The organism is Methylotenera sp., assembly GCF_030653755.1.
Classification (GTDB): domain Bacteria; phylum Pseudomonadota; class Gammaproteobacteria; order Burkholderiales; family Methylophilaceae; genus Methylotenera.
Map to the genome: position 1 here is coordinate 173,014 of NZ_JAURYU010000045.1, position 57,671 is coordinate 230,684.

57 protein-coding genes and 1 tRNA gene (2 of these 58 only partly in view) are annotated in these 57,671 nt (G+C 44.0%); 40 read left to right on the forward strand and 18 right to left on the reverse strand.

All coding sequences use genetic code 11. The features are described from left to right. The 3 genes in view from Q7U33_RS08870 to Q7U33_RS08880 are tightly spaced (at most 2 nt apart) and all read left to right on the forward strand, a layout consistent with a single transcriptional unit that may run on beyond the window. Positions 1-1,266, forward strand: the 3' portion of a protein-coding gene (locus Q7U33_RS08870; RefSeq protein ID WP_304859877.1) for a PAS domain S-box protein. It extends 246 nt beyond the left edge of the window; only the last 1,266 of its 1,512 coding nucleotides appear in the window; its start codon lies off the left edge, out of view; it ends in the stop codon at positions 1,264-1,266. Beyond that, positions 1,238-1,681, forward strand: a complete 444-nt coding sequence (locus tag Q7U33_RS08875) for a response regulator (protein WP_304859879.1) — start codon at positions 1,238-1,240, stop codon at positions 1,679-1,681. Before Q7U33_RS08870 ends, Q7U33_RS08875 begins: the two co-directional genes overlap by 29 nt. Positions 1,682-1,683: 2 nt before the next feature. Continuing rightward, positions 1,684-3,423: a bifunctional diguanylate cyclase/phosphodiesterase gene (locus tag Q7U33_RS08880; RefSeq protein WP_304859882.1), complete on the forward strand. Its 1,740-nt coding sequence runs from the start codon at positions 1,684-1,686 to the stop codon at positions 3,421-3,423. Between the two features lie 40 nt (positions 3,424-3,463). Here Q7U33_RS08880 and rlmF read toward each other — a convergent pair whose 3' ends face one another. After that, a complete protein-coding gene (gene rlmF, locus Q7U33_RS08885; protein WP_304859885.1) occupies positions 3,464-4,411 on the reverse strand; it encodes a 23S rRNA (adenine(1618)-N(6))-methyltransferase RlmF in 948 nt (315 codons plus the stop codon). 219 nt (positions 4,412-4,630) lie between these two features. On the opposite strand from rlmF, the gene Q7U33_RS08890 reads away from it, so the two are divergent. The 13 genes from Q7U33_RS08890 (at position 4,631) to fabG (ending at position 16,154) form a co-directional block, all read left to right on the forward strand. After that, positions 4,631-4,900 carry a phosphopantetheine-binding protein gene (locus Q7U33_RS08890; protein ID WP_304859887.1) on the forward strand — a complete coding sequence of 90 codons (270 nt, stop codon included), beginning with the start codon at positions 4,631-4,633 and terminating at the stop codon, positions 4,898-4,900. Between the two features lie 18 nt (positions 4,901-4,918). Next, positions 4,919-5,563, forward strand: coding sequence for a hypothetical protein (locus Q7U33_RS08895; RefSeq protein ID WP_304859889.1), 645 nt, complete (start codon positions 4,919-4,921; stop codon positions 5,561-5,563). An 11-nt stretch (positions 5,564-5,574) separates the two neighbouring features. Next, positions 5,575-7,002 carry an AMP-binding protein gene (locus tag Q7U33_RS08900; RefSeq protein ID WP_304859891.1) on the forward strand — a complete coding sequence of 476 codons (1,428 nt, stop codon included), beginning with the start codon at positions 5,575-5,577 and terminating at the stop codon, positions 7,000-7,002. Beyond that, a complete protein-coding gene (locus Q7U33_RS08905) occupies positions 6,980-7,372 on the forward strand; it encodes a hypothetical protein (protein ID WP_304859894.1) in 393 nt (130 codons plus the stop codon). The genes Q7U33_RS08900 and Q7U33_RS08905 overlap by 23 nt, the downstream gene beginning before the upstream one ends. Next, a complete protein-coding gene (locus tag Q7U33_RS08910; protein ID WP_304859896.1) occupies positions 7,369-8,322 on the forward strand; it encodes an acyl-CoA synthetase in 954 nt (317 codons plus the stop codon). Before Q7U33_RS08905 ends, Q7U33_RS08910 begins: the two co-directional genes overlap by 4 nt. A 17-nt stretch (positions 8,323-8,339) precedes the next feature. Continuing rightward, positions 8,340-8,939: a LolA-related protein gene (locus tag Q7U33_RS08915; protein WP_304859898.1), complete on the forward strand. Its 600-nt coding sequence runs from the start codon at positions 8,340-8,342 to the stop codon at positions 8,937-8,939. 109 nt (positions 8,940-9,048) lie between these two features. Continuing rightward, entirely contained in the window at positions 9,049-11,364 is a 2,316-nt protein-coding gene (locus tag Q7U33_RS08920; RefSeq protein WP_304859900.1) for an MMPL family transporter, read from the forward strand. 5 nt (positions 11,365-11,369) lie between these two features. Then, entirely contained in the window at positions 11,370-12,032 is a 663-nt protein-coding gene (locus Q7U33_RS08925) for an alpha/beta hydrolase-fold protein (RefSeq protein ID WP_304859902.1), read from the forward strand. Beyond that, a complete protein-coding gene (locus tag Q7U33_RS08930) occupies positions 12,029-12,859 on the forward strand; it encodes a polysaccharide deacetylase family protein (protein ID WP_304859904.1) in 831 nt (276 codons plus the stop codon). The genes Q7U33_RS08925 and Q7U33_RS08930 overlap by 4 nt, the downstream gene beginning before the upstream one ends. Positions 12,860-12,930: 71 nt before the next feature. Then, the gene (locus Q7U33_RS08935; protein WP_304859906.1) at positions 12,931-14,142 is read left to right on the forward strand and encodes a beta-ketoacyl-[acyl-carrier-protein] synthase family protein; all 1,212 of its coding nucleotides are present in this window, start codon (positions 12,931-12,933) and stop codon (positions 14,140-14,142) included. Beyond that, positions 14,139-14,948 carry a beta-ketoacyl synthase chain length factor gene (locus Q7U33_RS08940; protein ID WP_304859908.1) on the forward strand — a complete coding sequence of 270 codons (810 nt, stop codon included), beginning with the start codon at positions 14,139-14,141 and terminating at the stop codon, positions 14,946-14,948. The genes Q7U33_RS08935 and Q7U33_RS08940 overlap by 4 nt, the downstream gene beginning before the upstream one ends. After that, entirely contained in the window at positions 14,942-15,394 is a 453-nt protein-coding gene (locus Q7U33_RS08945) for a 3-hydroxylacyl-ACP dehydratase (protein WP_304859910.1), read from the forward strand. Before Q7U33_RS08940 ends, Q7U33_RS08945 begins: the two co-directional genes overlap by 7 nt. Before the next feature lie 40 nt (positions 15,395-15,434). After that, positions 15,435-16,154, forward strand: coding sequence for a 3-oxoacyl-ACP reductase FabG (fabG, locus tag Q7U33_RS08950; RefSeq protein ID WP_304859912.1), 720 nt, complete (start codon positions 15,435-15,437; stop codon positions 16,152-16,154). A gap of 41 nt (positions 16,155-16,195) precedes the next feature. On the opposite strand, the gene Q7U33_RS08955 is transcribed toward fabG, so the two are convergent. The 5 genes from Q7U33_RS08955 to ffh form a co-directional block, all read right to left on the reverse strand. Then, entirely contained in the window at positions 16,196-16,969 is a 774-nt protein-coding gene (locus Q7U33_RS08955; protein WP_304859914.1) for a glycosyltransferase family 2 protein, read from the reverse strand. Continuing rightward, positions 16,966-17,820 (reverse strand): 1-acyl-sn-glycerol-3-phosphate acyltransferase, encoded by an 855-nt coding sequence (locus tag Q7U33_RS08960; protein WP_304859916.1) that lies wholly within the window; start codon positions 17,818-17,820, stop codon positions 16,966-16,968. Before Q7U33_RS08960 ends, Q7U33_RS08955 begins: the two co-directional genes overlap by 4 nt. Beyond that, positions 17,817-18,893 (reverse strand): hypothetical protein, encoded by a 1,077-nt coding sequence (locus Q7U33_RS08965; protein WP_304859918.1) that lies wholly within the window; start codon positions 18,891-18,893, stop codon positions 17,817-17,819. The genes Q7U33_RS08960 and Q7U33_RS08965 overlap by 4 nt, the downstream gene beginning before the upstream one ends. Before the next feature lie 184 nt (positions 18,894-19,077). Further along, positions 19,078-19,153 (reverse strand) — tRNA-Lys (locus Q7U33_RS08970). 229 nt (positions 19,154-19,382) lie between these two features. Continuing rightward, complete coding sequence (gene ffh, locus Q7U33_RS08975; RefSeq protein ID WP_304859920.1) at positions 19,383-20,747, reverse strand: signal recognition particle protein; 1,365 nt, start codon at positions 20,745-20,747, stop codon at positions 19,383-19,385. Positions 20,748-20,967: 220 nt separating this feature from the next. Between ffh and Q7U33_RS08980 the strand changes: the two genes are divergently transcribed. Next, positions 20,968-21,789, forward strand: coding sequence for an inner membrane protein YpjD (locus Q7U33_RS08980; RefSeq protein WP_304859922.1), 822 nt, complete (start codon positions 20,968-20,970; stop codon positions 21,787-21,789). Between the two features lie 120 nt (positions 21,790-21,909). On the opposite strand, the gene Q7U33_RS08985 is transcribed toward Q7U33_RS08980, so the two are convergent. The 6 genes from Q7U33_RS08985 to Q7U33_RS09010 form a co-directional block, all read right to left on the reverse strand. Beyond that, positions 21,910-22,635, reverse strand: a complete 726-nt coding sequence (locus Q7U33_RS08985) for an HAD family phosphatase (protein ID WP_304859924.1) — start codon at positions 22,633-22,635, stop codon at positions 21,910-21,912. Between the two features lies 1 nt (position 22,636). Continuing rightward, positions 22,637-23,521, reverse strand: a complete 885-nt coding sequence (gene yedA, locus Q7U33_RS08990; RefSeq protein ID WP_304859926.1) for a drug/metabolite exporter YedA — start codon at positions 23,519-23,521, stop codon at positions 22,637-22,639. Between the two features lie 12 nt (positions 23,522-23,533). After that, a complete protein-coding gene (locus Q7U33_RS08995; RefSeq protein WP_304859928.1) occupies positions 23,534-24,190 on the reverse strand; it encodes a hypothetical protein in 657 nt (218 codons plus the stop codon). A gap of 45 nt (positions 24,191-24,235) precedes the next feature. Beyond that, positions 24,236-25,774 carry a 2-isopropylmalate synthase gene (locus Q7U33_RS09000; protein ID WP_304859930.1) on the reverse strand — a complete coding sequence of 513 codons (1,539 nt, stop codon included), beginning with the start codon at positions 25,772-25,774 and terminating at the stop codon, positions 24,236-24,238. Between the two features lie 336 nt (positions 25,775-26,110). After that, positions 26,111-26,905 (reverse strand): CDP-diacylglycerol--serine O-phosphatidyltransferase, encoded by a 795-nt coding sequence (gene pssA, locus Q7U33_RS09005; RefSeq protein WP_304859932.1) that lies wholly within the window; start codon positions 26,903-26,905, stop codon positions 26,111-26,113. A gap of 237 nt (positions 26,906-27,142) precedes the next feature. Further along, positions 27,143-27,793 carry an OmpA family protein gene (locus tag Q7U33_RS09010; protein WP_304859934.1) on the reverse strand — a complete coding sequence of 217 codons (651 nt, stop codon included), beginning with the start codon at positions 27,791-27,793 and terminating at the stop codon, positions 27,143-27,145. Positions 27,794-27,976: 183 nt separating this feature from the next. Here Q7U33_RS09010 and tgt point away from each other — a divergent pair, with 183 nt between their 5' ends. From tgt to Q7U33_RS09050, 8 genes are all read left to right on the forward strand, one after another. Then, positions 27,977-29,080 (forward strand): tRNA guanosine(34) transglycosylase Tgt, encoded by a 1,104-nt coding sequence (gene tgt, locus Q7U33_RS09015; RefSeq protein ID WP_304859935.1) that lies wholly within the window; start codon positions 27,977-27,979, stop codon positions 29,078-29,080. 272 nt (positions 29,081-29,352) lie between these two features. Beyond that, positions 29,353-29,667, forward strand: a complete 315-nt coding sequence (yajC, locus tag Q7U33_RS09020; protein WP_304859937.1) for a preprotein translocase subunit YajC — start codon at positions 29,353-29,355, stop codon at positions 29,665-29,667. Between the two features lie 82 nt (positions 29,668-29,749). Next, positions 29,750-31,579, forward strand: a complete 1,830-nt coding sequence (gene secD / locus Q7U33_RS09025) for a protein translocase subunit SecD (protein ID WP_304859939.1) — start codon at positions 29,750-29,752, stop codon at positions 31,577-31,579. 47 nt (positions 31,580-31,626) lie between these two features. Continuing rightward, positions 31,627-32,592, forward strand: coding sequence for a protein translocase subunit SecF (gene secF, locus Q7U33_RS09030; protein ID WP_304859941.1), 966 nt, complete (start codon positions 31,627-31,629; stop codon positions 32,590-32,592). A 231-nt stretch (positions 32,593-32,823) separates the two neighbouring features. Further along, positions 32,824-34,095, forward strand: a complete 1,272-nt coding sequence (locus tag Q7U33_RS09035) for an HlyC/CorC family transporter (protein WP_304859944.1) — start codon at positions 32,824-32,826, stop codon at positions 34,093-34,095. A 100-nt stretch (positions 34,096-34,195) separates the two neighbouring features. Further along, positions 34,196-34,507: an ATP-dependent Clp protease adapter ClpS gene (gene clpS / locus Q7U33_RS09040; RefSeq protein WP_304859946.1), complete on the forward strand. Its 312-nt coding sequence runs from the start codon at positions 34,196-34,198 to the stop codon at positions 34,505-34,507. Positions 34,508-34,545: 38 nt separating this feature from the next. Continuing rightward, positions 34,546-36,819, forward strand: coding sequence for an ATP-dependent Clp protease ATP-binding subunit ClpA (gene clpA / locus Q7U33_RS09045; protein WP_304859948.1), 2,274 nt, complete (start codon positions 34,546-34,548; stop codon positions 36,817-36,819). A 191-nt stretch (positions 36,820-37,010) separates the two neighbouring features. Next, positions 37,011-37,652 carry a trimeric intracellular cation channel family protein gene (locus Q7U33_RS09050; protein ID WP_304859950.1) on the forward strand — a complete coding sequence of 214 codons (642 nt, stop codon included), beginning with the start codon at positions 37,011-37,013 and terminating at the stop codon, positions 37,650-37,652. A gap of 34 nt (positions 37,653-37,686) precedes the next feature. Here the strand turns inward: Q7U33_RS09050 and Q7U33_RS09055 are convergent, their stop codons facing one another. Both Q7U33_RS09055 and Q7U33_RS09060 read right to left on the reverse strand, forming a co-directional pair. Next, a complete protein-coding gene (locus Q7U33_RS09055) occupies positions 37,687-38,307 on the reverse strand; it encodes a glutathione S-transferase (RefSeq protein WP_304860207.1) in 621 nt (206 codons plus the stop codon). A 20-nt stretch (positions 38,308-38,327) separates the two neighbouring features. Next, entirely contained in the window at positions 38,328-39,344 is a 1,017-nt protein-coding gene (locus tag Q7U33_RS09060) for a quinone-dependent dihydroorotate dehydrogenase (protein ID WP_304859952.1), read from the reverse strand. Between the two features lie 542 nt (positions 39,345-39,886). Between Q7U33_RS09060 and Q7U33_RS09065 the strand changes: the two genes are divergently transcribed. After that, the gene (locus Q7U33_RS09065) at positions 39,887-40,564 is read left to right on the forward strand and encodes a hypothetical protein (protein ID WP_304859954.1); all 678 of its coding nucleotides are present in this window, start codon (positions 39,887-39,889) and stop codon (positions 40,562-40,564) included. Here Q7U33_RS09065 and Q7U33_RS09070 read toward each other — a convergent pair whose 3' ends face one another. Then, positions 40,565-42,706 (reverse strand): molybdopterin-dependent oxidoreductase, encoded by a 2,142-nt coding sequence (locus Q7U33_RS09070; protein ID WP_304859956.1) that lies wholly within the window; start codon positions 42,704-42,706, stop codon positions 40,565-40,567. A gap of 151 nt (positions 42,707-42,857) precedes the next feature. Between Q7U33_RS09070 and Q7U33_RS09075 the strand changes: the two genes are divergently transcribed. From Q7U33_RS09075 to Q7U33_RS09090, 4 genes are all read left to right on the forward strand, one after another. Beyond that, entirely contained in the window at positions 42,858-44,051 is a 1,194-nt protein-coding gene (locus Q7U33_RS09075) for a cupin domain-containing protein (RefSeq protein ID WP_304859959.1), read from the forward strand. 17 nt (positions 44,052-44,068) lie between these two features. Next, on the forward strand, positions 44,069-44,566 hold the full coding sequence (locus Q7U33_RS09080; protein WP_304859961.1) for a hypothetical protein: 498 nt from the start codon (positions 44,069-44,071) through the stop codon (positions 44,564-44,566). 21 nt (positions 44,567-44,587) lie between these two features. Next, positions 44,588-45,421 (forward strand): secretin N-terminal domain-containing protein, encoded by an 834-nt coding sequence (locus tag Q7U33_RS09085; RefSeq protein ID WP_304859963.1) that lies wholly within the window; start codon positions 44,588-44,590, stop codon positions 45,419-45,421. 186 nt (positions 45,422-45,607) lie between these two features. After that, positions 45,608-45,805 (forward strand): hypothetical protein, encoded by a 198-nt coding sequence (locus tag Q7U33_RS09090; RefSeq protein WP_304859965.1) that lies wholly within the window; start codon positions 45,608-45,610, stop codon positions 45,803-45,805. Between the two features lie 133 nt (positions 45,806-45,938). Here Q7U33_RS09090 and Q7U33_RS09095 read toward each other — a convergent pair whose 3' ends face one another. The 3 genes from Q7U33_RS09095 to dapA form a co-directional block, all read right to left on the reverse strand. Continuing rightward, a complete protein-coding gene (locus Q7U33_RS09095) occupies positions 45,939-46,712 on the reverse strand; it encodes an MBL fold metallo-hydrolase (protein ID WP_304859967.1) in 774 nt (257 codons plus the stop codon). Between the two features lie 166 nt (positions 46,713-46,878). Next, positions 46,879-48,174 carry an outer membrane protein assembly factor BamC gene (bamC, locus tag Q7U33_RS09100; RefSeq protein WP_304859969.1) on the reverse strand — a complete coding sequence of 432 codons (1,296 nt, stop codon included), beginning with the start codon at positions 48,172-48,174 and terminating at the stop codon, positions 46,879-46,881. 30 nt (positions 48,175-48,204) lie between these two features. Next, positions 48,205-49,080, reverse strand: coding sequence for a 4-hydroxy-tetrahydrodipicolinate synthase (dapA, locus tag Q7U33_RS09105; protein WP_304859971.1), 876 nt, complete (start codon positions 49,078-49,080; stop codon positions 48,205-48,207). Between the two features lie 430 nt (positions 49,081-49,510). On the opposite strand from dapA, the gene rsxA reads away from it, so the two are divergent. The 10 genes from rsxA to Q7U33_RS09155 form a co-directional block, all read left to right on the forward strand. Further along, positions 49,511-50,104 carry an electron transport complex subunit RsxA gene (rsxA, locus tag Q7U33_RS09110; protein ID WP_304859973.1) on the forward strand — a complete coding sequence of 198 codons (594 nt, stop codon included), beginning with the start codon at positions 49,511-49,513 and terminating at the stop codon, positions 50,102-50,104. Positions 50,105-50,175: 71 nt separating this feature from the next. Continuing rightward, the gene (rsxB, locus tag Q7U33_RS09115) at positions 50,176-50,754 is read left to right on the forward strand and encodes an electron transport complex subunit RsxB (RefSeq protein ID WP_304859975.1); all 579 of its coding nucleotides are present in this window, start codon (positions 50,176-50,178) and stop codon (positions 50,752-50,754) included. Next, positions 50,751-52,664: an electron transport complex subunit RsxC gene (gene rsxC, locus Q7U33_RS09120; RefSeq protein ID WP_304859977.1), complete on the forward strand. Its 1,914-nt coding sequence runs from the start codon at positions 50,751-50,753 to the stop codon at positions 52,662-52,664. Before rsxB ends, rsxC begins: the two co-directional genes overlap by 4 nt. Before the next feature lie 67 nt (positions 52,665-52,731). Then, positions 52,732-53,751 carry an electron transport complex subunit RsxD gene (rsxD, locus tag Q7U33_RS09125; protein ID WP_304859978.1) on the forward strand — a complete coding sequence of 340 codons (1,020 nt, stop codon included), beginning with the start codon at positions 52,732-52,734 and terminating at the stop codon, positions 53,749-53,751. 8 nt (positions 53,752-53,759) lie between these two features. Continuing rightward, the gene (rsxG, locus tag Q7U33_RS09130; RefSeq protein WP_304859980.1) at positions 53,760-54,422 is read left to right on the forward strand and encodes an electron transport complex subunit RsxG; all 663 of its coding nucleotides are present in this window, start codon (positions 53,760-53,762) and stop codon (positions 54,420-54,422) included. Continuing rightward, positions 54,419-55,117, forward strand: coding sequence for an electron transport complex subunit E (locus tag Q7U33_RS09135; protein WP_304859982.1), 699 nt, complete (start codon positions 54,419-54,421; stop codon positions 55,115-55,117). Before rsxG ends, Q7U33_RS09135 begins: the two co-directional genes overlap by 4 nt. Positions 55,118-55,134: 17 nt before the next feature. Then, positions 55,135-55,800 (forward strand): endonuclease III, encoded by a 666-nt coding sequence (nth, locus tag Q7U33_RS09140; RefSeq protein ID WP_304859985.1) that lies wholly within the window; start codon positions 55,135-55,137, stop codon positions 55,798-55,800. Further along, positions 55,797-56,876, forward strand: coding sequence for an FIST C-terminal domain-containing protein (locus tag Q7U33_RS09145; RefSeq protein ID WP_304859987.1), 1,080 nt, complete (start codon positions 55,797-55,799; stop codon positions 56,874-56,876). Before nth ends, Q7U33_RS09145 begins: the two co-directional genes overlap by 4 nt. A 7-nt stretch (positions 56,877-56,883) precedes the next feature. Continuing rightward, positions 56,884-57,321 (forward strand): DUF1841 family protein, encoded by a 438-nt coding sequence (locus Q7U33_RS09150; protein WP_304859989.1) that lies wholly within the window; start codon positions 56,884-56,886, stop codon positions 57,319-57,321. A 1-nt stretch (position 57,322) separates the two neighbouring features. Further along, positions 57,323-57,671: the 5' portion of a sigma-70 family RNA polymerase sigma factor gene (locus tag Q7U33_RS09155; RefSeq protein WP_304859991.1), read on the forward strand. The gene runs 209 nt beyond the window's last position; 349 of the gene's 558 nt are visible here — the first part of the coding sequence; its start codon is at positions 57,323-57,325; its stop codon lies beyond the right edge, outside the window.

The following is a 57,671-nucleotide window of genomic DNA, read 5'->3' on the forward strand; positions in this document are numbered from 1 at the left end:
CCAAGAGCCATGGGGATTGGGCGCGACCTATTTGGCCGCCGCAAGGATGGTAGCGAGTTCCCCGTAGAGGTAGGCCTTAACCCGATTGAAACTAAAGATGGCATCAAAGTGCTGTCCGCCATCACCGATATCTCAGCGCGTAAACGCATGGAGGAGCGCTTTCGCTTGGTAGTCGAAGCTGCACCTAATGCCATGGTGATGGTTGATAAATCTGGTTCTATAGAAATGATTAACACGCAGGCCGAGAAGATTTTCGGTTACAGCAGGGCTGAGCTACTGGGCCAATCTATTGACTGCCTGCTACCTGAGAGATTCCGACACCACCATCCACAACATCGTGCTTCGTTCTTTTCAGATTTACAGCCAAGAGCCATGGGGATTGGGCGCGATCTATTTGGACGCCATAAGGATGGTAGTGAGTTCCCCGTAGAAGTAGGCCTTAACCCGATTGAAACTGAAGATGGCATCAAAGTGCTGTCAGCCATTACCGATATTTCAGCGCGTGTAAAAGCAAGTGAAAAACTTGCCGAACATCACGATGAGTTAGAGCGAAGTAACAAGGAGTTAGCGACATTTGCCTATGTTGCATCACACGACCTTAAATCGCCATTACGGGGAATTTTTCAGATATCCCAATGGATTGAAGAAGACCTCAGCAATGGAAACGCTGCATCTATCTCAAGTCACATGGATTTACTCCGTGGTCGACTACTCCGTATGGAGCATTTACTAGATGATTTGCTGGCTTACTCGCGCGCAGGAAGGCTAGAAGGCGGTATCAGTCAAATAGATCTTGGAGTGCTAGCTCAAAATATTTTCGAGATGCAAGCACCTCCTGATGGATTCAAACTGAGTATCGCCGATGACCTCCCCGTTTTCACCACACTTGCAACACCATTGGAACAAGTGCTTCGCAATCTGTTTACTAACGCAATCAAACATCATGACTGTTCAAGTGGCAACATCCACTTGGATTGGCAAGTGAAAAATAAAGATTACTACGAATTCAGCGTAACCGATGATGGCCCTGGCATTCCATCTGCATACCACAATCGTGTATTTGTCATGTTTCAGACATTGCGACCCCGGGATGAAGTAGAAGGTAGCGGCATGGGGTTGGCGCTCGTCAAGAAAATTGTAGAAACCTACGGTGGTCGAACTAGTATCGTGTCTGATGGTAAACGTGGTACGAGCATCTGCTTCACTTGGCCAATTAAGATAGACGGGAAGGTGTCCATTGCAAACAACGCTCAAGCAAAACTATAAAGAAGTCACGCTACTCGTAGTAGACGATGATGATATTGATGCCATCGCTTTAGAACGAGCACTGCGCAAGCTTCGGTTACTTAACACTGTCCACCGGGCCAGAGATGGTCAGGAAGCATTAGATTTATTACGCGCTGGCGCTATTCCTGCCCCCTTCATCATATTGCTCGACCTGAATATGCCGCGCATGGGTGGGCTAGAGTTTCTTCAGGTCTTGCGCACGGACCCATTATTGACGCATGCCGTTGTATTTGTCCTCACCACATCAAAGTCTGATGAGGATTTAGTGGCCGCCTATCGTGAGCACGTTGCAGGTTATGTACTCAAACAGCACATGGATAGAGACTTTCTTGAAGTGATTGGCTTGATTGAACATTACTGGAGATTAGTAGAACTGCCAGTAACTAAGGAGTAAACATGAGATTACTACTTGTTGACGATGATGAGCTAGATCGGATGGCTGTTGTCCGCGTGCTACAAAGTCCAAAACTAATCAAAGATATTGTGCATGCAAGCACCGCAGTTTCTGCATTAAAGTTGTTTGAAGAGAGTACGTTCGATGTTGTGCTACTTGATTATCGGCTACCAGACATGGAGTGTCTCGATATACTAAGTAAACTCACCAATCATGCCAGCAAGCATGCGGCAGTCGTCATCTTAACTGGCATTGTTGATGATGAAATCATTGAAAGGGATTGCATTATTGCTGGCGCGCAAGACTTTTTACTTAAAAATGAACTATCAAATCGCCATTTAACCAAAGCCTTAGTACACGCACAGGCACGTCATGCACTGAATCAACAGCTAATGGAAACATATGCCAGACTAAAGTTCTTAGCTGAAAATGACCCAATGACAGGTCTATCCAATAGATACTCTTTTGAGGAGTCTTTGCGCACTGCGATACTTCGGGCACAGCGAACTGAGAGTAATGTCGGATTACTTTTTCTAGATATTGATAACTTTAAACTCATCAATGACAGCCTAGGCCATGACATGGGAGATAAACTCTTGCAACAGGTTGCAAATATATTGCAGACAGTCATCCGTGAAGGCGATATTGTATGCAGGCTTGGTGGGGATGAGTTTGCAATCCTTGTGCATGATGTAGAAATTGAAACCTCAATCGGCATACTTGCACAACGCATTAAGGATAGCTTGAGTGCTCCAATCACACTTTCTAATACACAGCATTTTATTTCCTGCAGCATTGGCATATCCACCTATCCAAAATGCGCACAAACTGCGGAGGACATGCTAAAACATGCAGACCTCGCGATGTATCACGTTAAACAACTTGGAAGAAATGGCTTCCACTTTTTTACCGAAGGCTTGCAAGAGCGCGTGATGAACAAAATTTCAATCGAGCAGCAATTACGTTCAGGCACGCTCCAAAGTCAATTATTACAATATTACCAGCCAGTGATTGATGCCAAAAATTTTAATATTTGTGGTGCAGAAATGCTACTACGCTGGAATCACCCAACAAAAGGAATTCTGTCTCCAGGCGACTTTCTAGATGACGTGGAAGAGCTTGGATTTTTATCCGAAATAGACTCGGAGAGTAGACATTCAGCATGTAAGCAACTAGCTGAATGGCGCTTAAATAAACTGGTTGATGACAACTTCCGTCTAGCGATTAATGCAGGAGAGCAATCGCTAAAAGATGAAAGTTTTCAGACTTCAATCAAATCTGATTTAGATAATGCAGGCTTAACTGGCAATTGCCTATCCATAGAAGTCACAGAAGGTGTTTTAGTGTCAGACTTTGACAAAACATCCATGATTCTGAACAAAATCAAGAAGTTTGGTGTCAATGTAGCCATTGATGATTTTGGCACAGGATACTCATCAATGGCCTATCTAAAGTGGCTACCTGCGTCAATATTAAAGGTAGATCGCTCATTTGTACAAAACGTACCCGATAGTGCATCAGACTGCCGCGTACTAAAGGCGATTATCACCCTAGCAAAGAGTTTAGATCTCGATGTCATTGTTGAGGGGGTTGAAACTATTGAACAAGCACGGCTGTGTTGTCAATACGGTGCAGATATGTTTCAGGGATACCTTTTCTCCAAACCACTTTCCCCTAACGATTTTGCCAGTTTTGTGGAAAACTACCATCCAAAATTACTTAAAGCCATCTGTAATGCATAAAAACGAATTTCACTACTTTAAGAATGAGAAAGTAGTGAAATTAGGAAGTGTGTTGTTGGCTTGCATTTAAAAACGTCCAAGCAACAATACGTGTTTTCTTTTGACCTTGCGACATATCGATTGTTCTAACATCTAGCGCATTCACTTTTTTAAGTGCTCGGTAAACGCTGGGCAAGTTAGCGGCCTTTGAGATAAGCGTAGTAAACCAAACACATTGTCTTTCATACAGCTTACTTTCACTTATCATGGCAGACACAAAGGCCTCTTCACCGCCCTCGCAATAGAGTTCTGCATTTTGCCCGCCAAAGTTCAGCATCGGAGATTTTTCATTCGGCCCTCGCTTAGCAAGATGCTTACCTAAACCACGCCACTTGCGCTGTGTGCCAGCTTTTGCCTCCTCTAAAGACCCATGAAAAGGTGGGTTACACATTGTCAAAGTAAACTTCTCACCTTGCCTAATCATGCCTTTAAAAATTGACGCGGGTGAAGTCTGTAAGCGTAGCTCAACGTCGTTAGAAAGCGCATTCGCATCCAGAATCTGTTGCGCATTATCCAATGCCTTAGCATCTATATCAGCCCCCACAAACTGCCAGCCATATTCACGTGTGCCTATCAGCGGATAAATCATATTGGCGCCTACGCCAATATCTAACACACGAACAGATTGCCCTTTTGGAATCACCCCTGCATTACCTGCACTCAGTAAATCGGCAATATAATGCAAATAATCCGCACGTCCAGGAATGGGTGGGCAGAGATACTGCTTGGGAATATCCCAAACAAGCACCCCATAAAACTGTTTGAGCAATGCCTGATTAAGCACCTTAACCGCTTGTGCATCAGAAAAATCGATAGAAGCATCGCCATATTTGTTTAGCTTCACATAAGTAGCCAATGCTGAACTAGTCTGAATAAGCTGATCAAAGTCGTAGCGCGCACGATGTCGATTACGCGGATGTAGTTCAGATTTTGTATTGTCGGGTTTCACTAGTTTTTAGCAACCAAATTAAGAAAATTGTAATGAGTAGCGTCTATCAATAGGGCTAGATAATGCCACTAAATGAAATGAATCGGAAATACAAAATATAAACCAGCGCTGTTTAGTTATAGTTGCTTACTTGGTCAGTTCACAATGCTGTTAAAATGCATTTCTTTGCGCATTAAACTTCGACAAGTTTTCATTTGAAACTACTATTAAAAGACCGCTATGATAGAAAATAACACTGCTCTACAACTTGAAATTTCTGAACTGATGGTACAGGCATTGAATCTGGATGTCGCTGCCACTGATATAGAACCTGATGCCCAACTATATGGTGATGGGCTGGGTTTGGATTCGATTGATATATTGGAAGTCGCACTGGTCGTTTCAAAGCAATATGGCCTGCAACTTAAATCAGATAACGAAAATAATCACCAGATTTTTAGTTCGTTGCGCAATCTTGCAGCCTATGTTGCCGCCCATAAAACTAAATAACACTGCAATCACTGCGCTATGTTAAAAGCCTTGAAAATCATGCGCGGCATTGGCATTGTGTTAGTCATCGTGATCTATGCAGCACTCGTTCATCACGTCAACACGTCAGGGCAGTCATCCATGCTCGGCGCCCTGCTAGCGTTAGCACCACTACTAATCATTACGCTATCTTTTGCATTAAGCGTGACTTCAAAACTTCTAGGCTTCGGTCTCCTACTATTTTTCTTAATTGCTAGCTGGTTGGCATTGCCGCTGATTCAACAACATACCGCATCAATATTCTGGTTGCTGGATATCGGCCTGATGTTAATCCTGCTCCTGACTTTTAGTAGAACGTTGCTACCTGGCCGTAAAGCTTTATGTGTACATTTTGCTGAGCTTATCCATGGTGGTACATTGCCTCTTGTCCATGAGCGTTATGCGTATAAAGTGACCATCGCTTGGGTCATATTCTTTGCCATGATGATATTGGTATCAAGCTTGTTGTATTTTCTCACACCGCTGACTAACTGGTCATTCTTTGTGAATTTTTTAACACTGCCTTTAGTCGCACTTATGTTCATTGTAGAGTTTATGGTGCGCCGACAAGTGCTATCCGACTTGCCTAAGGGCAATGTATTGGATGCCGTGCGTGCTTATCTGGACTCCAAAAGCACTCATTAAGTTAATATGTCATGCAAAAATTACCTTTAATCGCTCATTCTGCACTTAACAAAACCATTGCATGGCGGAAAGGTGCGCCAGTTTCGGTTGAGCAGTTTTTAGCGGATGTGGCGTATCTAACCGCTACTTTGCCAGCTGGTAAGCACGTATTGAATGTATGCCGCGACCGTTATCACTTTGCCGTCGGTTTCGCTGCGGCGTTGGTCAGCAATAAAGTGAGCCTGCTACCCCCCACCCACACGCCAGAAATGGTCCAACAGCTACAAGCATTTGCTGCTGATGTATTTTGCCTGCACGACAATAAAGACTGCGATATCGCATTACCTAAGTTGAGCTACCCTGTAACACCTGAAACCTCCGCACAGACGCAGCACTCACATTCTAAAGATCTGCATTCTCGAGGTCTGTATTCTAAAGCTCAGCTTTTGGAAATCCTGCTACCAGAAATTCCACAGATAGATGCTAAGCAGCTTGCCGCCATTGTTTTTACTTCAGGTTCTACTGGCACCCCTGTGCCGCATAAAAAAAGCTGGGGTTCGCTGGTGCGCAATGTCCAAGCGCAAGGTGAGCGACTCGGGCTTGAGACTAATGCTGACTATACGATTTTAGGTACGATTCCACCACAGCATATGTATGGCTTTGAATCCTCTGTATTGCTACCATTACAAAGTGGTAATGTCTTAAGTGGCGAACAACCTTTTTACCCAGCAGATATTGCAGCCGCATTAACTGACATAACCGCCAAACGCATATTGGTTTCTACACCGTTGCACTTACGATTGTTATTAGATGCGGAAATGACACTGCCCAAACTCTCTATGGTCATCTCCGCCACGGCGCCTTTATCCACTGCGCTGGCGCATAAAGTAGAAGTATCGCTAAAAGCGCCTTTGATCGAAATATATGGCAGCACTGAGACTGGCCAGATTGCCACTCGCCGCACTACCAAGACAGAACAATGGCAGCTCTTGCCCGATGTGCGCTTAAGTGCACGTGATGAACGATTTTGGGCTGAAGGTGGGCATGTGGAAATAGCCGTACCGCTGAACGATGTGATTGAACCTATTGATCATGACCACTTTCTGCTGCAAGGCCGCATGCAAGACATCATCAATATCGCTGGTAAGCGCAGCTCACTAGGCAACCTTAACCATCATTTGAATAGCATCAGCGGCGTTATCGATGGTGCTTTCTTCATGCCAGATGAGCGCTCGCATGACCATGTTACGCGCCTGTGCGCATGTGTAGTGGCACCCAATCTAACTACGGCTCAAATATTAGCTGAATTACGCACCCGCATAGATCCAGTATTTTTACCGAGGCCACTGTTGTTTGTGGAATCATTACCGCGCAACAGCACTGGTAAATTACCGCGCAATGCATTAAAAAAACTTATTAGCCAACATATGCGTCCTAATGAAGCTGAATGCAACCATTGAAAATGCAGCCATGAAAAAGCAAAAAGCGCTTAGTATCCCGACAAATCATCCCGCGTTTGCTGGACACTTCCCTAGCACGCCTATCGTACCAGGTGTCGTGTTGTTAGATGAAGTGATGCATGCCATTGTTACCGATACTGGGTTGCCTGCTACAGATTGGCAGGTTAGCTCGGTCAAATTCCTGAGCCCTTTGAAGCCTGGAGAATCAATCATCATCGAGCATGAACAATCAGCGAATGGCGCCATTAAATTTGAAGTGCTATGTGAGGGGTTGGAAAAAGATAGCCGCAAAATTGTAGTTGGCAATTTGACATTGAAATCCAAGCCATTAACTACACAATTAACCAAGTCATTAGATAGTGAAAAATGACACAGCCTAAGGAAAGCACTTACCAGAAATCTGCGCCTTGGCTCAAGCATAAAGAGCGTAGCAATATGCTGATGTTGCGCATCATGAGTTGGATATCGCTGCGCCTAGGCCGTCGTGCTGGCCGTTCTGTACTGCATTTAATTGCACTTTATTTTGTATTGTTTGCCCCCGCTAGCCGCCGCGCGTCTTTAGGCTATTTGCCACGCGCCTTAGGTAGACCAGCCACTTTTGTAGATATGTATAAACACTTTTTCTGTTTTGCCTCTACCATCCACGATCGCATTTATCTTATCAATCGCCGTTACGATTTATTTGATATCGAAATTCAGGGCGAAAGCGCCATTCGTCCATTAATCGATGCCAAAAAAGGCGTGCTGCTGATGGGTGCACATTTAGGCAGTTTTGAAGTGATGCGTGCCATCGGTCGAAAAGTGCCCGGCTTGAGCGTGGCGATGGTCATGCACAAAGACAATGCCCAGAAAATCAATGCTATGCTTGCCGCGATCAACCCCGAGGCCTCCATGGACGTTATCCCTTTAGGTCATATTGATTCTATGCTGCAAATACAAGAACACCTGAACGAAGGCATGCTAGTGGGGATGCTGTCCGATAGAACATTAGGAGATGAGCCTATGGCGCACGTGGAGTTGTTAGGTGCAACTGCGGCAATCCCAACTGGGCCATTCCGCATGGCAGCTTTACTGCGACGCCCAGTGGTGTTCATGACAGGTTTATATATGGGCGATAATCGCTATCAAGTACATTTTGAAACGCTGGCAGATTTTACTGATATACCGCGCGGCCAGCGTGACCAAGCGGTAAACGTTGCAATTGCCCGCTATACTGAATTGCTGAATCGCTATACGCGTTTAGCGCCTTATAATTGGTTTAACTTTTTTGACTACTGGCAATCAGTACCTGCCTCGTTAAGTGAAAAGAAGCATCAATGAAAAGAGCTATCACATCCATGAATAATCGTCTTTTAAGCCTTTGCCTATTGTTAGCTAGCCTATGGGCTATAGCCCCCCCTAGCCATGCAGAAGGCACTTGGGATTTAGATCAACTAATGCAATCTTTGGCTACCACGCGTACAGGTCACGCCAGCTTTATCGAAAAAAAATCCATCGCGATATTGGATAAGCCCGTGGAATCATCAGGAGAGTTGTTTTATAACGCACCTGATCGCTTGGAAAAGCGCACCCTGAAACCCAAGGCCGAAAGCATGGTGCTGGATAAAGATAAATTGATTGTAGAACAGCGCGGTAAAAAACATGTGCTGTCATTACAAAGCTACCCTGAAATAGCCGCGTTTATCGATAGCATACGTGGCACGCTGGCTGGTGACCGCACAGCCTTGGAGCGCAATTATAAATTAAGCATGGTAGGCACTCAGCAGGACTGGAACCTGAACCTGTTACCACTGGAAAACAAAATGAAAAAGGTCCTCACTAGTATCGATATTAGTGGTTCTGACAACACGCTAAAAACCATTGCTATCAAACAGGCAGATGGTGATAGTTCAGTCATGATGATTACGACTTTACCTACACCCTTATCTGCGCCCTGATATCGCAGTTTTTACTGACTAGTTTACTGTGAATCCAAAACCACCAATCTTTTCCAAGATACTCTCTAGACTAAGCCGTTGCAACACGGCTATTATCATATGGCTATTGATGATCGTGGCCAGCCTATTCATTATCAGCCGCAGCCACTTTACCGCAGACTTATCCGCATTCTTGCCTAGCAACCCTACGGCAGAACAGCAATTACTGATGGATCAGCTCAAGGACGGTTTAGCCTCGCGCCTGATATTAGTCGGTATAGAAGGTGCAGACCCAGCCACCCGTGCTAAGCTTTCTAAAACAATTGCAAAAAACCTACGTAGCAATCAAGCTTTCATCAGTGTGAATAATGGTGAGGCGATTACCGCAGAACTTGACCGTAACTATCTGTTCAATCATCGCTATCTGTTAAGCCCAGCCGTCACGCCTGAACACTTCAGCATAGATGGCCTGCATACTGCCATCAGCGACAGTATCGACCAGATTGCCTCACCCGCTGGATTGCTCATCAAATCACTACTGCCGAATGACCCCACTGGTGAAATGCTGCAACTGTTGGATGCAATGAATGCTGGCAACAAACCCGAGCTTGTAGAAGGGGCATGGGCCTCACGCGATAGCAATACAGCCTTACTGCTGTTACAAACTAGCGCTGTAGGCTCGGACACCGATGCCCAAAAACAGGCGATGCAGTTCATTCAAAATGAATTTGAGCAAGCAGCAAAAAATACTAAAGCCAGTACACAGCCTACATTGCTAATGACGGGCCCTGGTGTGTTTTCCGTAGTTGCGCGTGACACCATTAAAAGCCAAGTACGCGTCATATTTATTGTCAGCACCGTATTAATCGCGCTATTACTTTTAGCGGTTTATAGGTCACTCACCGCATTGCTATTGGGCTTTCTGCCAGTGGCTACTGGCATCTTGGCTGGCATTGCCTCGGTAAGTCTATGGTTTGGCGTAGTGCATGGCATAACACTAGGCTTTGGTACCGCATTGATAGGCGAAGCGGTCGATTACTCCATCTATCTGTTCATGCAATCGGACCAAACTGGCGATAAGGAGCATGACCACAAAAAGTGGGTACAACTGGTATGGCCTACGGTGAGATTAGGCGTCCTGACTTCTGTATTTGGGTTTGCCGCGCTTCTGTTGTCGGGCTTTCCAGGTTTAGCGCAGCTAGGCTTGTATTCAGTTGCAGGCTTGATTGCTGCGGCGGTGATGACACGTTATGTTTTACCCTCTCTGTTGCCAACTGATTTTAATATCCGAGATGTCAGCAATATTGGGGTAAAGCTATCCCATTACGCACAGCTCACTCGTCGCTTCCGCTGGCCTGCAGTGATATTAGTAGCGGCTTCCAGCGTGATCGTCTACCAGCATCACAATCATTTATGGAACAATGAACTGGCTGCGCTAAGCCCAGTATCTGCGGCAGACCAAGCGCTAGATGCCAGATTGCGCACAGGTATGGGCGCCCCTGATGTGCGTTATGTCGTGGTTGTATCAGGTGATAGTCAGGAAACAGTACTCAGCAACACTGAAAAAGTATCAGTAGCTTTGCAAGGGTTAGTAGAGCAAGAGTTGCTCAGTAGTTTCGATAGCGCCAGCCATTACCTGCCTAGCCTAACGACACAACAAGCAAGGTTAGCCAGCTTGCCGACGGCAAGTGAATTAAAACTGAGATTAACCGCTGCATTAAAAGACTTGCCTGTACAGCCTGCTGTATTCGCTCCTTTTTTAACGGATGTAGAAACAGCGCGTACCAAACCATTGTTACAACGTAGCGATTTACAAGGCACCTCAATGGCGATGGCGGTTGATGCAATGCTGTTACAACAAGGCCAGCATTGGAGCTCGCTGATTCCACTCACAGCGCCAGAAAGTGGCAATATCGATGTAGCACAAGTTCAGGCTGCGCTTGACCAAGCGCAGGTTAACAATACTTTATTTGTGGATATGAAAGCCGAATCCAATCGCCTATATTCTGGCTATATGCAAGAAGCTATTTTGTTATCGCTAACTGGCATCATAGCGATTATCGTACTGCTGTTGTTTGTGCTGCGTTCGCCGTTGCGTGTCATGGCGGTTATTGTGCCACTGGTAGCCGCCGTACTCACCGTGATGGCTGGATTAGCCTTGTTTGGCCAGCAGCTCATTATTCTGCATTTGATAGGCTTGCTACTAATTGTAGCGATTGGCTCTAACTACGCTTTATTCTTCAACCCTGTGATTAAGCAAGGTATAACAGATATTTCACCACGCACTTATGCCTCGTTGGTATTTGCCAATGTAGCGACTGTACTAGGGTTTGGTTTATTGGCTTTTTCCAGTGTGCCAGTATTACAGGCGATGGGCGTCACTGTTGCCCCTGGAGTGATTCTGGCCTTGATTTTCTCGGCCGTTTTTGCACGCAGTAAAGGCTAAACGCAATGCGACACCTCATTGATTTAGCGAATCCAGACAAAAAAGCCCATACGTTGATCATCCTACTACCTGGCGCCAACCACCTACCAGAGGATTTTATCGCTCAAGGTTTTATTAGCGCAGTCAGGCAACGTCAGTTAAATATCGATCTCGTCATGCCTGAATTAGCGTTTGATCAGATTGCCGATCAAACCGTATTACTGAAAATCCACGACACGGTGATGCAACCTTATGTAGCCATGGGCTATACAAACATCTGGATTGCGGGAATTTCCATAGGCGCTTATGTGGCAATCGCCTATGTACACCGCCATCCCGAGCAAGTGAATGGCTTACTGCTATTGGCACCGTACCCAGGTAACCGCATCACAACCAGTGAAATCGCGTTAGCTGGCGGCATTAAGGCATGGGCGCCTGATGCCATCGCCGATGACGATACCGAGCGAGGTAATTGGTATTGGTTAAAAAGCCATGCAAATACTACGCATACGAATACGACAGAAGTACACTTAGGCTATGGAGAAGATGATCGGTTTGCGAGAGATATTGCAATGATGGCGCAAATATTACCTGACGAATATGTTGATAAGATACCAGGCGACCATGTCTGGCCTGTGTGGCAACAGTTATGGCACAATTTTCTAGACAAAATATTTAGTACAAGATGATGACCAACGTTCAAGTGACCAACGCTCAAGCTAGAAATTGGCAACCTACTTTATTCATTAAAATCTCTATCATACTGCACGCCATATTATTAGTGGTATTACTCGCAGCACCCCAGCTCTGGCCTTGGCTACTGGCTATATTAATTGCCAATCATTTAGTAATCTCTACAGTTGGGTTGTTACCACGTAGCCACTGGCTAGGCCCGAATTGGACGAAACTACCACCAGCTGCGACGCTTCGTAATGAGATTGCACTTACCATTGATGACGGCCCAGATCCACTTGTAACCCGACCAGTGCTAGAGATTTTAGACCGTTACCAAGTCAAAGCCACATTTTTCCAGATTGGTGACCATGCCATGAAGCACCCTGAGCTATGCCGCGAGATTATTGAACGTGGGCATGCAATTGAGAACCACAGCCAGAGACATAAGCTATATTTCTCACTGATGGGTTCAAATAGCATCATGCGTGAAATCACCGATGGCCAAGAGACTTTAAGCCACATTACTAGCATACGCCCACAGTTCTTTCGGGCTCCTGCTGGTTTGCGCAACCCATTCCTAGAACCAGTATTGAGCCGTTTAGGTTTAAAGCTTACAAGTTGGTCTGTACGTGCTTTTGATACCCAAAACGGGAATGTGGAAAAAGTTAAGCATAAACTGATCGCAGGCTTGCGGCCTGGCGCTATTATCCTGCTGCATGACGGCAACGCTGCTCGCACCAAAGCTGACGAACCTATTATATTGGCTGTACTACCTGCCATACTAGAAGCTGCGCGCGAAAAAGGTTTGCATTTTGTAACTTTAGCTGAAGCCGCCGCTTGATACTGCTTACAATAATTTTGTAGTCAGTTATACTCAAATCATATTCCACGGTTATAGAAAGCCTAGATTTTTTGAAACCACTATTACTTTCTCATTTCACTGTTACCAGTTGCATCGGCATCGGCTTGCAACAAACATTAGATGCCCTACTACACGCACGGCAAGGGCTTAAACCTTGTGATTTTGAAACCGTAGACCTGCCTACTTTCATCGGCGAAGTTGACGACTTAGATGATGTGCAGATGCGTGACGGCATGGCTGAATATGACTGCCGCAACAACCGTCTAGCACAACTTGGACTAGAACAGGATGGCTTCAATAATGCTGTGAATGCTGCCGTTGCAAAATATGGGCATGATCGCATAGGCGTATTCTTGGGTACCAGTACATCTGGAATATTAGAAACTGAGCTAGCTTTCCGTCATCGGGACAAGCTCACCGGGGCGTTACCCGAAGATTTTATCTACAGCAAAACCCAGAACACTTATTCAGTCGCAGATTTCACTCGACACTATTTTAAGCTAGCAGGGCCAGCAGTGGTGGTGTCATCCGCCTGCTCTTCTAGCGCCAAAGTGTTTAGCGTGGCAAGGCGCATGATAGAGGCTGGCTTAATTGATGCCGCAATAGTTGGCGGTGTCGACACGCTATGCTTAACGACCTTATATGGATTCAATTCACTGGGACTACTCTCAACTCAAGCCTGCCGCCCGTATGACGTTGCGCGAGATGGCATCTCTATTGGCGAAGCCGCGGCTTTTGCCTTGCTAGAGCGCCCATCCGCTACTATGGATGATAGCGCCGTACTATTGCTAGGTATCGGTGAGTCCAGCGATGCCTACCATATGTCATCCCCACACCCAGAGGGGCTGGGCGCAAAAATAGCCATGCAGCAAGCGTTGCAAAGCGCGAGCTTGGCGCCAACGGATATCGACTACATCAACCTGCATGGCACGGCTACTCCCAGCAATGATGCGGCAGAAGCCAAGGCCGTTAGCGCCATATTCACACAACCTATTCCATGCAGTTCTAGCAAAGGGGCTACTGGGCATACACTTGGCGCTGCTGGTGCTGTAGAGGCCGTGATCTGTGCACTAGCGTTACAGCATAGCTTCATTCCTGGCGGGCTTAATACAAAAAAAGTGGATGCTGAACTAAAACTGGATTATCAGTTACAGAATACTAACCAACCCTTAAAACTAGTCATGAGTAACTCCTTTGGCTTTGGCGGCACCAATTGCAGTCTGATTTTTGGCCTAGCAGAAACGACAGGAGACGCCAAATGACTCCCAAGCTCACCGCCTACATTGAAGGCGTAGGCCTAATAGGTCCAGGCTTTAACGGCTGGGCTAGTGGCCGCCAGATATTGGCTGGCCAGCAGCCTTACCAATCAGCTAAAACAGTCATCCCTACACCAGAACTATTACCTGCGGCTGAACGCAGGCGCGCCAGTGATATCGTCAAGCTAACACTGGCCACTTCGCTAGAAGCGATTGCCGAAGCAAGCTTACAAGGTGAAAACTTGCCTAGTGTATTTTCTTTCTCAAATGGCGATGGCCTTAATTGCCATACCATCTGTGAAATGCTAGCCACTGATGACAGAGAGATATCACCGACGCGATTTCATAATTCCGTACATAACGCCGCAGCAGGTTATTGGAGCATCGCCACCAAAACCATGGCGACCTCCTCGGTGCTATGCGCCTTTGATGCCAGCTTTGGCGCAGGCTTACTTGATGCATTAACGCAAGTAACGGTAGATGGCACACGTTGCATCTTAATGGCGAGTGATACACCTTATCCTGAGCCCATGTTCAGCAAACGGCCTATTCCCGATAATTGCGGTATTGCGCTGCTACTTGCGCCACAGAAAAGTGAGCAAAGTGAGAAAAGTATCACGCAGATTCAGGTAAGTTTTACGCATGAAGAAGCCTTTAAATTTTCTGACACAGCCTTAGAAACTTTGCGTCTCGCCATCCCTGCTGCACGCGGCTTACCACTATTACAACTGATTGCCAAAGCGCAGGCTGGCAGCGTAGTGCTGGATTACCTCGATGATTTACGTTTATTAGTAGAGGTAAAACCTTGCTGAGTCAGTTGCTAGATAAAGTGTGGATTGCGAACCATATCCCGCATCAGGGCAGTATGTGCCTATTAGATAACGTGCAAACGTGGGACCATGCAAATATTAGCTGCATAGCCACCAGCCACCGTAACGCTGACAACCCCCTACGCGCACATGGTCAGCTAGGCATCGCCTGCGGTATCGAATATGCCGCCCAAGCAATGGCGATACATGGTGCATTATCGGCGCCTGCAAATAGCCCACGCCCCCAAGTAGGTTATCTGGTAAGTGTGCGTGGGGTAAATATGTACGCAACGCGCTTAGATGATATCGCTACAGATTTATGTATAAATGCAACATGTATGATGGCGAACGAAAGTAATATGCTTTATGAATTTAGCGTGAGTGCAAATGACCAAGTGCTGCTAGAAGGCCGTGCGACAGTGGTGTTAAACGCTGATTCATTACAATAGCCACTACATTTGAGCCATTAAAATTAATTCAGGAAAACACATGAAAAGAGCTTTAATAACTGGGGGTAGCGGTGGAATTGGCGCTGCCATTTGCAAGCGGCTTGCCACGGATGGTTGCCACGTTTATATTCATGCGAACAATGGCATCCAAAGTGCAACACAACTAGCAGCAGAGATTAATGCTGCGGGTGGCAATGCTTCCGTTTTGCAATTCGATGTGACTGATCAGGCCGCCGTGAATGCTGTGCTTAGCCCATTGGTAGAAAATGAACCCATTCAGATTTTAATCAATAATGCGGGCATACATGATGATGCGGTATTTCCAGGGATGAGTTCAACACAATGGCATCGCGTTATAGACGTATCGGTACACGGCTTCTTTAACGTCACCCAACCCTTAATGATGCCCATGATACGCAGTCGCTGGGGGCGTATTATCAATGTGTCATCCATCTCTGGCATTACAGGCAACCGAGGCCAAACAAACTATTCCGCAGCCAAGGGTGCATTAAACGCAGCGACTAAATCCCTATCCCAAGAAGTTGCCAGCCGAGGTATTACTGTCAATGCAGTGGCGCCTGGCATCATTCAAACCAGCATGAGTGAAAGCACTTTTGATGCACAAGCCATTGCCAATATGGTGCCCATGAAACGCGCTGGCACGGCCAAAGAAGTGGCGGATTTGGTCAGTTTCCTAGCGTCTGATCAAGCAACTTACATCACTGGACAGATTATCTCCATCAATGGCGGGATGATTTAACTCTCGGACATGGTTGCTGATTCGTTAATCTCGCTGACGCATTAATTACTCTGTAAAAATCGCGACAGACGTCGCAACAATAGTACTGGCAATCGCAACACAAAGCCCACAAACAGTCGCGCATACATCCAAGTCAGCAATATATTATCGCGTAAGTAACGAAAATGAGAAACGCCACCTTCATCAGTACTAAAATAGCGCACCGATGCAAGCAGATTCACTACTTTGACACCTCGCCAGCTTAGCCGCACGGCAGCTTCAGGGTCAAAATCGAAATGCCGCATCCAAGGATTGAAGCGCATCACCTTTCTGAGTGGCTCAATAGGATAAACGCGAAATCCAAATAGCGAATCTCCAATACCGCCTCCCAGCGTTTCTAGGTTCGCCCACCAGTTTGAAATTTTGCGACCCTGCACACGAATATTGGGTGCACTAGCATCAAAGATGGGTTTCCCTAGAATCATAGCATCAAGATTTTTCATGGATTCATCCATAAACTTTGGGATTAAATCAGAGGGGTGTTGTCCATCGGAATCCATCGTAAGTACATGGGTAAATCCTTCGGCAGAAGCAATATGAAGTCCGTGCAGTACGGCTGCGCCCTTACCTTGATTACGCGGTAAATGAATCACCTGCAAACCACTATCTGAGTTCGCCATCTGCTGTAAAGTGATTTCCGACCCATCGGTACTACCGTCAATGATTACCCAAACTGGGTTCCAGAATTGACGCGCAGCACGTACAGTTTCATAGACTTTGGCACCGGGGTTATAACTGGGAATAAGGACGACATGCGTTTCTGAAGGACTGCTCATGACAATGTGGTCCCTTGTGAATTAAGTGTGGTGCTCGGTTTATTATAATCAGCCCCTGAAGTTAAACGTTGGTTAGCGTAAGGGTTTAGCTCATCGCTCTTTAACGCATGACTAAAGTACTCTTCTAGCTCTGCCATAAACTGGTGGGTATTGTCGGGCGGTGGGAAACGTTTACCTAATTTTATTTTATAACTCACAGGCATAATCGGCTTACGAAACAGTGACCAGCCTTTACTTAAATAGGGTGAGTTAGTTTCGATGATGAGTGTTTGCACAGGTACTTTTGCCTGATGCGCAATCAAGGCAATACTACCCTTCAAAGCATTAATAGGTTGCCGCACAGTGCGTGTGCCTTCTGGAAACAAAAGTAAATGGCTTCCAGTTTCAAAGTCTTCAGTAGACTGCATCACCATACGCCGTATCGGTTCATTACGGATATAGCGTGCTAACCGAGCACCTGCACCTAAGAAAACATTGTTCATGAGCTCTGCTTTCATGACACATGCAACGTTTGGTAAGCGTGAGATCACCATGACGGCATCCAATAAACATGGATGGTTAGGCGCGATGATCATTGGGGTGTCGTTACGTAGTACATCTAACTCAGTTAAATCAAAGTGACAGCGCTGTGAGAGACTCAAGCTGGCTAAATAAGCACGGAAAGAGATCATAATCACATAGCGGCCTAGGGTGATGCCATAACGCTTAGGCAACAGAGGGTAAAGCATACAGGCAATCAATGTCCAACATAAACTCAGAAAACCCAGCCAGATCAATCCTAAATACAGGACAAGATAATCATAAAGTTGCAGGCAGAAACCCGAAACGGAATTTGTCTTTATCCAACTCATGCAACTTCAACCCTATCAAATTCCGTCACACATTGGATGGTGGCTTCAATCTCAACTAATAAATCGTGACGACAGATATCAGCTTGTATAAACATGGCGTTAATCTCGCCTTTCAAATAACGCTGCAATTCTGCACGTACCGCATTAAAATCTTTAGGGTAGCGGATATACACCCTGAGAAAAGTATCATGCAGGTTAAACCTCGGCTGGCCCAACACACGATTGGCTTCTGCAATCACAGCATCAAGATTCAATAAGGTTTCCCTAGTTTGCGCTGCAACATCTGATGTATGCTGTGTTTGGTGACCGACAATACTAGCCGTACCAGAGATGAATAAAGTAGCCTGCTTGCCGCTGTGTAATAAAGTAGCACGCGAGAAACTTGGTGTAATTGGTCCGTATTGCTCAGGATAGTCATATGCTTTGATTTGGCGAGGATTCTCAATGGCAACGGCCTTAGTCTTGCCTGCCAGAAATGCAATGCTTAATGGACCATTGGCTAAGCCTAGCGCACAGGCTGCGGGCATTTCGCTCCCTAGGTCCCGACTACTCTGCATCAAAGCATTTTTGCGACCCACGTTAAACTGGCGATATCGCTCTAAACCATGACTAATATCATTAATATCCGCCAAGTAATTCCAGAAGCGATAGAGATTCGAATAACCTAGCTCATCGATCAATGCGAATATTTGGCGATAAGCGGATTCGGTAGCTTGCTGCAATGGAGAACTCTCATTTCCTGTTTGCTGAGTTTGTCCTTGTGAAAATGTTAACTCATCTAAACTAATAACACCGAACAGCAGCTCATCATTCAGTCGATACTGAATCGCCCCTTTGTTACTGCTTACCACATCACTGCTACTATTATTTCTTGGGGAGGTATCGCTCAGCCAAACTTCACAGGCGATATCCTCGCCTGCTAACACTGGTGTATTTAAATGGATTCCTGGCACTTCGTTAAAGCTGCCCAGATTAGACTCATTAAAACACACAATCCCTAATGCTCTGTCTTGCCACGCCTGTGCTTGCCGTCGCACATCAGGAAAAGGCATGCACTCTATTTTCATGCCCATTATCGATAACTCACTAATTTAATATCATATGAAAGTAGGGATGTAGCTTCAGAGAGCGTTCTTACAGAATATCTCTTCACTATTATGCGGATGATTATAGCGCACGGTTCTTAAATATGAACGCAGCTTTTTATTTCCTCTTCACAAAACAAAAAGCCTAGTCATTTCTGACTAGGCTTTAAATTGGTAGGGTGTGCGGGGATCGAACCCACGACAAACGGATTAAAAGTCCGCTGCTCTACCAGCTGAGCTAACACCCCCTTTATTTCTCAAGCAACTTGCGTCACTCAGGAAAGGGCGCAATTATGCTAGAAACTATTGAGTTGGTCAATCATAAATGTGCAAATAATTTAATTATTTTGTAAAAATATTTACGTTATTTCGTAAGAGACTGTTTTAACAAGACTTAACAAAAAAGCACAATCCATTATTCCATCACACAATACAGCGTACCACTCAAAATCCAGGACTCTACTCAGAACTCCAGGACTAGCGCATCCCTGGAAGTTTACCGCCCATCAGTCCGCCCATACTGCGCATCATTTTCGCCATGCCGCCTTTACTAAACATTTTCATCATTTTTTGCGTTTCTTCAAACTGCTTTAATAAGCGGTTCACTTCTTGCACTTGTACGCCAGACCCATCTGCAATACGTTTTTTACGCGTTGCTTTAATCACTTCAGGTTTACGGCGCTCGAGCGGGGTCATGCTATTAATAATGCCCTCAATACGGCGGATGCTTTTGTCAGCATCCTCTGGGTTCACTTTAGCCGCCATGCCTGCAATCTGTGATGGCATTTTGTCCATCAATGCACCCATACCACCCATTTTTCGCATTTGTGACATTTGCGCTTTAAAATCGTCTAAATCAAAGTTCTTACCAGATTTAACTTTATCGGCTAATTTCTGAGCTTCAGCTAAATCAACATTTTTATGTGCTTGCTCAATTAACCCAAGCACATCACCCATACCAAGAATGCGTGACGCCATACGATCTGGATAAAATGGCTCAAGACCATCCACTTTTTCACTGACACCAATAAATTTAATTGGCTTACCAATCACATGACGCACTGATAGCGCTGCACCACCACGTGAGTCACCATCTAACTTGGTTAAAACAATACCCGTTAGCGGTAAAGTGTCGCCAAAAGCTTTCGCAGTATTAATCGCATCTTGCCCCTGCATCGCATCAACGACGAACAAAGTTTCAATCGGGTTTAAGAACGCGTGCAGTGCTTTAATCTCGGCCATCATGGCTTCGTCGATACCTAAACGACCCGCCGTATCGAAAATCACCACATCATAATAGCCACGTTTAGCGAAATCTAAAGTTGCGGTCGCAATATCAATTGGTGCTTGGCTAGCATTACTATCAAAACACTCTACTTCAAGTTGCTTCGCTAGTGTTTTAAGTTGCTCAATCGCTGCTGGTCTATACACATCAGCACTGGCTAACAGGACTTTCTTTTTTTGCTCTTTTAATAATTTTGCCAGTTTTGCAGAAGTGGTGGTTTTACCTGAGCCCTGTAAGCCAGCCATGAGAATGATAGCGGGGGGCACTGCTGACAAATTCAAGCCCTCATTCGCTTTACCCATGAGCGATGTCAGCTCGTCATTTACAACTTCAATCACAGCCTGACCAGGGGTTAAGCTTTGCAGAACCTCTTTACCCTGCGCACGCAACTTAACGGCGGCAATAAAATCTTTCACTACTGGCAACGCAACGTCGGCTTCTAGCAAAGCCATACGCACTTCACGCATTGCATCTGCAATATTCTCTTCAGTTAAGCGTGCTTGTCCACGTAAATTTTTAATGACGCCTTGTAGGCGCCCAGTCAAATTTTCTAGCATTTTTATACTCTTACTAATAATCTAATGTTTAATTTTACATCAAGCGATAGGCCAGTCCTATCAATACATTTTTTAAATCAAAGGCACAGGCAAATACTCGCTAACAAGGTAGCATGCACAACCTACATATCTGCGCTATAAACTTAGCCACTTGCCACAAACGCTATATTTATTACAATCAGCTATTATATTTACAGCTTAATTGCGCCATAATTGCACTATGCAGAAATTAATTCCCTATTTTATCGTTGCTTTCATTTACATAGCAGTCGCTATTGATTTTTGGCGCGAGGCCAAAACGCAAGAAAGCAATGCTTCCATTAGGCTTAATGCACTGAAGCTACACTCTACGATGATTGCTTTAGGCTTACTGATTCACGGATGGCTACTCCATCAAAGTATTTTTTCGGTAGGATTCAATTTAGGTTTTTATCAATCGATTTCCGCTATTCTATGGCTAACTGTTTTGGTGTACTGGGTTACAGACCGCAACCATCAACTTTACAGCCTCCAAGCATTTGTACTGCCTCCAGCTGCGTTGTTCTCGCTGTTGCCTGCATTTTTCACGGAGACACATTTCCTGCCAGAGTCAAGCAACCCTCTTTTTATCGCACATATCTGGGTAGCGATGATTGCTTACAGCTTGTTCACATTTGCAGCGCTTCATGCACTACTCATGGCAGTAGCAGAACGCAGTCTGCATCATAAACCCACCTTGATCAAACTGCCAAACTTCCCACCATTAATGGTGATGGAAAGTCTGTTATTTAAAATGATTGGATTTGGGTTGATTCTACTGACCATCACCTTGGCGAGCGGCATGTGGTTTTCTGAATCACTTTTTCACAAGCCAATGCAATTTAACCACAAAACTATTTTTTCAATCGCTAGCTGGTTTATTTATGCAGGCTTGCTGTTTGGCAGATATCAATATGGATGGCGCGGGCTCAAGGCAATTCGCTGGACGCTAGCAGGCTTCATATTGCTAGTACTCGCCTATATCGGCAGTAAGTTTGTTTCACAGATACTTCTTGGCCACTAATTACATTTAAAGCTTCACTGATGCGCAGCTTTAAATGTTTGCTTCTATATTCAAAACCTAGCTATATATAAACAGCGGCGGCTGGCAGTTAATCACCCACGCCAGCCCTATTCAGTAGGTCTAGTTACGTAAACTGATATGAGGCCATTGGTTTTGCTCTGCATACGCAGTGAGCGTCGGGTCTGCATCGACAGCCACTGGATTGGTCACCCGCTTCATTAGTGGCAAGTCATTGTGTGAATCGCTATAAAAATAACTTTTACCAAAGTCATCTAAATGCTGACCGCGTGCTTTTAACCAATCATTAATGCGTGTCACCTTACCCTCTTGAAAACTTGGCACACCTTGCACGCCACCTGTATATTGACCATCTTTGATTTCTGGGTCTGTCCCGATTAAGTGCTCAATCCCGTACGCTGTAGCAATTGGTTTGGTTACAAAACTATTGGTTGCTGTAATCACAACACATAAGTCACCTGCTGCCTTATGCGTATCTACTAAATCTTGGGCTTTTTGGGTCATCATCGGACGGATGACATTTTCCATATATTTCAAATGCAGGGTATCTAAAAACGCTTTTGAATGCTCACTTAATGGCTTCAACTGAAACTCAAGAAATTTATAAATATCTAAATTACCATTTTTATAATCTTGGTAAAACTGATCATTGCGCGCCTGATGCGTTTTGCCATCTAGTAGGCCTTCATTAATCAAAAACAAACCCCAGTTATAATCACTATCTCCAGCAAGCAAAGTATTATCTAAATCAAACAAAGCTATATTTTGTTTTGAAGCCAGATTTTGCTTAGAATCTAGGTCTTGCTTTGAATTTATGTCTTGTTTCATATTAAATATCTTTATTGTTGGTTACAGAAAGTACTAAAAAAACACCCACTAAAATCACACCAAGTGCGACCATCTCAACCATGGTTACATGTTCAGCGGCAAACCATACCCCTACCGCAAAAGCCACAATCGGGTTTACAAAAGTATTGCTACTAGCCACTAACGGGCGCACTGTTTTAAGCAAGTATTGGTATGCACTGTATGCGACTAGCGACCCTAATACGATTAAAAACAACATAGCGCCCCAAGACTTCAAAGAAATTTCGGCAGGCCAAGTTTCGCCAGCGTAAGCACTCACCATCATCAGTGCCAATCCACCCGTAAGCATCTGACAAGCAGCACCCATCAAGCCTTTAGGCATAGCTAAATGCTTGCCCCAAACTGAACCAAATGACCAACTGGCGGCAGCAAATATCAACAAAAATGCACTCATAAAGTCACCGTCAAAACTACCACCTAAATTCAGCAATACAATGCCCACTAAACCGATAGCGATACCTAGCCACTCTTTAGGGGTAATTTTATGTCCCCAAATAGAAGAGAAAATTGCCATCCAAATAGGTGCAGTTGCAATAGAAAGTGCAGCAACGCTTGAAGAGACAGTTTGTTGCACATAGCACACTGTGCCATTACCTAATGCAGGCAATAACAACCCAACCACACTTGCGCCTAGCCATTCATGTGCGGAAGGCATCGCTGAACCTAAAGAGCGCATCACCACAAACAAAATTACACCTGCAACCGTAAAGCGTACTCCGCCCATCAAAAATGGTGGAAAACTCTCTATACCAAAACGAATGGCTAAGTAAGTTGAGCCCCAAATAAAATAGGTACAAAACAGCGCCAAGACAATCAAGATTGATTGGCGATTCATATGTAGGCGCATATTCTTATGCTGCTAGAATTTAGCCAGCTTCCAAAAAGAGCTTTCCTGACCGAGCAACAATTTAGAGAACTCATCCAGAAAAGTTGCATCCACTTGATCAAACGGCATTTCCAACTCCATTTCACCTAGCTTTGCTATATTTTTTAATGAAAAATGCAATACATTTGAATTAGGTAAAGGCGTCACAAATACTGAGCCTTTTACTTGCCAAGGGATGGTAAAGGAGACTGCAACCACCCGTCCCTGTTCACTTTTCACATCCTCAGCAGTATGTACAACACCATAGCGCCACAACACGTCTTTAATGCGCGACGCAATTCCAAGCTCACGCTCAAACTCAAAAACCTGTGGCGCTTTGTAAAAATAAAATAATGAAACGTGACTAATTTCATCAGAAAATGTTTCGTTGCTTAAGAGTGCATATCGATACTCTGCAAAAGGCTCAGTCACTTTCAGCCCAGATAATTCACCAACACTAGGCAATGAAATAACATGCGTAAAATCAGGCTCTATCACTCTGATTAACTCAGAGAATTCGCGCCAATAGTCAAATATCTCTTTAAGCTTTGCATTACGCAAAGCGAGCGAATCAGCACTTAGTTTGACTTGGTTACTTTTTTCTTCAAGCGCCTGTTGCGCTTGAAGTTTCATCTGCCCTAACAAACTCATGGATTCACCCAACTTATTTTCAACAACACATCTGGATTCAAAAAACTACACTTGAGGGTGTGCACGCTCAAACTTGCTATGCAACTTATTTAAACCATTCAAATAAGCTTTCGCAGAGGCCACAACGATATCAGTATCTGCACCCTGTCCGTTAACAATACGCCCACCTTTTGAAAGGCGCACGGTCACTTCACCTTGTGCATCTGTACCGCTAGTAATGTTATTGACGGAGTAAAGTAACAATTCAGCGCCGCTATTCACGATAAGCTCAATTGCTTTAAACGATGCATCTACAGGGCCACCACCATCAGCTTCAGCTTTTTTCTCACTACCGTTGTCGCTCACTGTAATCAAGGCGTGTGGCACTTCTCCTGTTTGCGATGCTACTTGTAAATACACCAACTTATAATTCTCGGTGGCCTCTGAAACAAACTCATCACTCACCAAGGCATGCAAGTCTTCGTCGAAAATTTCAGATTTTTTATCCGCTAAATCTTTAAAACGTGCAAACGCTGCATTTAACAAATCTTCAGTTTCAAGCTCAATGCCCAATTCCTTCAAGCGTGTTCTAAACGCATTACGGCCAGACAATTTACCTAAGGTTAACTTGTTTGCGTTCCAACCTACATCTTCAGCACGCATAATTTCATAAGTCTCTCGGTGCTTCAACACGCCATCTTGATGAATCCCAGACTCATGTGCAAAGGCATTTGCACCCACAATCGCCTTATTAGGCTGCACAGGGTATCCAGTAATTGAAGAGACTAATTTGCTGGTTGGTACGATTTGTGTAGTATCAATGCTTGTTGTTAAATTAAAGATGTCACTGCGCGTTTTCACCGCCATGACAACTTCTTCCAAGCTTGCATTCCCCGCACGCTCACCCAAGCCATTAATGGTACATTCAACTTGGCGCGCACCGCCCATTACCGCTGCCAATGAATTTGCGACGGCCATACCAAGATCGTTATGGCAATGTGTTGACCAAACCACTTGATTACTATTAGGCACGCGCGCAATCAATTCACGCATACGATCGCCCCATGGGGCAGGAATAGAATAGCCTACCGTATCTGGCACGTTAATCGTTTTTGCACCCGCTTGAATCACAGCATCAAACACGCGAATCAAGAAGTCCATCTCTGATCGCACAGCATCCTCAGCGGAGAACTCAACATCATCTGTATATTCCAACGCCCATTTCACTGCCTGCACAGCACGCTCAACGACTTGGTCTTCTGTCATACGGAGTTTATTTTCCATATGGATTTTACTAGTCGCAATAAATGTATGAATACGGCCCTTTGCCGCAGGCTTAATTGCCTCACCAGCACGGCGCACATCATTCTCGCTAGCTCGTGCTAATGAACAGACGGTTGAATTTTTAATGATTTTTGCAATTTCGTGAATCGCATCAAAATCACCTGGGCTCGCCGCAGCAAAACCAGCTTCAATCACGTTGACGCCCAACTTTTCAAGCTGGCGTGCAATACGGATTTTTTCCTCTTTAGTCATTGAAGCGCCTGGGCTCTGCTCGCCATCACGCAATGTCGTATCAAAAATTATAATTTGGTCTTGTGTCATGATAATTACCTTAGTTTTATTTTATTCAGCCTATCACTGCTTTAAATAACAGGCTGGTTGCTGACAATTCACTTAATATAGTGAATGCGCGAAGTAATACTTAAATTTTGAGTGTGTTTAGTCTGCGCACTAGCGCAGAAAACTAAGAAGACGTAACGCAGATAAATTGCGTAGCAGATCCGCACTTGCATGATGATGAAGTGCGTTTTGAGTAAATGTAATATTTAAATTGAACATAGTGATAGTAATATAATGTTTTTTAAGGCATTTCGCAAGTGCTTAAGTATTTGAATTTACTTATCATGATGATAAGTAAACCTTACGCACTATTACCAATTACTTGGGCCCTGAAGCAGACTTAAACTTGCCTCGCAACCACATCGCATAACCAGAGAGCGCATACAGAGCCATAATCAAAAATAACACCTCTGGCGGGCTGTATGAAATAAGCACAAACGCTAACATGATGCCTAGAATCACAAAAAATGGCACACTGGCTTTTAAATTAATATCTTTACCGCTGTAGTAACGCAGGTCACTCACCATAGAAGCCCCAGCAAACACAGTGATACTCCATGCCATCCACTTCATTTTAAGCACACCAAAAAATACATCACGACCACTCACGCCATATTCATAAGACACCCACACAAATCCTGCTAACAAGGCAGCAGCGGCAGGGCTAGGCAGGCCTTGGAAATAACGCTTATCTTGATTAACATCATCAAGCTTAGTATTAAATCGCGCCAATCGAAGTGCCGCACAAGCGCAATAAATAAAAGCAGCTATCCAACCCAATTTACCTAAAGGCTTAAGCGCCCATACGTACAGAATAAGTGCTGGTGCTACACCAAATGACACCATATCAGACAAGCTATCGTATTCCGCACCAAAAGCACTCTGTGTATTGGTCATACGTGCAACACGACCATCCAAGCCATCCATCACCATCGCAATAAAAATTGCAATCGCAGCGAGTTCAAAGTTCCCGTTCATTGCCTGCACAATGGCGTAAAATCCAGCAAATAGGGCAGCCGAAGTGAATAAATTAGGCAGTAAATAAATGCCTCGCTCACGCAAAGATGGCGAGTCTGTATTACGACGAGATGGTTTTTGCTTAGATTCAATCATGTTTTGTATCATACCTTTATATATGATAATTCTTTAATTTTGATTAGTATAACAAAGCCTACAGCGATACTTGAAATCAAATTTGGGTTAACCCTTGAAAGAAACTCAACTTCAATTACCACTTTAACACTCACTCATCCTGTCAAAATTATAACCAGCCAAAACAAAGCCGGCATATTCGCCGGCTTTGTTTAGTACTTTAATGATCAATATTTGATCAAAAGGCTATATTCACTGTTAATTAGCTGGCTCTGCAACAAAAATCTCTACACGACGATTTTTTGCTCTATTCGCTGCAGTGTCATTCGCTACCAAAGGCTCACGAGAACCTCTGCCGTCAATCACGATCCGAGATGACTGCACACCGCGCGTCACTACATAGTCACGAACACTCGCAGCACGATTTAACGACAATGGGTTATTAACCGCATCGCTACCTGTACTATCGGTATGCCCAATAATGGTCACGTTACTTGCAGGGTTATTGACTAAACTAGTGGCAAAAGCATCAAGCACAGCTCTAAAGTTAGATTTAATATCTGAACGGCCCACATCAAAAGAAACATCGCTAGGAATATCAAGTTTTAGGCGATTATCTGCAGTTTGCGTCACACCTACACCAGTTCCAGCTGTAGCCTCTTCCATTTGCCTTTTTTGTTCTTCTTGGCGCTTAGTCCATACGTTACCTGCCACAGCACCCACACCAGCGCCCACTGCAGCACCAATCGCAGCACCTTTACCTTTACCAGCAATAGCACCAACAACAGCACCAGCACCAGCGCCAATTGCAGCGCCCTTAGCAGTACCTTTTTGTGTCTCAGTCATGCTAGCGCAACCCCCAAGTACAAATGCCAATAAGCATGAACCTAAAATCATCGTATTTTTCATATATCCTCCATTGTTTGGTTTACTACTTTTCATTTGAGTATATTCTAATAAATTAGTTTTCACTAAGACTCAATATAAATGTTTCAATACTGTAGGCTCGTATGCCCATACACCAACAGGCTTACCTACAAACCAAACATATTATGTTAGTATCGCGACATTCAAAATATTATTGTTCTACCCATGCAATTTACCTTACACAAACAAGATGGTCTCGCACGCCGAGGCACTTTAGAACTAGCACACGGCAAAGTTGAAACCCCTGCGTTCATGCCAGTAGGCACTTATGGCACCGTAAAAGCAATGTCGCCGCTAGAGCTCACCGAAATCGATGCGCATATCGTTCTAGGCAATACCTTTCACCTTTGGTTACGCCCAGGGCTAGAAGTGATTGCGGCGCATGGTGGCTTACATAAGTTTATGGGATGGGACAAACCGATACTCACAGATTCTGGCGGTTTTCAGGTGTGGAGCCTAGGTGATTTACGCAAAATATCAGAAGAAGGTGTCAAGTTTCGCTCACCGATCAATGGAGACTCATGCTTTCTGACACCAGAAGAGTCCATGAATATTCAACGTGTACTAAACTCAGATATCGTCATGATCTTTGACGAATGCACACCCTATCCTGCTACGCTAAAAGAAGCAAACGACTCGATGCAGCTTTCGCTAAGATGGGCAAAACGCAGCAAGCAAGCGCACGAAGGCAACCCTAATGCGTTGTTTGGCATCATACAAGGTGGCATGCATGAAGAGTTACGAGACGTTTCTCGTGAAGGCTTAGAGCAAATCGGATTTGATGGCTATGCCATTGGCGGTCTTTCAGTCGGCGAACCAAAAGAAGACATGCTACGCATTTTGGCACATACCGCACCTAAAATGCCGCAAGACAAGCCTCGTTATTTAATGGGCGTAGGCACACCTGAAGATTTAGTCGCTGCCGTATCACAAGGCGTTGACATGTTCGACTGCGTGATGCCTACTCGCAACGCACGTAATGGCTGGCTATTCACCCAATACGGCGACGTTAAGATTAAAAATGCAAGTTATAAGAACGACACAAACCCGCTTGATGCGGACTGCGCATGCTATACCTGCCGCAACTTTACGCGAGCATACTTGCATCACTTACATAGAATCGGTGAAATTTTAGGCTCGCGCCTAAATACCATACACAATCTGCACTACTATCAGCAACTCATGGGTGGCATGCGTGGGGCGATTGAAAATGGAACGTTCGAAACCTTCAAACAAGAGTTTGCCGTCAAGCGTAGGAGTTTGTCCTGATTTCACTGAACTCATATCTGCACCATCTGCATTCAAATAGAGTATGTGCTAGAATTAAAGGCTAATTTTTACATTAATCCTAAGGAAACACGGAATAAGTCGCCGAGCGAGATAAAGGGCAAGGCGCACGGAACGCAGAAGCCGAGATAGTATGCGGTATACAGCGAGGTTGCGAGTACCGCGCAACGCAGCAATTTGCTTGCGCAGGCACTTATTCCGCATTTCCCTAAGTTTATTCATTTTTTAAGTTTATTTTTTAAGAGAGTTATATCGTGTTTATTTCAAATGCTTATGCTGCAACAGCACCTGCTACAGACTTCACTAGTTTCTTACCGTTGATCGTGATTTTTTTGTTATTCTTCTTCATGATTATTCGTCCTCAAATGAAACAAGCAAAAGAGCAACGTAATATGATTGCTGCCTTGCAAAAAGGCGATGAAGTGGTCACTTCTGGTGGCATTGTTGGCAAAATCACTAAAGTCACTGACACTTTTGTTACTGTCGAAATTGCACCGAATACTGAAATTACCGTTCAAAAGCATGCGATACAAAGCGCATTGCCAAAAGGTACGATTAAAAGCATTTAATCAAAAGTATCTGCCTACAAATTTATTAAACAATTTGCACACTACTATATAAGTAATGCAAACCGTTGATTAGAGCCTGACTATGAACCGCTACCCGCTGTGGAAAAACATTTTTGTTGTCTTCATGATTTTAATGGGGCTGATTTACGCCATCCCTAATATGTTTGGCGAGTCGCCTGCGGTTCAAGTCACTCCTGCAAAAAGCACAAGTAAGGTTGACCCTGCCTTACTAGCGCAAGTAGAGCAGATTCTTCAACAAGAAAAAATTGCATACGATGGCATCTACTTAGATGCGCGCGGCGTAAAAGCACGCTTTGCAAATACTGACACGCAAATCAAAGCCAAAGACCTATTGCAAGCAAACTTGAATAGTGACTACACGGTAGCACTCAACTTGCTATCACGCTCACCAGACTGGCTGCGTAGTCTGGGCGCTAAGCCAATGTACTTAGGTTTAGATTTACGTGGAGGCGTGCACTTTCTTTTGCAAGTGGACATGAAAGCTGCTTTAGATAAAGCTGCCGAACGTTTTGTGGGTGACTTTAGAACAGCTTTACGTAAAGAGCGTGTTTCTTACGCAGGCGTAACGCGAGAAGGCCAAACAGTGCAGATTCGCTTTACCAGCGATTCTGAATTAACTAAAGCAAAGAAAATTATCAGCAATCAATATCCAGACCTCACGCTTAAAGACAGTGTTAATGGTGAAGAGATCATCCTGAGCGCGTCTCTTAATGCCGTTGAGCAAAAGCGCATTCAGGAGTTTGCACTAAAACAAAACATTCAAACGTTGCACAATCGTATTAACGAGCTAGGTGTTGCTGAGCCAATCATTCAACAACAAGGTGCAGACCGCGTGGTGGTTCAGTTACCAGGTGTGCAAGACACAGCAAAAGCGAAAGAAATATTAGGTCGCACCGCTACACTTGAGATTCGTTTAGTCGATGAAGAAAAATCTGACGCCATGACCTTAGAAAAAGCAGCACAAGGTCAAGCGCCAATGGGTACTGACGCATTTAAAGACCGCGAAGGTGGTGTCATCTTAGTGAAAAAAAACGTTGTCCTCACCGGTGATTACATCACTGATGCAGGCCCTGGCGTTAATAATCAAACTGGGCAATCTGTTGTTAATGTGACGCTTGATGCTCGTGGTGCGCGAGTGTTCCAACAAGTAACGCGTGAAAACGTGGGCAAGCGCATGGCCATTTTACTGATTGAAAAAGGCAACACTGAAGTAGTCACTGCACCTGTGATTAACGAAGAAATTGGTGGCGGTCGCGTACAGATCTCTGGCATGGCAAACACACAAGAAGCGACGGACATCTCTTTACTACTACGTGCTGGTGCATTAGCAGCACCAATGGACATTATTGAAGAGCGGACTGTAGGCCCTAGCATGGGTGAAGAAAATATCAAACGCGGTATGCATTCCACCTTGTGGGGCTTTGCAGCGATTGCCGTGTTCATGGTTATTTACTATTTGATATTTGGTGGGATTTCAGTATTAGCACTCGGCATTAACTTACTGTTGCTGGTTGCGGTATTGTCCATGCTACAAGCAACCCTAACGTTACCTGGCTTAGCTGCAGTAGCCTTAACTCTAGGGATGGCAATTGATGCTAACGTATTGATTAATGAACGAATTCGAGAAGAGTTACGCAATGGCAACACGCCTCAAGCCTCAATACACGTAGGTTATGACCGTGCTTGGGATACGATTCTTGACTCCAACGTCACCACGATGATTGCTGGTATTGCGTTGTTCCTATTTGGCTCAGGTCCAGTTAAAGGCTTTGCAGTGGTGCATGTGCTTGGGATTCTGACTTCGATGTTCAGTGCAGTGGTCGTTTCACGTGCGATTGTTAATTGGGTTTATGGAAGCCGTCGCAAAACAACACACCTTTCAATTGGTTAAGCGCTCCAGTTAACTAGCGCCCTCAGTCAAAAAATAGAGCAAACACTATGGAATTTTTTAGAGTAAAAAAAGACATCCCGTTCATGAGCTATGGCCGCCTAACGACAGCCATCTCAATGATTACATTCATCCTTGCCATCGTTTTTCTGGCGACAAAAGGTTTGAACTTTGGTGTGGACTTCACTGGTGGCACCATGATTGAAGTGAACTACCCTCATGCCGCTGACTTGAATAAGATTCGTAAGACGGTTGATGGCATCGGTTTAAAAGATGCTACTGTGCAAAATTTTGGTACTAGTCGCGACGTGCTCATCCGCCTACCAGTAAGGGCTGGCCTTACAGGTGCACAGCTTTCTGACAAAGTGCTGGACTCACTTAAAGAAGTAGACAGCTCAGTGCAAATGAACCGCATTGAGTTCGTGGGCCCACAAGTGGGTGCCGAACTGTATGAGAAAGGCTCATTGGCTTTACTCTTAGTGATTGTTGGCATTATGATTTATCTAGCGATGCGTTTTGAATGGCGCTTTGCTGTAGCAGCCATTATTGCAAACATGCATGATGTGATTATCATCTTAGGCTTTTTCGCATTCTTTCAATGGGAGTTTAACCTCACAGTGCTAGCTGCGGTGCTCGCGGTATTAGGTTACTCTGTTAACGAGTCTGTGGTAGTGTTTGACCGAGTACGTGAGAACTTTCGTAAAATGCGTAAAGCTAGCGTGACACAAGTGATTGATAACGCCATTACTCGCACCATGTCACGCACCGTCATTACCCACTTCTCAACGCAGCTCATGGTATTGTCTATGTTGCTATTTGGCGGCGAAGTGCTACATAACTTTGCACTAGCGCTTACTATTGGTATTTTGTTTGGTATCTACTCTTCAGTATTAGTTGCTTGCCCAATCGCCATGTGGCTAGGCATCAACCGTGCAAATTTGATGAGCGATGTTGAAAAGAAAGAGGGCGAGAAAAAAGACGCTGTAACTGAACCAGACCCATCAGAGTTTGCTTAAGCAACACTAATGACCGCTATAATGCTTAATATTTAAAAAATTAAGCGGTTGTAGCGGTTTAATTCATCTACCCCAACGATTCAAAACAACAGCAAGATATAAATAGTGACGTTACTATCATTCAGGAACCTATCAGAGATCTACAATGAGAAGCCTGAAAAATTAGAACACTTGCCTCTAACACCCCATCACGTATACACTACATCTTCGTAGTAACCATCAAATAATACTTTGAACAACATACCTATATCTTGGCAGCTTGGCGCGCTTGCCGTTCTGCTTTTAATTTCTGGATTTTTCTCACTGGCTGAAACCAGCCTGATGTCTGTCAATCGCTATCGCTTAAAACATTTGGCAAACCAAGGGCATAGAGGCGCTCGGCTCGCCACATTTTTGCTACTTAAAACTGACAAGCTGTTAGGCGTCATTTTGCTGTGCAATAACTTTGCCAATGCAGCTTCTGCCACTTTAGTCACTATTATTGTCGTAGAGTTGTTTGGTGAGGGTGAATGGACACTGATGTTTGGCACAATGACAGTGACATTTGCTATTTTAGTGTTTAGTGAAATCTCACCTAAAGTAATTGCGGCAGCATACCCAGAGAAACTCGCATTCTTTTGTAGCTACATTTTGTACCCATTACTTAAAGCACTGTACCCAATCGTATGGTTTGTTAACTTGTTCGTTGTTGGTCTATTGCGGGTACTTAGAGTCAAAGTAAACTTTGAGGGCCCCACACAATCACTCTCGATGGATGAATTACGTAGCATCGTGACTGACGCTGGTCATTTTATGCCTAAAAAACATCGTACGATTTTATTAAACTTATTTGAGCTAGAAAAAATTACGGTAGATGATGTCATGACGGCTCATACCATGATTGAAAGTATTAACTTTGATGCGTCAATCGACGATATTTTAAATCACATCACCAACACGCATCACACACGCCTACCTGTGCGACAAGGTGAGTCTGAAGAAATCATTGGTATTTTGCAAGTGCGTAAGGTCATCAGCCAACTACGTGAACACCACCAAAGAGATGAATTTGATAAAGCAGCATTACTTGAAATAATTGACGACTCTTATTTTATTCCATCAGGCACACCACTCTTTACGCAAATTCAACAGTTCCAAGAAAATCAGGAACGTATTGCCTTGGTGGTGGATGAGTACGGTGAATTAAAAGGATTAGTGACACTAGAGGATATTTTAGAAGAAGTGATTGGCGACTTTAGCACTCACCTGCCTTCTCGACTTGGTAGCTACCATCAAGAAGAAGATGGCAGTTGGTTGGTAGATGGCACCAGCACATTACGCGACCTGAATAAAAAATTAAATCTTGATTTACCATTAGATGGTCCTCGTACGCTCAACGGTTTGATTCTGGAACATTTTGAAGATATTCCCGAGCCTAATACCAGCTTTAAAATTGGCGAACATCGACTCGAAATATTGCAAACTCAAGACAGAATTGTAAAAAGCGTCAAAATATTCCCTTAGTCCATGCAATTGATTGTTGCGGCTACGTAGTACGATCACATCAAGATACATCAAATTACACTTGAATTTTTTACAGTTTGGCTCAAAATAGATTCATACTATGGCAAATAAACCGCATGAAAGTAACACTGCACTGAAACCTGAGGTTGCAAAACCAAAATTGCCCCCCATGTTTAAGGTGCTACTGTTAAATGATGATTACACACCGATGGAGTTCGTCGTTGAGGTTATTGAGCATTTTTTTAACAAAAGCCGTGAACAAGCAACGCAAATTATGCTCAAAGTACATACTGAGGGCGCTGGTGTATGTGGTGTATATCCACAAGACATCGCGGAAACAAAGATGAATCAAGTAGTTAGCCATGCGAGAACATCGCAACATCCATTACAGTGCATCATTGAAATGGCATAAATGTAAGAAAGATACATAAAAGAAAGTTAGGTACCGAGATGATAGCGCAGGAATTAGAAGTTAGTTTGCACATGGCGTTTATGGACGCAAGACAAAAGCGTCACGAGCTCATCACGGTTGAGCATTTGCTACTCGCAATGATTGATAACCCAACCGCGGCAGAGGTTTTGCGTGCGTGCGGTGCAAAATTAGAAACATTGCGTACCGAACTAAACCAATACATTGAAGAACACACCCCAACGGTGATTGGGCAAGACGATGTTGACACACAGCCGACACTAGGTTTTCAACGGGTGATTCAACGTGCAATGTTGCATGTGCAGTCATCTGGCAAAAAAGAGGTGACTGGTGCCAATGTACTGGTGGCTATTTTTGGTGAAAAAGATTCACATGCCGTGTTCTTCTTGCATCAACAAGGCATTACTCGCTTAGACATTGTTAACTTTATTTCTCATGGCGTTTCAAAAGTAGGTGAAACTGCTAAACCTGAAGGTGGTGAGCAAGAAGCTGACGCAGAAGCTCCACCAAATGGCGCACTTGAAAACTATACTCTGAATCTGAACTTACAAGTGGTAGCAGGTAAAATCGACCCGCTTATTGGCCGCGCATCCGAGCTAGAGCGTGTTGTACAAACCTTATGCCGTCGCCGTAAAAACAACCCACTACTTGTGGGTGAAGCTGGCGTTGGCAAGACTGCGATTGCTGAAGGCCTAGCTCGCCGTATTGTAGAAAAAGATATCCCAGATGTACTCGCGAATGCAGTAGTGTACTCACTTGACATGGGTGCATTGCTGGCTGGCACAAAATACCGTGGAGACTTTGAGCAACGCCTAAAAGCGGTCATGAAACAATTAGAAGAAAAGCCAGAGGCTATTCTATTTATTGATGAAATTCATACGCTCATCGGTGCAGGTTCAGCTAGTGGCGGCACATTGGATGCAAGCAATTTATTGAAACCAGCATTATCTAATGGCTCACTCAAATGCATAGGCGCTACCACCTATCAAGAGTATCGTGGCATCTTTGAAAAAGACCACGCACTATCTCGTCGCTTCCAAAAAGTGGATGTGGTTGAGCCTAGTGTAGCCGAGACCATCGAGATTCTTAAAGGGCTGAAATCACGCTTTGAATCACACCATAGCGTGAAGTACACTGCTGCGGCGTTAAGCACGGCTGCTGAATTATCAGCCAAATATATCAATGACCGTCACTTACCAGATAAGGCAATTGATGTGATTGATGAAGCTGGTGCTGCGCAACGCATTTTGCCGAAATCTAAACAGAAAAAAGTGATTGGCAATAAAGAAATTGAAGACATTATTGCCAAAATTGCGCGCATTCCGCCAAAAAACATTTCTTCTGATGATCGTAACGCACTTAAAACCCTAGAGCGTGACTTAAAAGCCGTGGTATTTGGTCAAGATAAAGCCATTGAGGCGCTGTCTTCTGCCGTTAAAATGGCCCGTAGTGGCTTAGGTCAAAACAACAAACCGATTGGTAGCTTCTTGTTCAGCGGCCCTACTGGCGTAGGTAAAACAGAAGTTGCAAAACAGCTGGCTTACATTATGGGCATTGAGCTGATTCGCTTTGATATGAGTGAATACATGGAGCGCCATGCGGTATCACGCTTGATTGGTGCACCTCCAGGCTATGTAGGCTTTGAGCAAGGCGGCCTAATGACCGAGGCGATTACTAAGCACCCATATTGCGTGTTGCTATTGGATGAAATTGAGAAAGCACACCCAGACATTTTCAATATCTTATTGCAAGTGATGGACCACGGTACTTTGACAGACAACAATGGCCGTAAAGCAGACTTTAGAAACGTGACAATCATCATGACCACCAATGCAGGTGCGGAAGGCCTTTCTAAATCAAGCATGGGCTTTACGACAGCGAAACAAGCTGGAGATGAGCAAGCGGACATCAAACGCTTATTCTCACCAGAGTTCCGTAACAGATTAGATGCTACTGTTTCGTTCACGGCTTTGTCACAAGATATTATTATCCGTGTTGTGGATAAGTTCTTGATTCAGCTTGAAGATCAACTGCATGAGAAAAAAGTTGAAGCAACATTTAGCGATGCATTAAAAGCATACTTAGGCAAAAAAGGCTTTGACCCACTCATGGGTGCGCGTCCAATGGCGAGATTGATTCAAGATACTATTCGTAAGGCGCTTGCTGATGAACTACTGTTTGGTAAGCTGTCGAATGGCGGTAACGTACATGTTGATATTGATGACAAAGATGAAGTTAAGCTTATATTTGAAGAAAACAATCAAAACGAAGCTAAGGATTTAGCAACGACTTAAGTCTGTCTGATAAGCTGTGTTCTAACAAGCTGTATCGTCTAATATAATTCACGATACAGCTTACTTCGTTTAATATTTTCTTTTTTAACGCTAGGTTTATTAACACAAAGCTCATATATCGCTTGGTTGATTTAAGGCTTAGTTGATTTAAGCTAATCTCAGCGACCACTTGTGATTAAGGTTTCGCATCTATGGTTGATGTCAACACATCTACACTACAAGTGGTCATTGAGATTTGTGCAACATCAGCTTTTGCACTTTCTGGTCTCATTGCAGGTGCCAGAAAAAAACTAGATGCTTTTGGTGTGTTTGTTGTGACTGGCGTAGCGGCGTTCGGTGGCGGAACGTTGCGAGACGTACTACTTGATCGACGTCCATTCTTCTGGGTGGATCATGCCAACTGGATATGGCTCATGCTGTTTTTATGCATGCTTGCTATGCTGTTTATGCGCAATAAACATATTCAGCTAACAGAACGCGCCATACTCATCCCTGATGCACTGGGCTTAGGTCTATACGCAGCATTAGGCACCCAAATAGCATTGCAGCAACAACTACCTGTGATTGTGTGCGCATTGATGGGGGTGATGACTGCGGTGTTTGGCGGTGTGCTAAGAGACATCTTTTGCAACGAAATCCCCAAAGCGTTTAGTGATTACCAACCGTATGCGGTCATCGCATTCTTAGGTGGCTTGTTAGTGTTACTGCTTAATCAATTAGGCCTCGCCGCTTGGATTTGTATCTTTATCCCCGCGTCACTCATGACATTACTCAGAATATTAGCCATTTACTTCGAGTGGCGTCTACCTGGCTGGAAAATTGAATCTAATTAAGCGCTGTTGACTCGTAATATTGATGAGTCGAGCGTTAATTCTCAACATCTGAATAAACTGGGTGTTTGTTCATAATGCTGTTAAATAGCTCTGATTCAACCATCAAGCTTAACCAAGCTTTCAACTTAATATATTTGGTAGATTCAAACCAATCAGCATCTACCGCAGAGAATTGACGAATAAAAGGAAAAATTGCAATATCAGCCAAACTCATTTGTTTACCCGCTAGAAAGCTTGTTTGAGTTAGTCGCTGTTCCAGTTTAGCCAAAAAAGCCTCACCTTGTGACCGATAATCTTCCATAGCTTGCTCAGGAAACCGAATCGCATATTTATAACGGTCTAAAGCTTGTTTAAAACTGGTATCGTTCTCTGCAATTAGTTGCTGTGCTTGCTCATCGTGAGCTAACAACCATCCATCAATATCACGTTGCTGTAAAGCCCAGTGCATAATGTCTAGGCTTTGCTCAAGCACAGCGCCATCTAGCAACACTAGCACGGGCACCGTAGCTTTAGGTGATACCTCTAATAAGTGTGCAGGCTTATCTCGTAATGATATCTCACGTATTTCTATTGCAATACCAGCGTACTTCAACGCCATGCGGGCGCGCATGGCATAGGGGCAACGTCGATAAGAATATAAAATAGGCAATGTCATACTAATCAAAAGCAAGATGACTAACCAAGCGCCTGTGCTACATCACGAATTAACTGTGGCCCTTTGTAGATTAATCCGCTATATAACTGTACTAAGCTAGCGCCAGCCGCAATTTTCTCTATCGCATCAGTACCGCTCAAAATACCGCCCACACCGATAATAGGTAAAGCGCCTTGCAAACGCTGTGATAGCTGCTGAATCACCACAGTCGATTTATCTCGCACTGGCGCACCAGACAATCCACCTGTTTCCGCAGCATTTGGTAGCCCTTGCACAGCCTCACGAGACAGTGTGGTGTTAGTTGCAATCACAGCATCAATGTTATGCGCCATCAACAAATCTGCAATTTCATTCACCTGAGCTAGCTCTAAATCTGGTGCAATTTTTAAAGCAACTGGTACATAACGGCCAAATTGTTCAGCCAATTTCAACTGCTCTGCTTTTAATGTAGCAAGCAAATCTGACAACGCCTCTTTTTCTTGCAAAGCGCGTAAGTTTTTAGTGTTAGGCGAGGAAATATTCACGGTGATATAACTCGCATACGCGTACACTTTACGCATGCAAATCAAATAATCATCCACTGCTTTTTCATTTGGCGTATCAAAGTTTTTACCGATATTAATGCCCAGCACACCTTTATATTTAGCCGCTTTAACATTTTCTATCAGGTTATCTACGCCCAAGTTATTAAAACCAAATCGGTTAACAATCCCTTGCGCTTTTTCCACGCGGAATAAGCGTGGTTTAGGATTACCTGGCTGCGGCCTAGGCGTAACCGTGCCTACCTCAATAAAGCCAAAACCTAATGCCGCCATCCCATCAATCACCGCAGCATTTTTATCTAACCCTGCCGCTAAACCTACCGCATTAGGAAACGTAATACCCATCACCGTGCGAGGCTGACAAATAGGCGGAGATGCACACAATTTTAAAGCCCCCAACCGCTCAGCAGTTTTTAAGCTTTTTAAAGTAAAGTCGTGAACAGATTCAGCGTCAAACTGAAATAACAAAGGACGTGCAAGAGAGTAAATATTCATAACGTGATTTTACTGCATTACCAGCTATCTCCAAAGTTCATCAAAGCCACTGGATTCCCGCCTACGCGGGAATGACGGAACTGAAGTATTGATAAATAAAATAAGCAGCGCTTAAACCACAGTGGTTTTGACATTAACTCCCCTGCTACCGCGCCTGCGCTGCGCAGTTTTATGGGAGCTTTCGGCAAGCGGCTGTTTGAACGAAGTGAGTTTCCGATTGCCGCCCATAGAACTGCGCAGCACAGGAAACAAGCGGTAGGGGGTGGGGTTTCACAACCGACTTAGTGCTTTAGCACTTAGCGAGGTTGGGGACACCCCTTGCGGGTGTTCTTTGGTTTCTTTCTTTTGGCTAAGCAAAAGAAAGAAACTCGCTAGTCGCGCGAGAGCGACAAACATTGTGGCTCTAATCTCAATTAGTTATGATGTGATTCATAGCAATTTAAACATTCTAATTAAAATAACTATTACCCCCTTATCACTAAATAACATTATGAATATTAAAGTTATATTTTTCTTCCATTAACTATCTAGTCCTCAAAGATATGGTTAATAAAGTCAACGAACGCTTGTATGCAGAATCCGCCGCGAGACTTCTAGGATTCGAATGGGAACTCATCGACATTGAAGAACCATTAGACTTCGAAGTCAAAGTTGGTAACGAAACATTTGGCCTCGAAGTACGGCAAATATTCACTGATCCAGAGGGTAGAGCTGGATCAAAATCTAAACAAAATGAATCTAAAAACCAAAAACGCGCATCTGCACTCGCGAGGATGTACAAAGCTAAAGGTGGTACGCCAGTCAATGTCAAATTTCTTGGCTCATTAGAAGCTATCTCAGATGAAGAGCTAGTGGCAGAAATTATCGCCAACTGCTCAAGCCTCCCAAGCCTAGACAAAAGGCTTGAGTTCAACGGACTAATAATGTTCTTGTCACCTCAGACTTTAGGCCATGACAACGTTGTTTGGTCCTGTATCGAGGATCGTGTCGGTTGGGTTAGAGCAGTAACATCTAGCACGCTTCAAGATGCAGTAAACAAAAAGCAAGAAAAGTTACCTTTATATCTACGGAAATACAGCAATATAGTGCTCTTACTGGTTGCCGATAGAACATTAAACTCTGGCAGACTAAGCGCATCCCAAGCAATCACTGTAGTTAACCCTGGCTTTAGTGCAATCTACTTTTTGTCTTATCCAGAAGAGGTGATCCGTGTCGCCTGACTAGATACCACTACCCAATGCCACTTCCACCAAATTATCACTAAACGTAGTCGAGTGCCCCATATCCCCAAACTCCGCCGAACTAATACAATTCACCGTCCCATTATTCAACTGCCGCCAATAACCAAGCGTAGCCACCACAATCCCTGCATTCACATCATCAGATATTCTCGCCAGCCCCTCAAACGCACCACGGTCATTAAACACCTTCACCACGTCGCCTTCTTTAATATTACGCGCTGTAGCATCTAGCTGATTTATCATCACAAACTGCTCGCCCTGACCCTTAATTTTTTCTGTCACATTGGCATAGCATGAGTTTAAAAAGCCATGGCTCTTAGGCGAAATAATATTCAAAGGGTATTTAGCTGCGAGCTCAGGATTCGTTGCTGGCGTTTCACGAGATGGTACGTAATCTGGCAAGCTATCTAAATCTTCACCCGGCTGAAAACCATCATACATTTGGCGGAAAGGTCCTGCGACAAAGTTTTTTGCCCCCTCCACCAAGAAGTGGCATTTGCCTGTAGGGGTAGGAAACTCACCTTTGGCATGACGTGCGCGTGTATCTTTATCTCCGAAAGCTTTTAATCGTGCAAAACCATGCTGGCGTAAATAATCTAAATCGATACCATCACAGGTAGGTGAGTTCCAATCTACATAATTCTCTAAGCACTCGGTATCATTCCACTGGAAATTATCATCGTTATAGCCCATACGCTTGGCTAACTGTCTAAAAATCTCATTATTGGGTATCGCCTCACCTGGTGGGTCTATACATTTTTCATTGTAGGTCAGGTACAAATGACCCCATGAGAGCACCATATCCTCCATCTCTGCACCCATCGCGGCTGGCAATAGAATATCCGCGTAAGCCGCGGTATCCGACATAAAATGCTCAGCGACGACTAAGAACAGGTCTTCACGCTCCAGACCTTTGACTATTTTGTCAGTCTCAGGCGCTTGCGTAAGCGGATTAGTATTCCACACCATCATCGATTTAATCGGTGTTTTAAGGTCTAACTCACCTGTAAGTGCCCGCCCTAATTGCAGGTTATTCACCACGGGCGTTCCTTCAGGAATTAAATCTGGGCGCGAAATCACGTCAAATTTATAAGGATGCTCCCATACTGGAAACTGTAATGCTCCACCACCGACATGACGCCACGCACCAATTAGCGCAGGCAAACTTGTCACAGCACGAATGGCTTGGCTACCACCGTAACTTCGTTCCAGCGCAACGCCTAGGCGGATTGCTGCTGGCGGTGTCGTCGCGTATTCGCGTGCAAACTTTCTAATATCGTCCGCTGAAATGCCAGTAATTTCCGCTGCCCATTCTGGCGTTCTAGTTTTAGCGCGCTCGGCTAGTTCTTGATAACCTACGGTGTACTGATCAACATAGTCTTGGTCTGTTAAACCTTCACTAATAATCACATTCATCATTGCCATGGCTAACGCACCATCAGTGCCAGGTTTCGGTGCAATGTGCCAATCGGCTTCTTTTGCGGTTTTAGATGCGTAAGAATCCACTACCACAACTTTAGCCCCTCGTTTTTGTGCCTCATGAATGATGTGCCAATGGTGTAAGTTAGTACTCACTGAGTTGCACGCCCATATAATAATGTACTTTGAGTGACTAAAACTTTCTGGATCAACCCCTGCTGTAGGCCCTACCGTTAGTAGCCATGCGGTACAGGAGCCCTCGCCACAGAACGTACGCTCACACACCGTTGCACCCATACGGTTAAAAAAAGCATCACCACCGTTTAGCCCATGCACCAAACCTTGGTTGCCTAAATAACTATTGGGCATAATCGCATGTGGACCATCTGTATCAATAATCGCTTTCCACTTGCTCGTAATCTCATCTAGCGCCTCATTCCAAGAGATACGCTTAAATTGCTTACTTCCCTTTGGTCCAGTACGCTTGAGCGGATAAAGTAAACGATCTGGGTGATAATGGCGTTTTTCGTAATCTTTTAATTTCACACATAAACCACCGCGCGTCATTGGATGAGATTTATTACCCGTCACTGAGATTAGCTTTTTATCTTTAACCGTGTACACCATTGAGCAGGTGTCTGGGCAATCATGCGGGCATCCACCATGAAATGTTTGAACAGAAGAGTCAGTAGGAGCGTTCATTATTAATAATCCTTAAAAATAATATAGCGATGATTCGAGATACTAGATTGCAACAGATTGGTTTATTTTTACATTTTTTTAATAATATATACTCACCTGTATAGTAATGCAATGGCATAATTATCGACTGAGTTTTTAATTAAATCCGCACATGAACAATCACAACCAACCTCTACAAATACTTGGCGGCATCACAGCGACTGAGTTTTTAACGCATTACTGGCATAAAAAACCTTTACTGATTAAAAATGCAATTCCAAACTTTAAAGGCCTATTAAGCCCAGAAGAACTCGCGGGATTAGCATGCGAAGATGAAGTACAATCTCGCATCGTGGAAGAAATCAAAGGAAAATGGCACGCATCACATGGTCCTTTTGATGAAGATGACTTTGCTAACTTACCTGAAAAGCCAGACCCAAAGCACCGCTGGACATTGCTGGTACAGAGTGTGAACCATCACTTACCTGAAGGTGCTGAACTGCTAGGGCAGTTCAACTTTATTCCACATGCGCGACTAGATGACCTCATGGTAAGTTACGCGCCAGATGGCGGTGGGGTAGGCCCACACTTTGATAGTTACGATGTCTTTTTGTTACAGGGTCAAGGCAAGAGATTATGGCGTATCAGTGAGCAAACCGATTTAAGTCTAGTAGAAGGTGCGCCACTACGTATTTTAAAAAACTTTGACACAGCGCAAGAGTGGCTAGTTGAGTCAGGTGATTTACTTTATTTACCACCACACTTAGCACACTGGGGAATTGCTGTCTCTGATGGCGATACAGACTGCATGACGTATTCAATTGGCTTTCGTGCCCCTAAAGTGCAAGAACTAGCCACAGAGTTTCTTGGCTTTATGCAAGATAATCTAAACAAAGAGGGTAAAGCTTTACCTGGCATTTATCAGGATGCCGACCTCACGCTACAAGCCCACCCTGCTGAAATCAGTAGCAGCATGATTAGCAAGGTGACTAATATATTAAAAACCATTCAATGGTCAGAGCAAGAAGTCGCAGCCTTTTTAGGAACCTATTTATCAGAACCCAAAGCAGATGTTATTTTTAACCCTAATAAAAAAATGTCTTTGCCAAAGTTTAATGAGCGCCTAATGCAGGATGGCATTAGCTTAGACTTAAAAAGCCAAATGCTATTTGCTGATCACTGCTTTTATTTAAACGGCGAATCTATAAGTGCTTCAGCCAAATCTGCATCACTATTAAAAATACTGGCTGATTACCGAACTATAAGCGCAAAAGAGATTAAGCAATTGGGCGAGATTGATACAACACTAATCGCACAACTGCATGATTGGTATCTGGCAGGCTACCTTTACTTTAACAAAGCATAGCGATTACTATTAAACCTATGGATAACAACCAGACACTGACGCCTAATCGAATCATCGTTGGGGAGCATTTGTATAATGAGGCAATCAATCTCATCATACAAAGCGCTGAGCATGAGCTTTTAATTTTTGACCAAGACCTAAGCCACGGTAATTTCTCTAGCCTAGCCACATATGAATTACTGCAAAAATTCTTAAGTCAACATATCGCAAGCCATTTATCAATCATCTTGCAAGACACCGCGCATTTTCAGCATCAATGTCCAAGACTTCTTAACCTACTTAAAACCTTTGGGCACAAAATGAACGTGCACGTGACTAATCAATCAGCAAAGCACGCAAAAGACTGCTTTATCTTAGCCGATGGGAAACATTACATTAAGCGCATTCATATCGACCAAGCGCGCTTTAAATACGCCTATGATGATGCAGTAAACGTTAAAGCCTTAAGAACACGGTTTGATGAATTAAAAGAGGCGATTGAAGATATCGTTAGCATTTCACCATTAGGTTTATGAAGTAGATTTGTGAGGACATGAATGATGATATCGAAACTCACCTTCAAGCATATTTTACCGCTGCTGATTATGCTCAGCATTTCACTGTTAAGCGATGCCGTGTCAGAGTTCAAAATATTCACACTACAGCATCGCTTTGCTGAAGATATCCTACCCACCATTCAGGCTATCATAAGCAGCAATGGCACGACCTATGCCATACAAAACCAACTCATCGTCCGTACAGATAGCCAAACGATGATTGAGGTAGAGCAAACCATCGCGACACTTGACACGGCACGTGAAAATTTAAAAATTAGGGTCAAACGTCAAGGCAACATGACAGAATCATCCAACAACACTTCTGTCAGAGGGCGCACCCGCATCGGTAACGCAACAATAGTAACGGGGAATGATTCCAGACATAGCAGAGACGGCGTTAATATCAACTTAGAAAACAATCAAACTAGATCACTACAAAGTAGCGAACAGTTTATTCAAGTCTTAGATGGCGCACCGGCATATATCAGCGTAGGCGAATCTGTGCCATACACCAGCGAGTGGATATTGCTTACACAACGCTATGCCGTTACGCAAACTAACACAGAGTTTATTGAAATAGGCACAGGATTCACTGTACGCGCACGCAGCATAGGGAGCCGCGTTGAGCTTGATATTACGCCTACCTTTTCAAAGCTCAAACAGCATGGCCGATTGGAGTTCGAACAATTAACTTCCACTGTGATGGTAAATCGCAATGAATGGGTCAATATAGGTGGCATCATGCAAGAAAACGATGATGTAAGCCGAACCATTTTAAGCAGTAAAAATGGGCGCACTTACGAAAATAATCAAATTTTTATCCGTGTTGAATAATCATTTTTTTTAAACATCAATAAAAGCAGGAACTTTTTTACTATATTTAAGGTTAATCTTTGAAATGTAGTGTTTTTTTTTTTAATTCCTGCTAGAATTTGCGCCACTCGATATAGCTAATTAGTCACTTTTGAAGTAGTATCGAAAACAGTTTTTTAACCAGTTAAACTCTTAAGGAAATTTAAAATGACACGTTCTATTTTATTAGCTGCATTGTTAGCTCTTGCTGTTACTGCTTGTGGCGAAAAAGCTGCTGAAGAAGCTCCAGCTGTTGAAGCTCCAGCTGTTGAAGAAGTTGCACCAGCTGCTGATGCTGCTGTTGAAGCTCCAGCTGTTGAAGAAGCACCTGCAGCTACTGAAGAAGCACCAGCTGCTGCAGAGTAATTTTCTGCAAAATAATTTATTGTTAACTCAATAAATAATAAAAATGCCGACGCAAGTCGGCTTTTTTATGTCTGGAATTTTTGCGATACCACGTATCAGCATCAACGCCATACGACAACTCAAATAGTAAAATCTAGCTAATCTGTCTCCAGTCAAACCCCATCACCTGATCTGCCACGCCAATCCAATCAAGCTCACACCCTGAAGCATTAGCAAGCGCTGACTTTGCCAACAACGGTGTATTATTTTTTGCACTTAAATGTGCGGCAATAATATGCTGTAATTTAGAGCGATCTATCTTGGAGAGTAACTCGGCAGCGGCTGAGTTCTCTAAATGCCCCCACTCACCTCCTACCCGTTGCTTTAGAGAGCTAGCGTAAGGTCCATTACGCAACATAGCAGCATCATGATTACACTCCAACACTAGCGCATCACAAGCACTAAGCTGCTGTTCAATATGCACAGTTGTCCGTCCTACGTCTGTTAATACGCCTAAGCGATGATGACCATTACTAAATACAAATTGGACTGGTTCACGTGCATCATGCGGCACTGGGTATGGTTGCACTTCAATATCAGCGATATTAAATGCATTGTGGCTATCAATCACATGAAGCTGTAGCTTGTGTTGATTCGGAAAGTAACGCTCAGCCATTTTGAGCGTGCCATAAGTTAACCAGACGGGAATATTGTGTTTTGCAGCAAATTTGAAAGCGCCACCTGCGTGATCATCATGCTCGTGCGTGATCACTACACCAGCAAGGCTCTCAGGACTTAAATCTAGTCGAGCTAAGCGGCTTGTGGCTTCTTTAATACTAAATCCGCAATCAAGCATTAGCCGCGTATTATTCACTTCAACGACTAGCGCATTGCCAGCGCTACCGCTACCGAGCGAAGCAAAACGCATTTTTAGACTTTCTTAATGAAATTACGCAAAACTAAAAAAGACATGTAAAGAACAAGCAAAATATTAAAAGTAGCAGGGACACTACTTTTAATATTCATATATCATCACATGACTAAATGTTGGCGATCTACATGTAGGCAAACTACAACCGTCGCCCATCGCTTATTTATCGCAACTGCTCATACATTAAAGCAATAATTCTATTGGCAGTTGTGGTGCGTACGCGCGCGCCATCTTTATCGACCACAGTGACTTCTGCACCTGACTCAGCTTCTTCCACTTTAATACGATATTGACGATCAGGATTAGTTTTCTGTTTGTCATCGCTACCCCAGAACTTCAAGCTATCTATAACGCTTTTATCTTCTTTCTTAGCAGCTGACTCAGGCTGTTTTGAATCATCGTTACCCCAGAATTTAAGCGTTTCAAATAAACCCTTTTTCTTCTTAGGCGTGTCATCAATATCAACATCTGCATAGCGCACAAAAAATAGACCATTTGAGCGATCTCTATCTTCAATCACAAAACCAATTCGATCCAACGCCAAACCAACACGACGCCACGCACGATCAAACGGATCGCTTACCAACAATCTTGCGCTACCATCAGACTCTTTAACCACTTCTGCACGCTTAGTCGTCGTTGCATCAGCAAGAATCGTTTGTGATTTTTGCTCCTCCACACCCAACTTCACCATCAAGCGACGTAACAACTCAGCATCTAACTCAGCATCAAATGCATCACCTCTAGGGTTGGTTGCAGTTTCTGCTTTATAGCCAGTTTCAATCTCACCTAACTGGGTTCTAATGCGATTTTTGCCATCATCAGGGGCACCAACCACAGAGCGGTGCGTCATGAAAATCTCGGTTGTGCCTGAATCAGCGCCATGCTCTAATCGAGTACGAAACTTCTTCTTGTCGGCAAAGCCTGATAATTTATCTAGCCATTTATCAAATTTATTCAGTGCGCCAATGGTTTCATCTTTTTTAATGGCTTCAGAGTCAATCCACTCTGTTTCCATGACACCGATTTGTGGGTTTTCTACACGAACAGCAAAGCCCATTTCTGTCCAGAAATCACGAATAACAGGCCATATTTTTTCTGCTGGCGCATTCACAACCAACCAGCGCTGAGTGCCTGATTTTTCCATCCGCACACCATCTGGCGTCTGTAATATTTTTTCAACACCCGCCTCTTGTCCTTCTTGCGCTTGACTATAACTTGAATAGCTAGCACTACCAGGAATAGCATAAGCATCACTCACTGGACTTGCCGTTAAATCTGGAGGAACTTCAAGCGGACGTGAACGACCTGCACCTTTATAGTCAGATGTATTATCTATAAACGGAATCGAATCACATGCACTTAAACTTGCCATTAAAATCAAAGGCAACATCACAGACTTTGCTTTACGCACCACACTTAGACGATAAACGCCCGAGTTAAAATTCACTTGTTTCATTCAAACCTCGTTTTAAAACTCTATTGTTCGTTATAAAATTTGTGCAGGCGCACATGCCTTGCGCAAAACTTCATGATACTGAGCTGATAAAGTGACCATAGGCAATCGAATGCCAGTTTTAATCATGCCCATCTCTGACAATACCCATTTAACAGGAATTGGATTTGCTTCAACAAACAGCTTTTGATGTAAGCCAAACAGTTTAGCATTAATTTCACGTGCAACTTTTACGTCACCTGCTAATGCTGACACACACATTTCATGCATCAGTTTAGGCGCCACGTTTGCTGTCACTGAAATAACACCATGCCCGCCCAATAACATTAAAGACAAGGCTGTTGCATCGTCTCCACTGTAAATGGCAAATTCTTTAGGTGCTCGCAACAGTAAATCTGTTCCACGTTCAATTCCGCCAGTAGCATCTTTAATACCCACAATATTGGCGTGTGTCGCTAGACGCAACACCGTGTCATTACTGATATCACAGCCTGTACGACCAGGTACGTTATATAGGATTTGTGGAATATCTACAGCATCGGCTACTGCGTTAAAATGCTGATACAAACCCTCTTGTGTAGGCTTATTGTAATAAGGTGCAACGAGAAGGCAGGCATCTGCACCTAACGCTTTGGCCTTTTGAGTTAGCACGATGGCTTCTTTTGTGGAATTAGCGCCTGTACCTGCAATCACTGGTATACGACCATTCACCTGCGTGACGGCTGTTTGAATTAGCAAGCAATGCTCTTCAAAATCTACAGTGGGAGACTCCCCTGTAGTGCCAACAATCACAATACCATCTGTCCCTTGATCAATATGATAATCAATCAATGTTTTTAAAGATGGGATATCTAAACGCCCGTCTTCAAACATGGGCGAAACAATAGCGACTAAACTGCCTTGCAACATAGGAAATCTACCTGATTCATAATGTTATATTTTAACCCGAATGTTCTACAATTTTCTTTATTTATTAAGCGCAATTCTGATTTGCCAATAAATTTGTATCAACATTACCCCGCTATCACTTCAATTTTCATCCTATAACCAACTATTTCAAAACGTTACAATACATAATGAATCAAAAAAAAGGGAAGTAATCTTAGATGTTTACTCGCTAAGCCTACGCTAGAACCGTGACAAACTCATTAAAAACTAGCGCTTAATTAAACATATTACATTCCAATTCAATATTGATCAGCGGCACAAAAAGATGAAGTTAAAACTAATTGCGTTATTTATCGATCCAAGACTTAGCAAGTGAGGCTTTTACTGTTTATCAGAGCAACAAACACGGTATAATCTTAAGAATTACCGTTGGAAAACCCATACTTAGAATATGTCTTTTGATTTTCATCACTACATTATGATTTTAGTCGGCACCGTGTTTGTCAATAACATCGTGCTGGTGAAGATTCTTGGCTTATGTCCATTCATGGGCGTTTCTAAAAAATTAGAAGCCTCTATTGGCATGGCAGGTGCTACTGCGTTTGTTCTTAGTATCGGCTCAATGACCAGTTGGGGTATTAACTATTATTTACTTGAGCCCAATGGTTTGTTTTACCTAAGAACGCTCTCCTTCATTGTGATTATTGCTGGCGTGGTTCAGTTTACAGAAATGGTCATGGAAAAAAACTTCCCTACCCTTTACCAAGGCTTAGGTATTTTTCTACCACTCATCACAACAAACTGCGCAGTACTTGGCATCCCATTACTAAATGCACAGGCCAGCCATAGTTTTATAGAGTCTTTATTTTTTGGGCTAGGTGGCGCGCTTGGTTTTTCATTAGTGCTCATTCTGTTTGCTTCTATGCGAGAGCGATTAGAAGGCGCAGACGTGCCTGCTGCATTTAAAGGTTCTGCGATTGGGATGATTACTGCCGCACTCATGAGCTTGGCATTTATGGGCTTTATGGGGTTAGATAAGTACTAGGCAGCCACAAATGACAAACACTCAATTATTAAGCAATTGTATTTAACTAAAAATAATCAAAAATTAGCGATATGTTATTAACTTCCATCTACATCATGCTTGGGCTGGCTTTAGTGCTCGGCATTTTGTTAGGCATTGCAGCCTTACTTTTTAAAGTAGAAGGCGATCCATTAGTCGCGCGTATTGATGCGATCCTACCTCAAACGCAATGTGGCCAATGTGGCTATCCTGGTTGCAAACCTTACGCAACCGCCATTGCTAACGGCGAGGCAGACATTAACCAATGTCCACCTGGTGGCGATGCTGGCGTTCATGCACTGGCTGACTTACTTGGCGTAGAGTACAAGCCGCTCAATGCTGAGCATGGTCTACCCAAACCAAAGTCTGTCGCCTTTATTGATGAAGCCACTTGTATTGGTTGCACTTTGTGCATACAAGCATGCCCTGTCGATGCCATTTTAGGCGCGGCTAAACATATGCATACGATTATTGCTTCAGAGTGTACTGGCTGCGAACTATGCTTAGCGCCCTGCCCTGTTGACTGCATCACGATGGAGCCTGTGGCGGAAACACCCGACAACTGGAAATGGAAATATCCTGTATTTCCAATCAAGGCATTGCCTGCGACTCAAGGCAAGGCATCATCATGAACAACATCATTCAATTCGCTAGCAAGCTCATTAAAGACCTCACCTCAGACAATGCAAATGAAGTGTATAAATTTCATGGTGGTGTGCATCCAGACGGGCACAAGCATGAGTCAACAACGCACCCAATTGCACAACTTGCGATTCCAGAAACGCTGACCTTACCACTGCGTCAACACGTAGGCTACATCCCAAAAGTAAAAGTAAAAGTAGGTGATTATGTTTTAAAGGGCGAGATGATTGCAGAGGCAGAGGGCAATGTGTCTGCGGCTATCCATGCACCGACCTCTGGCACGATTACTGCCATTGAGGAAGCTGTCATTCCGCATCCCTCTGGCCTGCCAGATATGTGCGTGACATTAGCACCAGATGGCAAAGATCAATGGACACCACTCAACCCGATTGATTGGAAAAACACACCTATCAACGAGTTGATTACTAGCTTACGCTCATCTGGTATCGTAGGTCTAGGTGGGGCTACATTCCCCACGCACATTAAACTACGCAAAGATGGCGCTTCAGACATCCATACATTAGTCATTAATGCAGCAGAATGCGAACCTTACATCACTTGTGATGACATGCTAATGCGAGAGCGTGCTGATGAAATCATCAAAGGTATCGAGATTGTCCAGCACTTACTTGGTGCCGCTAAAGTGATGATTGGCATTGAAGACAACAAACCTGAAGCAACTAGCGCGATGCACTCAGCTAGCCAGACATTAGCCAATGTATCAGTAAAAACAGTGCCGACACTATATCCAAGTGGCGATGCACGTAGGCTTATTCATCTATTATTAGGCGTAGAAGTACCGCACCACAAGCGCTCAACTGAGGTGGGAATCCAAGTATTTAACGTGGCAACAGTGTTGGCCATTTATCGTTATTTCACATTTGGTGAACCTAGCGTCAGTCGCGTTGTAACAGTGACAGGTAATGTTGACACCCCTCAAAACTTTGAAGTTTTGCTTGGTACTCCCGTACCACTACTTATTGCTGCCGCTGGCGGCGCCAAAACAGACACCACCCACTTTGTGATGGGCGGCCCTATGATGGGTTTTGACTTACCAGGTATTAATGTACCAATCACAAAAGCTGCCAATTGCATCATCGCAGCAAGCCCAAGCTTATTTGCCCCACCACCCCCTGCGATGCCATGCATACGTTGCACACGTTGTGCAGATGTTTGCCCAGTGAATCTGCAACCACAAGAGCTTTACTGGTTTGCTAAGTCAGAAAATTTAGAAAAAGCGCGTGATTACCATTTATTTGATTGTATTGAATGCGGTTGCTGCACTTATGTGTGTCCAAGCAATATCCCACTAGTGCAATATTATCGCTACGCAAAAAGTGAGATTATCGCAGCGGATAAAGCACAAGAGGCCGCCGACTTAGCGCGTGAGCGCAATGAGTTTAGATTAGCTCGCATCGAACGCGAAAAACTAGAGCGTGCGCAAAAACATGCAGAGCGTGCGGCTAGTGCAAAAAATGACGAATCTAAACCTGAACCAGTTAAAGCAGATAAAGAAAGACCTGCAAGTAGCGCTGAGGCAGATGATGCAAAAAAAGCAGCGATTGCGGCTGCCGTAGCGCGTGCAAAAGCACTTAAACTAGCCGCTGCGCAGTCTGACGCAACAAAGACGGGCAGTGAAGAGGCGCCCGCACCAGCAATTGTCGAAAATAAATCTGAGCCTACGGCTACAGACAATGATGAGCAAGCTAAAAAAGACAAGCAAGCATTGATTGCAGCAGCCATTGAGCGCGCTAAAGCTCAAAAACTAGCAGCGGCTCAAGCAGGGGTTGCGCCAAAAAACACTGACGACCTCAGCCCTAAAGTCAAAGCTGAAATCACTGAAATTGAAACCATACGTGCAAGAGCAAAGCAGATGGTTGAAAATAAAGACGCCGACTAATGGCTATACTTACTTAATTGTTATTAGCTAAATTGTCATTAGCTCAATTGTTACTAGGATAAAACGCTTGAACCGCTCACCTTACATTACCGACGCACCTACCGTTAGCGTCATTATGCTAAAAGTACTACTCGCGCTCGTGCCTGGCATCATGGCTTACGTGTGGGTTTATGGCGCAGGTATTTTAGTGACTCTTTCACTAGCCACTGTTACGGCTCTAGTGACTGAAGCCGCAATTCTGAAAATCAGGCAGCGCCCTATCTCACCCAGCCTTGCAGATCTGAGCGCTGTTGTCACCGCATGGTTGTTAGCACTAGCATTGCCACCTCTCGCACCATGGTGGTTAGTGGTGGTGGGGTCGTTTTTTGCAATCGCCATTGCCAAGCAACTTTATGGTGGGCTAGGCTACAACCCATTTAACCCTGCGATGGTGGGTTATGCCGTGCTGCTGATTTCTTTTCCAGTCATCATGACTAAATGGCCTGCGCCGTTAATGCTTGCTGATGCGCCTTTAAGTGCGTTCGACCAATTAAAATTCATCTTTAACCATGCATTACCTGTAGGCGTTCAGTTAGATGCGGTGACCTCAGCAACGCCCTTAGATTATCTAAAAACACAATTGATGCTTAAACACGAAGTTGCTGACATTACACAAGCGCCTATTTTTGGTCAATTCGGTGCCAAAGGCGGGGAAATGGTGACAGCTGGCTATCTACTAGGTGGCCTGTATTTAGTCCAGCAACGTATTATTTCTTGGCATTTGCCCACTGCATTTATTGCTACGCTGGCTTTGATTTCCTTAATATTTAATATTATGGACCCTACGCACTTCACTAACCCAGCTTTTCATCTAATGACTGGTGCATCTATGCTTTGTGCGTTTTTTATTATTACAGATCCAATCAGTGGCCCAACCACACCCAAAGGCAAGCTGTACTTTGCGGCTGGCGTTGCTGTACTCACTTATTTAATTCGCGTATATGGTGGCTACCCTGATGGCGTGGCATTTGCGGTATTAATCATGAACATGTGCGTACCCTTGATAGATGCTTACACGCAACCACGTGTATTTGGACATAAGCATTAGGAATACAAATGTCAGACACTCTATTTAAACACACCTTTAAAACAGCGAGCACGCTCACTGCATTTTCACTGGTTGGCACTGCAATACTTGCTTATATTTTCATGATTACACGCGCACCAATTGAAGCGAGTGAGGCGGAAGCACGTTTGGCGCTTTTTTCACAAATACTACCGCATGGCCTGTACGATAATGATTTATTGAAAACCGAGTTGCTGATTCCACCTAACCCACTTCTTGGTAATCGAGTGACTAGCAAAGCTAACATTGCTAAATTAGACAATGAGCCTGTAGGTGTTATTTTAGAAGCGATTGCGCACGATGGCTACGCAGGCGATATTAAATTGCTCATTGCCATTCGTACTGATGGCTCCATCAGCGGCGTGCGCGTCCTTACCCATAAAGAAACGCCTGGCCTTGGGGATTATATTGAAATCGAGCGTAACGATTGGATCACTCAATTCAATGATGAATCTTTAGTTAAAACAGCTGCCAAAGATTGGGTGGTGGTAAAAGATGGTGGAAAGTTTGAATACATGGCGGGTGCGACCATTACACCTCGCGCAGTGGTAAAAGCCGTTGCAAAAGCACTACAATTTTTTAATGAGAACAAATCAAGATTATTAGAAAATAATACTGTAGATAAAGCACTACCAGGTAAGGACAACTCATGAGCATTTATAAAGAAATCACCCTTAATGGGATTTGGAAACAAAATCCTGGTGTTGTCCAACTATTAGGCCTTTGCCCAACGCTGGCTGTCACAACCACTGTTGTGAATGGTGTAAGTCTTGGCTTGGCAACTGTATTGGTGATGGCGGCGGCAAATGGTGCAATCTCACCTGTGCGTAAATATGTACCGAATGAGATTCGAGTACCCGTCTTTATTTTGGTGATTGCTGCGCTCGTTACCATCATCGACTTATCCATCAATGCATTTGCACACCCATTGCATAAAGTGTTAGGAATTTTCATCCCTTTAATCGTGGTCAATTGTATCGTGCTAGCACGTGTTGAGTCATTTGCGGCTAAAAATGCGCCGATACCCTCTATTCTTGATGGCTTTATGATGGGGATGGGGCTAACTTTAGTCCTAGCGCTACTCAGTGGAATGCGTGAAATTGTAGGGAAAGGCACTTTATTCTCTGGTTTAGATTTAGTATTTGGGCCATCAGCCAAGCAGTTTATGCTCACGGTTATTCCTGATTACCATGGCTTTTTATTAGCGGTCTTACCACCTGGCGCATTTTTAGGTTTAGGCATACTCATCGCTGCACGTAACTGGATAGAGTTAAGAAACAAAGCTAAAGACAGTACTCACGACAATCATGCAATAACACCTGAAATTCAACCTGCGCTTAACGCTTAGTCTGTCAGGCGCATCATATGAATGCAGAAAAACGCTTAGAGATATTCAAACGTCTAAAGCTAGCGATTCCAAACCCAGCAACAGAGCTGAACTACAGCAGCCACTTTGAGTTACTGATTGCAGTGATGCTCTCTGCACAAGCAACTGATAAAAGCGTTAATCTAGCAACAGACAAACTTTTTGCAGTCGCTAATACACCAGAAAGCATGTTGGCACTAGGGTTAATCAACCTAGAGAGTTACATTAAAACCATCGGCCTGTATCACGCTAAAGCCAAAAATGTTTTAGCCACCTGTCAAATACTCATCCATCAACATCAATCCCAAGTACCACACTCACGCGTTGCTTTAGAGGCATTGCCAGGAGTTGGCCGCAAAACAGCTAATGTTGTTTTAAATACGGCATTTGGTGAACCCACCATTGCCGTGGACACGCATTTATTCAGACTAGGCAACCGCATTAAGCTGGCTGTGGGCAAAACCGTTCTGGAAGTAGAAAAGAAATATATTAAAACGATTCCAGCGGAATTTATGCAGGATGCGCATCACCTGCTCATACTGCATGGCCGTTACGTATGCACTGCGCGTAAACCAAAATGCGCAGAATGTTGCATAGAAGACTTATGTGAATATCAGGCAAAAGAATATCAGTTGCCACAGATGACTCTATCAGCACAAAGATGAAAGTCGCTACCAGCATTGTACTAGGCCGCCAAGCTCTACCCACTTTGGCTAGTCAAGCCGTTAACAATGCAATGAGCAAAGCAGGCATCACGACAGCCAATGGTGTTTTATTGCTGCTGACTTCAGAATTTGCAAGCAACCCACAAGCCGCCATTATGGCTGCGGCGAAAGCTGCTGGTTGTACGCAAGTGGCTGGTTGTTCAGCAACAGGTATTTTTACTGAAGAAGACTGGGTACTCGACACACCTGCTGCTGCCGCGATGGTATTTGGCGGTGACATCAAGTTAGCACTAGCGCAACATAACGATGCTGGACAACCCCTGCTTACAATGGCCGCCCCCAGCGCGATTAACAGCACATGGCTTAATCATCATATTCGTTATGGTGGAATATCTGGCGACGCAACAGGGCATGGGCCATTTTCAGTATGGCAAAATGCAAAAGGTGATGTAAAAGGTCATATCGAGATGTTTTTATCTGGTGTAAAAATGGCAACAAAAGCCTCTCACGGCTTAATGTTACTCAGTACACCAAAGCAAGTGAATGCAAGCAAGCAGTTTGATCTGGAAATATTAGGTAAACAAAAAGCACTAAGAGCATTACAAAAAGCTTGGAAGAATCATCATCAAACCGAAGAAGCATTTCCCCTACATTTAATGATGGCTGTTTATGCTGAGAGTGCAGATGCAATTACTCAGGGGAACTATCATCAAACCTCTATCATTAGCTATGATGAGGAAAATGGCAGCATTACACTCGCACATGCACTGCCTGTTGGTCACTATGTAAGCTGGGCTCTACGCGATGCAACCACAGCTGAAGCTGATATGGCGCTAACAGCAGACACACTGGCAAATGAGCTGGCTAGCCACCCAGACTTTGGATTGTTATTCTCCTGTTTAGGCCGAGGCCCATATCTGTATAACGGAGAAGATCTCGATTTAAAAGTCATTACGCAGAAGTTCCCAAATATGCCATTATTAGGGTTTTACGGTAACGGTGAAATTACCTGTATTGATGGGCAGAATCAGCTACTGCCTTACTCTACCGTTCTTTCATTATTTACAGCATTATAGGTACCTTATGAGTTTATATAACCCCAGCCGCGACCAAGCCAGACAATTTTTGTTTGACGCATGGGCTAAATTTAAACAACACTCACCACTCACTGATTTAGAAAAAATTGCAGTTGAAGTGATGCAAATGCATCCTGAATATCACACGATACTAGATGCACCTGAGCGCTACATGCAGCAGCAATATTTTCCAGAACAGGGTGAAACAAACCCTTTTTTGCATTTAAGCTTACACTTATCAGTCATTGAGCAAATATCGATTAACCAACCAATCGGCATTGCCCCGATTTATGAAAAGCTCAAACTGAAACACAGCGACCAGCATATGGCACAACACGATATATTAGAGTGTCTTGCTGAAACGATTTGGCAATCTCAACGCAACAATACACCATTAGACTCGGCGCATTATCTTAGCCTTTTAGAACAAAGGGCAGCCGTTTAATATGAGCAACAATGTCAACGATTGGCTCAACGACCACGGCGACTACTTGTATCGTTTTGCCTTAGCACGTTTAAAAGACACCCACCAAGCGGAAGATGCAGTGCAAGAAACCATGCTCGCAGCCATCAAAAACAATAGCTTTGAGGGTGATTCATCAATACGCACATGGCTCACTGGCATACTCAAACATAAAATCATTGATATGCAGCGTAAACTCATCCGTGAACAGCCTGTATCTGACATTATCGATCTAGATGCTTCAGATGAAAGTATGGATGATTTCTTCGATAAAACTGGCCATTGGTTAGACAAACCACAATCCTTTGACATGCCAGACCATGCTTTAGAAC

What these genes read in the sequence shown, in the direction of transcription:
- pssA (WP_304859932.1), bottom strand. Translation starts at nt 26,905, where the DNA reads ATGATTGAATCTAAGCAAAAACCATCTCGTCGTAATACAGACTCGCCA.
- rsxC (WP_304859977.1), top strand. Translation starts at nt 50,751, where the DNA reads ATGAACAACATCATTCAATTCGCTAGCAAGCTCATTAAAGACCTCACC.
- rsxG (WP_304859980.1), top strand. Translation starts at nt 53,760, where the DNA reads ATGTCAGACACTCTATTTAAACACACCTTTAAAACAGCGAGCACGCTC.
- Q7U33_RS09095 (WP_304859967.1), bottom strand. Translation starts at nt 46,712, where the DNA reads ATGCGTTTTGCTTCGCTCGGTAGCGGTAGCGCTGGCAATGCGCTAGTC.
- Q7U33_RS09080 (WP_304859961.1), top strand. Translation starts at nt 44,069, where the DNA reads ATGGATAACAACCAGACACTGACGCCTAATCGAATCATCGTTGGGGAG.
- Q7U33_RS08930 (WP_304859904.1), top strand. Translation starts at nt 12,029, where the DNA reads ATGATGACCAACGTTCAAGTGACCAACGCTCAAGCTAGAAATTGGCAA.
- Q7U33_RS08890 (WP_304859887.1), top strand. Translation starts at nt 4,631, where the DNA reads ATGATAGAAAATAACACTGCTCTACAACTTGAAATTTCTGAACTGATG.
- Q7U33_RS09000 (WP_304859930.1), bottom strand. Translation starts at nt 25,774, where the DNA reads ATGACACAAGACCAAATTATAATTTTTGATACGACATTGCGTGATGGC.
- nth (WP_304859985.1), top strand. Translation starts at nt 55,135, where the DNA reads ATGAATGCAGAAAAACGCTTAGAGATATTCAAACGTCTAAAGCTAGCG.
- Q7U33_RS09050 (WP_304859950.1), top strand. Translation starts at nt 37,011, where the DNA reads ATGGTTGATGTCAACACATCTACACTACAAGTGGTCATTGAGATTTGT.
- Q7U33_RS09090 (WP_304859965.1), top strand. Translation starts at nt 45,608, where the DNA reads ATGACACGTTCTATTTTATTAGCTGCATTGTTAGCTCTTGCTGTTACT.
- tgt (WP_304859935.1), top strand. Translation starts at nt 27,977, where the DNA reads ATGCAATTTACCTTACACAAACAAGATGGTCTCGCACGCCGAGGCACT.
- Q7U33_RS09075 (WP_304859959.1), top strand. Translation starts at nt 42,858, where the DNA reads ATGAACAATCACAACCAACCTCTACAAATACTTGGCGGCATCACAGCG.
- Q7U33_RS08920 (WP_304859900.1), top strand. Translation starts at nt 9,049, where the DNA reads ATGATCGTGGCCAGCCTATTCATTATCAGCCGCAGCCACTTTACCGCA.
- Q7U33_RS09150 (WP_304859989.1), top strand. Translation starts at nt 56,884, where the DNA reads ATGAGTTTATATAACCCCAGCCGCGACCAAGCCAGACAATTTTTGTTT.
- Q7U33_RS08900 (WP_304859891.1), top strand. Translation starts at nt 5,575, where the DNA reads ATGCAAAAATTACCTTTAATCGCTCATTCTGCACTTAACAAAACCATT.
- rsxA (WP_304859973.1), top strand. Translation starts at nt 49,511, where the DNA reads ATGTCTTTTGATTTTCATCACTACATTATGATTTTAGTCGGCACCGTG.
- yedA (WP_304859926.1), bottom strand. Translation starts at nt 23,521, where the DNA reads ATGCGCCTACATATGAATCGCCAATCAATCTTGATTGTCTTGGCGCTG.
- Q7U33_RS09065 (WP_304859954.1), top strand. Translation starts at nt 39,887, where the DNA reads ATGGTTAATAAAGTCAACGAACGCTTGTATGCAGAATCCGCCGCGAGA.
- secF (WP_304859941.1), top strand. Translation starts at nt 31,627, where the DNA reads ATGGAATTTTTTAGAGTAAAAAAAGACATCCCGTTCATGAGCTATGGC.
- ffh (WP_304859920.1), bottom strand. Translation starts at nt 20,747, where the DNA reads ATGCTAGAAAATTTGACTGGGCGCCTACAAGGCGTCATTAAAAATTTA.
- rsxB (WP_304859975.1), top strand. Translation starts at nt 50,176, where the DNA reads ATGTTATTAACTTCCATCTACATCATGCTTGGGCTGGCTTTAGTGCTC.
- Q7U33_RS08965 (WP_304859918.1), bottom strand. Translation starts at nt 18,893, where the DNA reads ATGGGCATGAAAATAGAGTGCATGCCTTTTCCTGATGTGCGACGGCAA.
- Q7U33_RS08995 (WP_304859928.1), bottom strand. Translation starts at nt 24,190, where the DNA reads ATGAGTTTGTTAGGGCAGATGAAACTTCAAGCGCAACAGGCGCTTGAA.
- Q7U33_RS08940 (WP_304859908.1), top strand. Translation starts at nt 14,139, where the DNA reads ATGACTCCCAAGCTCACCGCCTACATTGAAGGCGTAGGCCTAATAGGT.
- Q7U33_RS08960 (WP_304859916.1), bottom strand. Translation starts at nt 17,820, where the DNA reads ATGAGTTGGATAAAGACAAATTCCGTTTCGGGTTTCTGCCTGCAACTT.
- Q7U33_RS09055 (WP_304860207.1), bottom strand. Translation starts at nt 38,307, where the DNA reads ATGACATTGCCTATTTTATATTCTTATCGACGTTGCCCCTATGCCATG.
- Q7U33_RS09085 (WP_304859963.1), top strand. Translation starts at nt 44,588, where the DNA reads ATGATGATATCGAAACTCACCTTCAAGCATATTTTACCGCTGCTGATT.
- Q7U33_RS08985 (WP_304859924.1), bottom strand. Translation starts at nt 22,635, where the DNA reads ATGAAACAAGACATAAATTCAAAGCAAGACCTAGATTCTAAGCAAAAT.
- Q7U33_RS08910 (WP_304859896.1), top strand. Translation starts at nt 7,369, where the DNA reads ATGACACAGCCTAAGGAAAGCACTTACCAGAAATCTGCGCCTTGGCTC.
- Q7U33_RS09145 (WP_304859987.1), top strand. Translation starts at nt 55,797, where the DNA reads ATGAAAGTCGCTACCAGCATTGTACTAGGCCGCCAAGCTCTACCCACT.
- Q7U33_RS09010 (WP_304859934.1), bottom strand. Translation starts at nt 27,793, where the DNA reads ATGAAAAATACGATGATTTTAGGTTCATGCTTATTGGCATTTGTACTT.
- dapA (WP_304859971.1), bottom strand. Translation starts at nt 49,080, where the DNA reads ATGTTGCAAGGCAGTTTAGTCGCTATTGTTTCGCCCATGTTTGAAGAC.
- Q7U33_RS08880 (WP_304859882.1), top strand. Translation starts at nt 1,684, where the DNA reads ATGAGATTACTACTTGTTGACGATGATGAGCTAGATCGGATGGCTGTT.
- fabG (WP_304859912.1), top strand. Translation starts at nt 15,435, where the DNA reads ATGAAAAGAGCTTTAATAACTGGGGGTAGCGGTGGAATTGGCGCTGCC.
- Q7U33_RS08905 (WP_304859894.1), top strand. Translation starts at nt 6,980, where the DNA reads ATGAAGCTGAATGCAACCATTGAAAATGCAGCCATGAAAAAGCAAAAA.
- clpS (WP_304859946.1), top strand. Translation starts at nt 34,196, where the DNA reads ATGGCAAATAAACCGCATGAAAGTAACACTGCACTGAAACCTGAGGTT.
- Q7U33_RS09060 (WP_304859952.1), bottom strand. Translation starts at nt 39,344, where the DNA reads ATGAATATTTACTCTCTTGCACGTCCTTTGTTATTTCAGTTTGACGCT.
- bamC (WP_304859969.1), bottom strand. Translation starts at nt 48,174, where the DNA reads ATGAAACAAGTGAATTTTAACTCGGGCGTTTATCGTCTAAGTGTGGTG.
- Q7U33_RS08955 (WP_304859914.1), bottom strand. Translation starts at nt 16,969, where the DNA reads ATGAGCAGTCCTTCAGAAACGCATGTCGTCCTTATTCCCAGTTATAAC.
- Q7U33_RS08915 (WP_304859898.1), top strand. Translation starts at nt 8,340, where the DNA reads ATGAATAATCGTCTTTTAAGCCTTTGCCTATTGTTAGCTAGCCTATGG.
- Q7U33_RS08980 (WP_304859922.1), top strand. Translation starts at nt 20,968, where the DNA reads ATGCAGAAATTAATTCCCTATTTTATCGTTGCTTTCATTTACATAGCA.
- Q7U33_RS08925 (WP_304859902.1), top strand. Translation starts at nt 11,370, where the DNA reads ATGCGACACCTCATTGATTTAGCGAATCCAGACAAAAAAGCCCATACG.
- Q7U33_RS08895 (WP_304859889.1), top strand. Translation starts at nt 4,919, where the DNA reads ATGTTAAAAGCCTTGAAAATCATGCGCGGCATTGGCATTGTGTTAGTC.
- secD (WP_304859939.1), top strand. Translation starts at nt 29,750, where the DNA reads ATGAACCGCTACCCGCTGTGGAAAAACATTTTTGTTGTCTTCATGATT.
- Q7U33_RS09135 (WP_304859982.1), top strand. Translation starts at nt 54,419, where the DNA reads ATGAGCATTTATAAAGAAATCACCCTTAATGGGATTTGGAAACAAAAT.
- clpA (WP_304859948.1), top strand. Translation starts at nt 34,546, where the DNA reads ATGATAGCGCAGGAATTAGAAGTTAGTTTGCACATGGCGTTTATGGAC.
- Q7U33_RS09070 (WP_304859956.1), bottom strand. Translation starts at nt 42,706, where the DNA reads ATGAACGCTCCTACTGACTCTTCTGTTCAAACATTTCATGGTGGATGC.